The following is a 57,263-nucleotide window of genomic DNA, read 5'->3' on the forward strand; positions in this document are numbered from 1 at the left end:
GGCGTGGCGGGCCGACGGCCAGCCGTACCCGCTGGGCCGGGCGCTGCTGGCGCTGGCCGAGGCGGCCGCCGCGGCGGGGGAGCGGGACGAGGTCGCCGAGGCGCTGGCCGAGGCCGCCGGGATCGCGAAGCGGTTGGCCGCGGCCCCGCTGGCCGAGCAGGCCGCCACCCTGGCCCGCCGGGTGGGCCTGCGCGGGGCGACCCGGGGCCGCCCCGGGGTGGACCTGCTCACCTCCCGGGAGCGGGAGGTGCTGCGGCTGGTCGCCGAGGGGCACAGCAACAGCCGGATCGCCGAGCAGTTGTTCATCTCGCCGAAGACCGCCAGCGTCCACGTCTCGCGGATCATCGCCAAGCTGGACGTCACCAACCGCGTCGAGGCCGCCGCCCTCGCCCACCGCCTGAACCTCCTCAACCCCCCGCGTTGACCCCCTCACCCCCCACCTCCCACCCCCCCACCCCCCTCGTCCTTTCGCGCACTTTCACGGAAAGAGTGGTTATTCCGGCCCGTGAGGCCACTCTTTCCGTGAAAGTGCGCGCCCGGGACCGCGCCCGTGGACCGCGCCCGTGGCCAGCGCGAGCCGTGCCACCGCGCGGGGCGGCATGGCGCCGATCCCGCCAGGCCGACAGCCCGGCCAGCGCCAGCAGCACCGGCAGGGCCGCCGCCCACCAGAGCTGCCAGGTCGCGTACTGGCCCGGGGAGCAGAGGCCCGTGCCCAGCGCCGGCCCGAGCACCAGCCCGCCGTGCACCCGGTCCGTTGGGGCCGCCGTCGGCACGCCTCAGCCGCGGGGGCGGTAGATCCGCCAGCCCTCCACCGTGACCACGTCCAGCTTGCCCGGGTCCGGGCCCAGGCGCTGGTCGAGGCGGGCGGCGAGCGGTGACCCGGCCGGTGCGACCCAGGCCGGGGCGGCGGCGCGCTCCACGGCTCGGCGGTAAGCCGGGTAGCGGTCGAAGCCCGGGCGCAGCTCGTCGTCGACCACCGCGCAGACCACGTCCTCCCCGCTGCCGAAGGTGAGCCGGTTGCACGTCCAGTAGCCGCCGCGCACGTGGCGTACGCCCAACTCGCGGAGGGTGTCGACCAGCGCGCGGTGCCGGGCGGCCTCGGCGTGGGTGGCCGGCACGGTGCGGATCGCGGCGGCCGTGGCCGCGGCGGCGGTGCCCAGCAGGGCGGCCAGCGCGACGGTCGCGGCGACCGGGGTCGCGCCGGTGCGCTGCCGCGCAGCCGCCCAGAGCGGCCAGAGCAGGGCCGGGGTGGCGATCGTCAGGCAGGAGAGGTAGCGGGCGCTTTCCACCGGGGTCCGCCCGGCCGCGCTGCTGATCGTGTACGCCCCGAGCACCGCCGCCGCTGCGAGTACCAACGCGAGGCGCACCCCCGCCCGTGCCCGCCGCTCGTCTGCGCCCGCCGCCGGCTCGTCGCTCTCGGCCCCGGCGACCGACGGTGCGGCCACCCTGAGGGTGCCCGCAGGTCGCCTGCCGCGTTCCTCCTCAGCCGATCCTGAACAGTTGTCGGCTGTGGCGAACGGTAACTGTCCAAGATCCGCCGACGCCGACGCCGACGCCGGGAGGGGTGAGCGGAGGGTGCGCCAGGCGGTCAGCGCGGCGAGGACCAGCAGCACCGGCAGCGCGAGGGCCCACCAGAGCTGCCCGGGGGAGCAGTGGCTCGGTGCGCAGAAGCCCATGCCGAGCGGCGGCCCCAGGACCAGCCCGCCATGCAGCCGCTCGCCCCAGCCGGTCGTCGCGTCCCCGCCGCTGGCCGCGAGGACGGCCGCGAGCGGGTTGCGCCCGTGCCGCACGCTGTCCAGCAGCATCGGCGCGGCCCCGAGCAGCAGCGCCGCGCCCACCATCAGCCCGGCCCGGCCGGCCAGTTCCCGCCGCCGCCATGCGACGAGCACCGCCCCGGTCGCGACGATGTACGGCAGCAGCAGCGGGTCGACCCAGATCATCAGCCCGGAGAGCAGCCCCCAGGCCGCCCAGCGGGGCAGCCGGGCGCCCGGCTGGCCGGCGCAGAGGTGGAGGGTGAGCAGGGCGAGCGCCGCGCCGGCCGGGTTCAGCTCGGGATAACCGCCCGCGGCGATCATCTGGTTCTTGACGATCCGGTCGGAACCGAGCGCGAAGAGGCCGACGACCACCAGGGCGAACCACCGGCCCCCGCCGAGTCGCCGGGTCAGCCGCCACACCAGGATGAGGAAGAGCGCGTAGAGCGCGAGGCTGGGCACCCGCAGCGCGAGCACCGACGGCCCGGCCAGCGCCATGATCGGCGCGGCCAGGTAAGCCTCCAGCGTGCCCATGTACGCCTGCCCGTAGAACCAGACCGGGAAGTGCCGCCCCTGGGCGATGTGCAGCGCGGCCAACCCCATGGTGGCCTCGTCGCTGTTTGTCGTCGGCGCGTCGTGCAGCAGCAGCCACAGCCGGTACCCGACCCCGGCCAGCACCGCGAGCGCGGTCAGCGCCGCGGGCAGGGGCGTCCCCCGCCCCGGCCCGTACGCCCCGGACGCGGCCCGACCGGCACGTTCCCTCACACAGGGAGTAACGGCCCGGGCCGCGTACCGCCGTGGTCAGGTGCCGACCAGGTCACCCGGCCGGCGCGTCACGGCCCGGCGCGCCGCGGCTGGCGCGCCGGGAACGCTCAGGTGGTGACGCCCTCGCGGGCCTCCAGGGCCTGCCGGTAGAGCCGCCCGGCCCGGTACGACGAGCGCACCAGCGGCCCGCTCATCACGCCGGCGAAGCCGATCTCCTCGGCCTCCTCGCGCAGCTCGACGAACTCCTCCGGCTTGACCCAGCGGGTCACCGGGTGGTGCCGGGGAGAGGGGCGCAGGTACTGGGTGATGGTGATCAGCTCGCAGCCCGCCTCGTGCAGGTCGCGCAGCGCCTGGGAGACCTCGGCCCGCTCCTCGCCCATGCCCAGGATCAGGTTGCTCTTGGTGACCAGGCCGTCGGCGCGGGCCTGGCGGATCACGTCCAGCGAACGCTCGTAGCGGAACGCCGGCCGGATCCGCTTGAAGATCCGCGGCACGGTCTCGACGTTGTGCGCCAGCACCTCGGGGCGCGAGCTGAACACCTCGGCGAGCTGCTCGGGGACCGCGTTGAAGTCGGGGATCAGCAGCTCGACGCCGCAGCCGGACTGCAGGGCGTGGATCTGGCGGACGGTCTCGGCGTAGAGCCAGGCGCCGCCGTCGGGCAGGTCGTCGCGGGCGACACCGGTGATGGTGGCGTAGCGCAGCCCCATCGCGGCGACCGACTCGGCGACCCGGCGCGGCTCGTCGGCGTCGAACTCGGCCGGCTTGCCCGTGTCGATCTGGCAGAAGTCGCAGCGCCGGGTGCACTGGTCGCCGCCGATGAGGAAGGTGGCCTCGCGGTCCTCCCAGCATTCGTAGATGTTGGGGCAGCCGGCCTCCTGGCAGACGGTGTGCAGCCCCTCGCGCGAGACCAGGCCGCGCAGCTGGGTGTACTCCGGGCCCATCTTGGCCTTGACCTTGATCCACGGCGGCTTGCGCTCGATCGGCGTCTCGGCGTTGCGGGCCTCGATCCGCAGCAGCCGCCGCCCCTCAGGTGCGGCGGTCGCGGTACGACTGGCCTGCTCGGTCGTCGGCGTGGAGTGCTCGATCGTCACGAAAACGAGCCTACGCCCGACGGTGGCGGTCGATGAACCGCGGGCGACCGGCGTCACGCCGCAGATGTTGTGACACCGGACACCGGAGGCCGGAAAAACGACGTCACACCCGTCCCGGACGGGGTGCTAGCGTCTGCGGCAGAGCTGTGACGGAGCCGAGTAGGGCCCCGACCCGCCAGTGCAGAGAGCCGCCGGTTGCTGGAAGGCGGTCTGGCGCCGGGGTGCGAAGACCCTCCCGAGCTGCGGGAAGAACGGCGTGTGTGTAAGGAAGGGCCCCTTCTTGACGCTTCCGGTCGAGGAAGGCCCCTGTTGACACCCGCCCAGTAGAGCCCGCCCGGCTGGCCCCGGTGAAAAGGCGACGAACGAGGCCCCCGTTCGCGGGGGCGAAGGTGTGGTGGCACCGCGAGGTTCCCGCTCGCCCACACCTCCCGGGGATCGCGTTGCGATTGATCGAGGAGGTAACCGCCGTGCAACGCATCCTTTCCACCCAGCTCCCCGCCCATGTCGGCCGTACCGTCAAGATCGCCGGCTGGGTGCACCGCCGCCGGCTGCTCAAGTCGGTGGCCTTCCTGATCGTGCGGGACGCCGCCGGCCTGACCCAGGTGGTGGTCAGCGACCCCGCCGTTCGCGCGGCCGTCGAGTCGCTGCCGGAGGAGACCGTCGTCGAGGTCGTCGGCACGGTGGTCGCACAGCGCGGATCCGCCGCTCCCGAGGTCGCGGCGGCCACCGCCCCCGCCGGGGTCGAGCTCGCCGACCCGACGGTACGACCGCTCGGCCCGCCCGCCGTGCCGCCGCCGTTCGACCTGTACCGGCCGGCGCTCACCGCTGCCCTGCCCACCCAGCTCGACCACGCGCCCACCGCGCTGCGGCACCCGACCCGCTCGGCGGCGCTGCGGATCTCGGCGGCGGCGGTGGCCGGCTTCCGGGCCACCCTCGACGCCCGCGACTTCGTGGAGATCCACACCCCGAAGGTGGTCGGTTCGTCCACCGAGAGCGGGGCGAACGTCTTCGCGCTGGACTGGTTCGGGCGGCCCGCGTACCTGGCGCAGTCGCCGCAGTTCTACAAGCAGCTGATGGTGGGCGTCTTTGAGCGGGTGTACGAGGTCGGGCCGGTGTTCCGGGCCGAGCCGCACGACACCGTCCGGCATTTGGCCCAGTACACCTCGCTCGACGTGGAGCTGGGCTTCGTCGCCGACCACCGGGACGTGATGGCCGTGCTGCGGGAGACCCTGGCCGGGATGCTGTCCGGCGTCGCGGGGCGGGCCGGCGGGGCGGTGGCGGCCCTCGGCCTCGACCTGCCGGAGGTGCCCGCCGAGATCCCGGCCGTGCACTTCACCGAGGCGCTGGCGATCGCCGGCGCGCCGGCCGACGAGCCGGACCTCGCCCCCGCGCACGAGCGGGCGCTGGGGGAGTGGGCGCGGCGGGAGCACGGTTCGGATTTCCTCTTCGTCACCGGGTACCCGATGGCGAAGCGGCCCTTCTACACCCATCCGGACCCGCAGCGGCCGGCGTACTCCAACGGCTTCGACCTGCTCTTCCGGGGGCTGGAGCTGGTCACCGGCGGGCAGCGGCTGCACCGGTACGACGACTACCTGGCGGCGCTGGCCGCGCGCGGCGAGCCGGTCGAGCCGTACGCCGGCTACCTGGACGCGTTCCGGCACGGGATGCCGCCGCACGGCGGCTTCGCCATCGGCCTGGAACGCTTCGTCGCCCGCCTGACCGGCGCGGCCAACGTCCGCGAGGTCACCGCCTTCCCCCGCGACCTCCACCGCCTCACCCCCTGACCCGTTACCGGCCCCGCCTCGCCCCGGCCCGCCCTCGCCCCCGGCCCTCGGTTGATCATGAAGTTGTTGTCATCGTCTGCGGCGTGTCTGGGCAGTAACTTCATGATCACCGGGCCGGGCCGGGCCGGGGTGGGGTGGGGTGGGGTGGGGTGGGGTGGGGTGGGGTCAGGATTTGGGGCGGAGTCTGGTGTGGAGGGTGCGCCGGGCGAGCGGGCCGAGCTCCTCGACGACGTCGATGAGGACGGCGAGGCGTTCCAGGGCGTCGAACGCGTCGCGGGCGCCCGCCGGATCGACGCCCTCGAAGAGTTCCAGGCCGATGAACGCGGCGGAGATCGCGCGGGCCAGCCCGGCCGGGTCGGCGACCGGGGCGACCGGCGAGTCGCGCAGCAGCCTGCGCAGCACCCTCTCGATCTCGGCCGTCCACAGCCGCAGCGCGGCCCCCGTCGCCTCGGCGAGCCGCGCGTCGGTCTGCGCCCCGGCGAGCAGCTGCGCCAGCACCGCCACGTTGCCCGCCGAGCGTTCCTGCTCGTGCAGCGCGCGCCCGAGGTCGAGCAGTTCGCGCAGCGACCCCACGGTGGAGAAGTGGTCCCGGTAGACCGCGACCCGGGCCGTCGTCGCGCTGCGGCAGGCCTCGGCGAGCAGTTCGTCGACGGTGCCGAAGTGGTAGAAGACCAGGGCCTGGTTGACCCCCGCGGCCGCCGCGATGGTGCGGGCCGAGGTGCCGGCGATGCCGTGGGACCGGATCGCCGCGAGCGCCCCGTCGATCAGCTTCTGCCGGGTGCCGGCCATGGGGATCCTCTCCGTCAGTCCCGGGGATTCTCCCGCAGCGGCCGCACCGAGGCGGGCACCGGTGCCCCGCCCGGCGGCACGTAGCGCACCGTGAAGCTGCCCGCGTACCCGAACAGCGGCCCGAAGCGGCGGTTGGTGACCCGTACCTCGATGCCGAACCGCCCGGTCCGGTCGTCGTACCACTCCCGCAGGCTGGCCTCGCCGGTGAGCGCCGGCGGGCAGGCCAGCCCGCCGCGGAAGCGCTGGGCGCCGCTGCGGATCGTCAGCGCGCCGGCGGCGTCGACGCCGAGGTGCAGGTCGACCGCGAGGTGCTGGTGGGTACCCAGGTAGTCGACCAGGACCCCGCGCTGCGGGTTCCAGACCATCGTGGCGTCGAACCGGCGGCGGCGGTGCGCCGCGACCTCGAAGGTACGCACGAAGCTCAGCGTGGGGCGGCGGTACGAGTCGGTGTAGGCGTAGTTCTCGATGGTGAACGGCACGCCGGTGCCGGTCTCCGGGAACAGCACGTGCCGCAGGGTGCCCAGCCGCAGGAACGGCGCGGTGAAGGCGGCGCCGCGCCAGACGCGGTCCATCACCCCGGTGCCCACGCAGCCCACGTCGGTGCGGCCGTCGACGCCGAAACGGCGCCGCAACTGCGGGTGCAGCCGGTCGAAGTCGGCGCCCAGGGCGCGCTGGAAGACGGAGGTCACAGCTGCTCCACCACCGAGGGCGCCCGGGCGGCCAGGCGGTCCGGTGGCCGGCGCCGGCAGCGACGGGCGGCCGGGGTGTGCGGGCCGGGCGGCAGCGCCAGCGCCAGCACCGACGCGGCGAGCAGCGTGACGGCCACGGCGCCGCGCCCCTCGGTGAGCCGGGCGGCCAGCGCGCCGGCGCCGGTCACGGCCAGCGTCCGCAGGGCCACCTCCCGCCAGGCGTGCCGCCGGGCGCGTTCCGGCGGTACGCCCCGTTCCAGCCAGAGCCGTAGCCGGTCGAACGACCACGCGGTCGCCCAGCCGAACAGCGGGCGGAACGAGAGGTCCGCCAGCCGGCCCGCCGGCCCCCAGCGCGGGGTGTACGTGTAGCCGGTCAGGAACCGCACGCCGTCCGGCCCCGGCAGGTAGCGCCAGTAGCCGGACCCGGTGGCGATCAGCGAGCGCGGGTCGTCGGAGCCGAAGCGCAGCGCCGAGGTACGGGTGCCGTCCGGCCGGCTCCGCTCGCCCGCGTGTACGCCGTGGCCGCCGACCCGTACGCCGGGCAGCACGGTGGTGGCGTACCTGAATCGGGCCGGCGTGCTGCCCGGCACCGGGTCGATCCGGCCGAACCGCGCGTCCCACCGCCGGTGGGACGCGGGGTCCTGCGTGGCCTGCCAGACCCGCTCCAGCGGGGCGTCGATCAGCGTCTCCACGTATATGCCCGGCATCCCGGTCCCCATTCTTGAGCGGTCGCTCAACAGACGGTACCGACGTTTGAGCGACCGCTCAATCCCTCGGGTGGGGGAGCTGCCCGCCACCGGAGCCGGTTCGGTGTCAGGACGGGCCGTGCGGGTCCCCGGCGGGGGTCGGGCGGTCGGGTCGGCCTCGGCGGTCCGCCGTACCCGCGCCGGCGGGCGAGGTATGAAGAAGCGGTCTGCCCGAGGCGCGTCCCGAACGTCCTCGGGGAGCCGGGCGCGGAGGAGGGCAATGGCCGAGCAACTCCGGGCTATGGTGCGGGCCCTGCTGCACCTGCGCCACGAGCGGGGCGCCCACCGGGTCGCGCTGCGGGCCGGTGTGAGCGTCCTCGTTCCGCTGCTCGCGTCCCTCGCGGTCCACCGCCCCGACTGGTCGGTGTACGCCGCGTTCGGCGCCTTCACCTCGCTCTACGGGCGCAACCATGTGCACCTGTCCCGCGCGGTGATGCAGGCCAGCGCCGGGGTGGCGCTCACCCTGTCGGTGATCCTCGGGGTGCTGGTCGGCTGCCTGGAGTCGCGCGCCTGGGTCGCGGTGCCGGTGGCGGCGGTGGTGGCGGCGCTGGGCGCCGTGCTCGGCGCCGCGCAGGACTGGCACCCGCCGGGACCACTGTTCCTCATCTTCGGCTTCGGTGCCGTGGCCTCGGCCCCGCACGTCCTCTCCGACGTGCCGGTCGCGGCGGCCGTGGCGGGGCTCAGCAGCCTGTTCGCGCTGGCCGTCGGCAATGTCGGCAGCTTCTTCCTGCGCCGGCAGAAGAGCAAACCGGCCCGGCTCAGGCACGTCTGGAGCGGGGAGCCGGCGCGCTACGCCCTCGCCGTGGTGCTGGCCGGGGGCACGGCGACCGCCGTCGGGATCGGCCACCCGTACTGGGCCATGGTGGCGGCGGTCGCGCCGCTCAGTGCCCAGGGCGTCACCGCCCAGCTGGTGCGGGCCGGGCACCGGATCATCGGCACGCTGCTCGGGCTGCTGACCAGCGCGGCACTGCTCGCGCCGAAGCTGTCACCGGTCGCCGTCGTGCTGGTGGTGGCGGCGCTCCAGATCGTCACCGAGCTCCTGGTCGGGCGCAACTACGGGCTGGCGCTGTTGTTCATCACGCCGATGGCCCTGCTGATCGGCCAGCTCGCGGTGACCCGCCCGGCGGGAGCGTTGCTCTTCGACCGGGGGGTCGAGACGGTGATCGGAGCCGGCATCGGCGGGGCGATCGTGATGTGCCAACCCTGGCTCCGGCGCCGCCGCGCCGACCGCTCGCCGGGGTAGCCGGAGCCGATCCCGCGAACGGCCGATACCGACTCCGGGCGAGGTCGCGGTGTCCGGCCGGGCGCGGCACCGGTTCTGCCGCGTGCTCGCCTAGGCGGGGCCGAGCAGGTCCCACCGGTTGCCGGCGAGGTCGAGGAAGACGGCGACCCGCCCGTACGGCTCGGTGCGCGGGGGCTTCACGAACTCGACACCCGCGTCGACCATCCGCCGGTGGACCGCGTCGAAGTCGTCGACCTGGAGGAAGAAGCCGACCCGGCCGGCGACCTGGTCGCCGACCGCGCGTGCCTGGCGCTCCCCGTCGGCGCGGGCCAGTAGCAGGCCGGTTCCGCCGCCGGGCGGGCGCACCACGACCCAGCGCTTGGGGCGCCCGTCGTTGGTCAGCGACGGGAGGTCCTCGACCAGGTCGAAGCCGAGCACCTCGGTGAAGAAGGCGATCGCCGGGTCGTACTCGGCGACGACCAGGGTGACGAGATCTATCCGCACCTCGACGAGGGTAGGCGGTGGGCCGGCAGCTCGGCGAGGCGGTGCCGGCAATGCTCGGGTCAGACCTCGACGAGGGTGGGCAGGCGGCGCTCGACCACCGGGAGCACGTCGGCGACGGTCACCGGGCGGCCCAGCTCGGCGGTGAGCGAGGTGACCCCCGCGTCCCGGATGCCGCAGGGCACGATCCGGTCGAAGTACGTCAGGTCGCAGTCGCAGTTGATCGAGAAGCCGTGCAGGGTCACCCCACGGGCCACCCGGATGCCGATGGCGGCCACCTTGCGGGCCGGGCCGCGGTCGTCCTCGGGCACCCAGACGCCGCTGCGCCCCTCGATCCGGCCGGCGGCCAGCCCGAACTCGGCGCAGACGTCGATCAGCAGCTGCTCGGTGCGGCGCACGTAGGCGACCACGTCCACCGGGTCGGGCAGGCGCAGGATCGGGTAGCCGACGAGCTGGCCCGGCCCGTGCCAGGTGATCTTGCCGCCGCGGTCCACGTCGACGACCGGGGTGCCGTCCATCGGCCGGTCCCACGGCTCGGTGCGCTTGCCGGCGGTGTAGACGCTCGGGTGCTCCAGCAGCAGCGCGGTGTCGCCGCGCTCACCGGCCACCACCGACTCGTGCAGCCGGCGCTGCTCGTCCCAGGCGGCCTGGTAGTCGAGCACGCCGGCGCGGACGGCCGTCAGGCCGGAAGTCGTCGCGGTCACCCCTCCAGCCTAGACCCGCCGCCGGCTGTCACCGAGGGTGAGCCTCGTCGCGTTCGGCGGCGGGGACCTCCCAGAGCCAGACGTCGTCGACGCGCCGCGGGGGGCCGAGGAGGGCCGTCGCGGTGCGGCGCAGGGCGTCCTCGTCGAGGTCGTACTTCGACCCGTGCACCTGGTCCGGCAGCACCACCGCCTCGACGCCCCAGTAGCGCAGGTCGGCCAGGGACAGCTGGATGCTGCCCTCGGTGACGATCGGCGCCAGGCCGGTCCGGCCGGCCTGGTCCATCAGCGAGTCGAAGGTGCGCGGCGGCGGGCCGATCCGGCCCCGGCCGTCCGGGCCGCCGGGGCCGAGGAAGAAGCCGGACGGGATGCGGAACTCGCCCTGCCGGTGGGCCAGCGCGTACGCCTGCCAGCGCTGCCCGTCCGGGGTCACGTCCAGGGTCAGGGGCAGCGGGGTGAGCACCCCGCCGGGCGTGACGTGCTCCCGCCACGTCCCGGCGGTGATGAACGCCGGCACCGGCGGCCGGGCGCTGGTCAGCAGCGGCACGGGCACCAGCGGCAGCAGCGCCACCGCGAAGCCGAGGCCCCAGGCCACCGCCACGCCCCGCCGCCGGGGCGGGCAGGCCCGGAGCTGGTCGACCGTGTACGCCAGCAGCACGCCGATCACCGGCGCGACCACCAGCGCCAGCCGGGACGGCAGCGCGGCGTTGACCACCGGCAGGTTGTCCAGCACGCCGAACGGCAGCAGCTGCCCGGTGCGCCGCCCGTCCCACTTGGCCAGCGGCCCCCAGGACAGCACCGAGAAAAGCACGGCGGTGACGCCCAGCGCGGCCAGCGTGGCCCGGCGGGCCGGAGCCGCGCGCCACCACAGCGCCACGAAGCAGCCGACGGCGAGCAGCAGCAGCGGCAGCCCGAAGAACGAGTTCTCCTCGGTCGGGTTGGGCGCCAGCGCGGTGCCCAGCCCGGCCGCGCCGGCCAGCGACCGTTGCGGGTACGCCCCGAACGCGGCGATGTCCTCGGAGTGGATCAGCGGGTCGAAACCGGTGCCGTGGAAGCGCTGCGGGCCGGCGAAGTGCAGCCACAGCGGGTACGCCAACAGCACCCCCGCCACCAGCGCGGTGACGCCCAGCCCGCGCAGGAAGGTGGGCAGCGCCGCCCGCGCCTCGGCCCGGCGGGCCGGGTGCAGCGCCCAGACGGCGAGGAAGACCGCGAGTGCCAGCGCGGTGAAGAAGAGCCCCTCGGCGGCGATGGAGAAGGCGACCGCGACCAGCAGGCCGAGCACGATCCCCCCGCGCAGCCAGCGCCCGGGCCGGCGCAGCGCGAACACCCTCCAGGCGAGCAGCGGGACCAGCCAGCCGGCGGTCCAGTTCAGGTGGGCGTTGGCGTGCGAGACCATGCCGGGGGAGTAGGCGACGAACAGCGCCCCGACGCCGGCGGCCAGCCGGCTGCGGACCAGGTGCCGGGAGAGCAGCCAGTACCAGGCCAGCGCGGTGGCGACCAGGTTGAGGGTGAGGATCACCAGGAACGTCGCCGGCGGCCCGATCAGGTACGTCAGCGGGGCGAAGATCGCCGCGTAGACGGTGATCGAGGTGTTGACCGCGAGGTTCACCCCGTCCGGAGCGTTGATCAGGTGGGTGTAGAGCGGGTTCTCCCCGTGGGTCAGCGCGTGCCCGCCGAAGGCGAGCAGCCACTCGAAGAGCGCCTGGTCGCTGGAGTTGACCGTGATCGCCTGGGTGTTCGGGTCGCGCCACAGGCCGCTGGTGACCCAGACGGCCAGCGCCACGGCGATCAGCGCCACGAGCAGGTCGGCCCGGCGGCCCCGGCCGGTGGCGGGCGCTGCGGGCGGCTGGTCGGCGGCCAGGGGCGGGGAGGTCGGCACGGAGCGGACGTTACCAACCGGACCTGGACACGCCGGGCCGGACACGAAACCTTGCTTCCTTGATGGAAATGACTTCCAATTGCAGAAGTCGCGCCATCGCGTGAGTTCGCGTGTCAGTGCGCAGATCGGAGGAGCACCATGTCTCTCGATGTACCCGCCGCCCTGCTGGAGCGGGCCGAAGCCGGCCGGGTGGACGACGAGGAGTTCGTCGACTGCGTCCGGCGGTCCCTGCCGTACGCCTGGTCGGTGGTCGCCGACGTTGCCGCGCGCGCGGCCGACGGTGGCCGGGTGGCCGAGCACGCCGTGCCGCCGCCGTCGGAGGGCGCGCGCGGGCAGTTGCTGCGCGCGCTGGCCAGCGACGCCATCCGCGGCGGCCTGGAGCGGCACTTCGGCGTGACGCTGGCCTTCCAGAACTGCCACCGGGTGGCCGCCTTCCCGCCGGCGCTGGTTGGCGGTGACGCCCACCGGCGGTTCGTCTCGCCGCTGGCGCAGATCCGCAACCAGAGCCCGGAACTGCGCAACTGCTGACGGTCGGGTCGGGGGTCCGCCGATGCGGGCCCCCGACCGCTACATCGGCGGCGACGAATGTGTGAGCGGCGGCCATGTCGCCGGCTTGAAACACGGACGTAACGTCTCGGCAACTCGGGGGTGACCCAGTTCACACGCCGCAACAGGAGGTCGCCGTGCACCGTTCCCCATCCGTCCTCGCCCGACTCGCCGGGGCGCTGGCCGGGGCCGTCGTCGCCGCGGCCGCCCTGGTCGCGGTCGCCGTGCCCGCCCAGGCCGCCACGCTGACCCAGGTCACCGGCTTCGGCTCGAACCCCGGCAACCTCGCCATGTACGCCTACCGCCCGGACGGGCTGCCGGCCAACGCGCCGGCCGTGGTGCTGCTGCACGGCTGCACCCAGAACGCCTCCGGCTACTTCGCCAACTCCGGCTGGCAGAAGTACGCCGACCTGTGGAAGTTCGCCCTGATCGTGCCGCAGCAGTCGTCGGCCAACAACGCCAGCTCCTGCTTCAACTGGTTCGAGATCGGGGACACCACTCGCGGCCAGGGCGAGGCGCTGTCGATCAAGCAGATGGTCGACTACGCCAGGACCAGCTACAGCGTCGACCCCAGCCGGATCTTCGTCAGCGGCCTCTCCGCCGGCGGGGCGATGAGCGCCGTCATGCTGGCGACGTACCCCGACGTCCTCGCCGCCGGCTCGGTCATCGCGGGCCTGCCCTACCGCTGCGCCACCAGCACCACCACCGCGTACTCCTGCATGAACCCGGGCGTCGACAAGACTCCGGCGCAGTGGGGCGACCTGGTCCGGGGTGCCTACTCCGGGTACGCCGGGCGGCGTCCCCGAGTGGCGATCTGGCACGGCACCTCGGACACCACCGTGGTGCCGATGAACGCCACCGAGTCCCGCGACCAGTGGACCAACGTGCTCGGCGTGTCGCAGAGCCCGACCAGCACGGCGTCACTGCCCGGCGGCACCAGTCTGGAGGGGTACGGCAACGACGCCGTCCGGCTCTACCGGGTCTCCGGGATGGGACACGGCACCCCGGTCGACCCGGGCTCGGCCGCCGACCAGTGCGGCACCGCGACCTCGTACTTCCTGGACACCATCTGCTCGGCCTACCGGGACGCGCTCTTCTTCGGCCTCGACGGCGGCGTCACGCCCAGCCCGACGGCCTCACCGAGCCCCACGCCGACGCCGACCGCCACCCCGACCTGCGTCACCGCCAGCAACTACGCCCACGTGACGGCCGGTCGCGCCTACCAGTCCGGCGGCTACGCCTACGCCCTCGGCAGCAACCAGCGGATGGGCCTCTACAACACCTACTACACCAGCACCCTCAAGCAGACCGCCCCCTCCTACTGGGTAATCGGCTGCTGACCCACAAGGGGTCAGTCCGTGAGGGCGGCGTGCAGGGCGGTGGGCAGGGTGGGGTGGGTGTAGGTGAAGGTGGCTCTGCTCAGCACGGCGGGGAGGACCCGGGCGCTGGTCAGGGCCTCCTGGGCGAAGCCGCCCAGGGCGACCTTGAGGGCCAGGGCGGGGATCGGCATGATCGCCGGGCGGTGGAGTTGGCGGGCCAGCTCTCTGGTGAACTCGGCGTTGGTGACCGGGGCCGGGCCGACCACGTTGACCGGGCCGCCGATGTCGTCCCGGTCGAGCAGGAACACGACCGCGTCCAGCCAGTCGCACATCGAGATCCACGGCAGCCACTGCCGGCCGCTGCCCAGCTTCCCGGCGATGCCCAGCTTGAACGGCAGCAGTTGCGGCTTCAGCAGCCCGCCGTCGCGGTGCAGCGGCAGCCCGGTCCGCAGCCGCACCACCCGTACCCCGGCGTCCTCGGCCGGCCGGGTCGCGGCCTCCCACACCCGGCAGACGTCGGCCAGGAATCCCTCGCCGGCCGGGGCGTCCTCCTCGACCACCCGGTCGCCGGTGTTGCCGTACCAGCCGACGGCGGAGGAGTTGAGCAGCGCCGTCGGCCGGTCGGCGGGCGGTAGCCCGGCGATGGTGATGGCGAGGGTGGTCGTGGTGTCCACCCGGCTCGTCCGGATCAGCTGCTTGTAGGCGTCGTTCCAGCGCTTGTCGCCGACACCGGCGCCGGCCAGGTTGACCACCGCGTCCGCCTCGGCCACCACGGCCGGGTCGAGCTGCGCGGCGGACGGGTTCCACTGCCGCTCGTCGGGGGTGCGCGGCGGCCGTCGCACCAGCCGGGTGATCTGGTGCCCGTCGGCGGTGAGGCGGTCGACCAGCCGGGTGCCGAGGAAGCCGGACGCGCCGGCCATGAGGATCCGCATGCTCATATCTTCGGGTACGGGCGCGGATCCGGATGCGTTCGGCCGGTTTGCGGATCAGCCGACCGGCGCCGGGCGCAGGTCGCCGAGGAGGCGTTCCACCTCGGCGAACGCCTCGGCGGGCAGCGCGCCGAGGGCGAGGGTGCCGAAGTTCTCCTCGGCCTGGGCGACGGTGCGGCAGCCGGGGATGGGCACCGTCCGGGGGCTGCGGGCCAGCAGCCAGCCCAGCGCGCCCTGGGCGAGGGTACGACCGTCCGAGGTGAGCACCTCCCGGATCTGCTCGACCCGGGCGACCCACGTCGGGGTGGGCACGCCGTCGGTGAACCAGACCAGCCACTCCGGGGCCACCCCGCGCACGTCGTCGGCGCCCCGGGCGCCCGCGGTCCGCTCCTGGTACCTGCGGGTGAGCAGGCCCATCGCGAGCGGGCCCCGGTTCAGGCTGGCCAGGTCGAGCGCGTCGCAGACGGCGAACATCCCGGCGTTGTCCAGGAACACCGACTCGTCGTGCTGGATCGCGGCGCAGTGCGGACCGGCCTCGGCGAACGCGCGCGCCGACGCCGGGTTGTCGGTGCTCCACCCGTACGCCCGGATCTTGCCCTGGGTGACCAGGCCCTCCAGGGTGTCGACCAGGTCGAGCGCGGCGGGCGCCGGCAGGGCGTTGATGTGCAACTGGTAGAGGTCCACGTGGTCGGTGCCGAGCCGGCGCAGCGACTCCTCCAGGCTGGCCACCGCGTACGCCGGGCTGCCGTCCTCGCCGGTCCACCGGCGGGTCCGCTCGTCCGAGCGGTTGCCGAACTTGGTGGCGATCACCGCCCGGTCGCGGCGACCGCCGAGGGCCCGGCCGAGGACCCGCTCGCTGTGCCCGGCGCCGTAGTTGCTGGCCGTGTCGAAGAGGGTGACGCCGAGGTCGAGTGCCCGGTGGATGGTGCGCACCGACTCGTTGTCGTCCACCTCGCCCCAGCCGAACGGCTCTCCGCGCTCGCCCCACAGCGGCCCGCCGATCGCCCAGCACCCCATGCCGAGCGCGCTGACCTCGATCCCGCTGCGACCCAGTGTCCGTGTCATCGTCATGCGTCCAGCCTTCAACCTGGAGCGCGCTCCAGGTCAACCGCTAGCATCCGCAGGATGTACGCGCCCTCGGAGGCCGCGCGACGCAGCGGCTTCAGCCTCGACACCCTGCGCTACTACGAGAAGATCGGCCTGCTCGCCGACGTCGGCCGCACCTCCGGCGGCCGCCGGGTCTTCACCGACGACGACCTGAGCTGGCTGCTGCTGTTCCGCTGCCTGCGCGACACGGGCATGCCGATCGCCGAGATGTGCCGCTACGCCGCCCTCGCCCGGGAGGGGGAGCACACCGCCGACGACCGGCAGGCCCTGCTGGAACGGCACGCGGAACGGGTCGAGGAGCAGATGCGCCTGCTCCAACGCCAGTACGACCACCTGCGCGAGAAGATCCGCTTCTACGAGACGTGAAGCGGGGCCTGGCGCCGCCCGGTAAGGACGACGGTCGGGGTATCGCCCAGCCGAGGAACCGGTCGAAGAGTTGGGTCGGCAGCATCAGGATGACCTTGAGCCTCACGTTCACGGCTGACCGCGTCATCATGCCTCGCAAGAGCGCCAACGCTTGGCTACCGCGTCAATATCGCTGATCAGGTGGCTCCAGCCTTCGAGCCGGACGACAGCACCATCGGGGTTCAGCCGTTCCAGCAGCTGACGGCGGTGCTGGTTGAAGCGCTTCGCCACTGCCTCTCGCCGGCGACCGGTCTCGTCAGATGCTTTGAGCAAGCAGGTACGGAGTACCTCCTTGGGATCGGCGATCGACTCCACCTCGTGAGGCTTCGGCAAGCCCAGGTTCATACGTCCGCGGGGATTGCCCGCTACGTGGCGAATCGCAGCTTCATCGAGCAGCAGCCACGCTTCCGTCATCCGGATCGGGATGACGGGCACCAGCTCGGCGTTCCCGCCGATGGTGCGAACAGCCGTCTCGATTTCCTGTCGTCTGGCGTGGCGGCCGGCATTGTCGGCGTCACGGTGTACGACGACCAGGTCAACGGAGGTGCCGACGAGCTTGAGACCCGCATCGACGCGAGAGCGAACGTCCTTCGCAACCTTGCCGAGCAGCGAGAAGTCTGGCTTGCTCAGGTGCACTGTGGTCCCGAGCTCGAAGAACAGAGCCTCAATGAGGTCCGCGAGGGGGAGATCGGAACTGCCTTCTGAGACAAAGAGTCCCGAGTATGACCGCATGCTTACTCAGCCAGATCCAACGGAAGCCTCAACTGCGCTCCGGGTGGTGCAGCCAGGTAGGCGATTACGTCTGCCATCGAAAAGGTGGGGCGGCCAGTGGCCCGCCAAGTGTCCTTGAACGGCAGAAGGGACAACGACCGGGTCAATCTTCCACCTCCCGCAGCCCGTGGACGGACGTCGGCCAAGAGTAAGTCGGCCGGGTCGCAGAGCTGCACCACCCAAGGGGAGTGGGTGTTGACGATGACCTGCCGGAAGGGATTCGTCTCGCCAGGCGCATCTCTTGGGTCCACCGCAAGGTCACGCACCAACTGCAACATCGCGGGAAGATTCGCGGGATGGATGCCGTTTTCCGGCTCTTCCATGCAGATCAAACCGGTGAAACTGGGGTCTTCGAGCAGCACACAGAGCGCGAGGAATCGCAGAGTTCCTTCCGATAGCGCCCGTGCGGGCAGCCGGAGGTCGCCCCGCTCCTCAAGGAAGAGCGTGAACACTTCGCGGACTTGGTCCAGTTCAACTACGACGCCCTCAACGCCCACACCCACCAGGTCGGACAGCCTGCCAGCCACTCGCGCGTAGACCGCATCGGGATCGCTCTTGTGGTGCTCTCCTCCGGATTCGTTCGCAATCCGATAGAGGGTGGCTGCTAGATGTCGGCCGTCCGACGCCAGCGATCGGGCATCCGAGAATCCGTCTGGCGCGCGGAGAGCGGAGGGCTCAAGTGCAAGCCGGCGCCAGCTCTGCATCTCGCGACGGGCGGCCAAGATGGTCGGGTAGTCATTTGTTGTAACGGTACTGAGCACGGTACGACCGGCGCGGGAGGCAGCTCTGGGCTGAGGTTTACCCCGGCTGCCACCGTCACCGTGAACGTTGATGACCGTGCCAGTTTCTCGGTGCTCGGTCGACAAGAACGGGCCGCCGCGACGCTCACCTCTCACCACGGCACTGCGGAACCTTGCTGCGCTGTGGGGAAAGCGGAGGTGACGAGCCGCTTCACCACGCGTGATGTGCCGCAGTTCCTCGCCTTGGAGGCTCAGTCGACCGATGCTGCCTTCCTTCACAGGCGGCTCGAAACCGAGAATCACCTCGTAGCGAAGGAAGGTGGTGCTCGCCTCGGCTGGCGTCCCAAGATCGTCCTCAACTTGGGCGGGCACAATCATCTCTGCGGCGAGCTTGATCCGGTGCTGATGGTCCCGGTAGCCGTCCCAGAACAGGTCCCTTGGATCCCCACCTCGAAGGCCCGAGGACCCGCGGACGCGTTGGGATGCCTCAACGAGGGTGTCACTGGCCAGGTAAGAGAGGAATTCGATGGCGTCGAAGATGTTCGACTTGCCCATACCGTTGGCCCCGGCGATGCAGGTGAACGGCCCGAACTCGATCTCGACGTCGAGGAGGTTCTTGAATCCCTGCACCTCCAGCCGCGTCAGCATGGAGAGAGCTTAGCCAGGTAGAGGCAGATCACCTACGCCACCTCGGGTACGGGCGCGGCCGTGGCGCGTACGGAGTGCAGGATCGAGACGATGCGGTCGACGTCGTCAGTGGTGAAGAGTCCGTCCGGCCCGTGCGGGGCGATCTCGGTGAACGGCGACTCGTAGAGCCGGCCCATCTCCATCGACCCGTTCACGGTGAGATGGCCGATCACCATGTTGATGAAGTGGATCTGGTTCTTGCTGTGGGTCCGGCCGGCCAGGAACTCCCCGAACGCCTCCGTCGCGGCCTCCCGGTCGAGCCCGACCAGCGACCGGATGAACAGTCCCAGCCCCTCGGCGGACTCGCGGGCCCGCTCGATGTCCTCCGGACCGCCGACGCCGCTCTCGGCGAGCATCCGCTCCAGCTCGGCCAGGTCGGTGGGGGAGAGCTGCCGGTTGCGGCGCAGCTTCTGCAACGTCAGGTGATCCTCGTGCTGGCGCAGGTAGGCGCGGGCCTTGGCGCGGAACCGCTCGAAGTCGGTGCCCACCCGGGCCTGCGGGATGGACACCTCGGTCAGCTCGCCGAGCTGGTCGGTGAAGTTGGTGTAGACGATGGTCTTCTTCGACCGCTCGATCAGCCTGACCAGCGAGCGGACTCGGCGGCGCAGCAGTTCCAGCATGGGCAGAGTGACGTCCTGCCACCACTCGTCGCCGGCCACCTCGTCGAGGAGGAGCTGCTGCTCCCGGATGGCCGGGATGCTGGTCTGCTCCAGCAACGCCGACGCGATGTCCTGCACCTGCCGGCGCAGCCGCTCGTATGCGGGCTCCACGTCGAGCTGGCCGAGCTGGAGGCGCAGCACGATCAGGTCGAAGCGCTTGGCGGCCTCGTCCTCGTCACGTATGGAGGTGGGCAGGCCGGCGAGCTTGCTGCCGATCTCGTCCACCGCCTCGGCGCTCAGCTTGTGCCAGTGGGCGAAGTCGGCGTAGTACTCGACGGTGCGGCGCTGCGGGCGTACGACGAAGTTTTCGAGGTTGATGCCCGCGACCCGGTCGTGCAGGTGGTGGGCGAACTCCCAGCGGAGGCCGGCTTCGCTCTTGGTGCCGTCGGCCTCCGGGTCCGGCTCGGCGCCCTCGGGGAGGCGCTGGTCGAGTCGGTGGATGAGTTCGAGCTTCGCCCGGAACAGCCGCTCGGTGAGCGACGCCCCCAGCGAGCCTTCGGTCTGCGGCACGTTCTGGTTGAAGTACTCGAAGTTCCGGCAGCAGTCGAAGATGAAGAAGTCCTGCTTGTGCTGGCCGGGGCCGTAGAGGTCCGGGCAGAGGCGGGTGCCCCGGCCGATCATCTGCCAGAACTTGGACTTCGACCGCACGGCCTTGAAGAAGACCAGGTTGACTACCTCGGGTACGTCGATGCCGGTGTCGAGCATGTCCACCGAGATCGCGATGTGCGGCTCGTTGTCCTTGACCGAGAAGTTGTCGATCAGGTGCTGCGCCTGCTCGACCTGGTGGGTGATGATCCGGGCGAAGTGGCCGGCGAGGTGCGGATAGTTCTCGTCGAAGCGGCGCTGGATGAACTTCGCGTGCTCGTTGTTCTTGGCGAAGATGATCGTCTTGCCGAGCCGATCCCCGCCGGCGACGTGGTGTCCGTGGGTCATCAGCGTCTTCAACACCTTGTCGACGGTGTCGGCGTTGAAGAACCACTTGTTGACCGCGTCCGCGTCGACCCCGTCCGGCGCGCCGTCGTCGCCCCAGTCCAGAGACTCCCAGTCGTCCTTCTCCTCCTCGCTGAGCTGGTCGTAGCGCACCCCGTCCCAGAGGAACTTCAGCGGCACCGAGACCGCCCGCGGCGGCACGAGGAACTTCTCCGCGACCGCCTCCTCCAGGTCGTAGTGGTCGGTGGGCACGCCGTCTTCGAGGTGGAACAGGCTGTAGGTGTTGCGGTCGATCTCGTTGCGCGGGGTGGCGGTGAGCCCGACCAGCAGCGCGTCGAACCAGGAGAAGATCGCCCGGTACTTCTGGTAGACCGACCGGTGCGCCTCGTCGATGATGACCAGGTCGAAGTGGCCGGGCCCGAAGCGCCGCGCGCCACTCGCGGTCTCGTTGATCAGGCCCATCATGGTCGGGTACGTCGAGACGTAGACCCGCCCCTCGGTGTTCTTCTCGGTGACCAGGTTGACCGTGGCGACCTCGGGCAGGTGCGTCTTGAAGGCGTTGACCGCCTGGTTGACCAGGGCGTTGCGGTCGGCGAGGAAGAGCACCCGCTTGACCCAGTTGGCCCGCATCAGCAGGTCGACCAGGGCGATGACGGTGCGGGTCTTGCCGGCACCGGTGGCCATGACCACCAGCGCCTCGCGCTGCCGGCCCTGCTCGAACGTGTCGGCGATGGCCCGGATGGCCCGCTGCTGGTAGTACCGCTCGACGATGCCGGTGTTGATCTCCAGGTCGGCGAGCGGTCGGTGGGTGTCGCGGCGCTGGACGAGGAGTTGCAGCTCAGCCTTGGTGTAGAAGCCCTGCACCGGGCGCGGGGGATAGCCGGTGTCGTCCCAGAGCCAGTGCTCGTAGCCGTTGGTGTAGAAGATGACCGGGCGTTGGCCGTACGCCTGCGTCAGGCAGTCGGCGTAGAGCTTGGCCTGCTGCTGGCCGGCGGTGGCGTCCCGGCGGGTGCGCTTGGCCTCGACCACGGCGAGGGGCTTGCCGTCGTCGCCCCAGAGCACGTAGTCGACGTACCCGTTGCCCTTGCCGGCCGGCATGCCGGTGACCAGGAACTCGCGGTCGCGCGGCTGGTCGAGCGCCCAGCCGGCCTCGGCGAGCAGGACGTCGATGAAGAGGTCGCGGGTCTGCGCCTCGTCGTAGTCGTGGTCGTCGGGGCGGGACTCGTTGGCGGCCTTCGCGGCGGCGATCTCGGCGCGCAGCTTGGCCAGCTCGGCGTCGAGGCTGGCGTTCTTCTCCCGCTCGGCAGCCAGCTCCGCGTCCTGGGCGGCGAGCTTCTCCGACAGCGTCTTCAGCTCGGCCTGGCTCTGCTGCCGCACGGCCGCCGGAACCGGCCGGGGGATCAGGTCAGGGTTGAAGGCCAGCGCACTCGGCGGCACGGCGGCCTGGTCGCGGGTGTAGTGCCGGGCCACCCAGTACAGGACGTGGAACAGCTCCCGGACCATCGGCAGCGAGTCGCCGGTCTTGACCGGCGCCTTGTGATGGACGGCCGCATTGCCCCGCTTGCGGATGATGTCCATCTTGGCCTGGAGGGTGTTGCCGACTAGGGCGCGCAGGGACGACTCGTAGATCATCCCTTGCAGGTCGTTCCTGTAGGGCCGGGTGAGGCTGCCGTCGGCCTGGAAGAGCCAGGTGAGGGCGAGTTCGAGGGTGCGCCGGGCGTAGAAGCACGAGACCCGCGGGTCGGCGACGGTCAATCGCTCGGCCCGCAGGGCCTCGTCAAACAGCTCGGGCCACTCAGCCCGCAGAAACGCGAAGTTGCTCATCGAGGGCCCCACTCCCTTGTCGACAGCAGCCCTCGATCCTCTCACGTCAGAGCAACCCCCGGAAGGCCCGATCCTGCAACGACGCGAACAACGCGTCCAACTCGGCCAGGCTCGTCTGGTGCGATTCCTTGACTTTCTTGACGGCGCTGAGGCGTCCCAAAAACTCCCGTTGCAGCGAGATCGGAGGCAATAAGACGGGCAACGCCTTGATGATTTCCATGTTCAGGCCCGCCATGATTGCCCCCTTGGCTGTCTGCGTGAGGTAACGGCGGGCGATGGGATGCGTCAAGAAGTATGCGTGCAGGAATTCCGGGAGGCATCGGTTGAAATCCAGACTGATGCAGCAGAGGTGCTTGGTGTTGATCGCCCTGGGTATGTCCGGAGGCACGACAGCGCAGCGACCGCATGTGCCCATGATAGTGATCAGCACATCGCCTGGCTGCACGGTGTAGCGGGCAAGTTGGCTGTACTTCTGTTCAGTGATGAATCTGCGTTCGCCCCAACGGAAATCATTCGTTACGACGTTGTCGATTCCTAGAACAGCAACGCCCGCTTCTACAAACTCGCTGTGCAGCAACTGGCTACCGAATGGGCCTGTTCGAATCGCACTTTTGCTGTCACGGGCTACCTCTGCCACGGTGGTCACCGGCCAAGCATCTGCCGAAGATGTGGCGAACATGTTGAGGAAGATGGACTGGGTCAAATCGCCGAGGTGAGCGAGGGCTTCGCGGCGCTTGGCGCGCAGCTCGTCCGCCCGATCCAGCACCTCCGCAATCCTCCGCTGCTCATCGAGTGGAGGCGTCGGTATCGAGAGGCCAGCGAGGAACGCCTCCGGCACTCGCCGCTGCCCTGCACTCCCGGTCATCCGTCGTTCGCCCGCTAGACGGATCGCGGGCTTGCGCAGGAAGTGAAGAAGGTAGCGCGCCTCTAGCTGCGAGGAATCTGGCCTGATTACATGGAATTCCGTCGAACCAACGCCAGTTCGATGGTGGAGCCCTGCTTGAGCGATCTTGCCGTTTTCAAAGCAAGGCGTAATTTTCGCGACCAAGATGTCTTTGTCGTCGAAGAAGGTGTAGCCCTTGCTGACTTCACCGAATGGCCGGTCCTCGCCGCTTTCGGTGGTTCCAGTCCCAGCGTCGACTGCCGACATGGGAACGAACGAGATGAGTTCGTCGTTTGCTGGTCGCTTGACCAACTTCGGATTGATCAAAGCGATGTCTGCAAGCTTCGAGGCGTTTGCTGCTGTCATCCCAACATCGCCTTCAGGTCGGACATGCCCTGCTGGATTTCGGACTCCAAGCGTTCGAGGTCGGCCATGATCTCCAGCGGTGCATGGTGTTCGATTTCCTCGTGGACGACCTCCTTGTAGCGGTTGAGGCTGAGGTCGTAGCCCTGCTCGACGATGTCGGCCTTGGGCACGCAGAAGCTCTGCTCGGTCCGCGCCCGCTGCAACTCCTCACCGTCCCGCCGGAACCAGCGAGCCAGCGCGTCCGGCAGGTTGTTCTTGGCGTGCTCGTCCTCGGCCAGCGCCACGTCGGGCACCGGGCCGAGCTTCTCGGCCGGCAGCAGCGGCGTCCGCTTGTCGTCCAAGCTCCAGCCGTCGCCGGTCACCTCGTAGAACCAGACGTTGTCGGTGCCGCCGCTGTTGGTCTTGGTGAAGAACAGGATCGCCGTGGAGACCCCGGAGTAGGGCCTGAAGGTGCCGCTGGGTAGCTTCACCACCCCGTCGAGCTTCTGATCCTCGACCAGCATCCGGCGTAGCTCCTTGTGCGCCTTGCTCGACCCGAAGAGCACGCCCTCCGGCACGATTACCGCCGCCCGGCCGCCCGGCTTGAGCAGTCGGAGGAAGAGCGCGAGGAAGAGCAGCTCCGTCTTCTTGGTCTTGACGATCCGCTGGAGATCTTTGGACGTGCTCTCGTAGTCGAGGCTGCCGGCGAAGGGCGGGTTGGCCAGGATCAGCGAGTACTTCTCCGACTCGTTGCTGACGTTCTCGGCCAGTGAGTCCCGGTAGCGGATGTCGGGGTTCTCCACGCCGTGCAGCAGCATGTTCATGCTGCCGATCCGCAGCATGGTGCCGTCGAAGTCGAAGCCGTGGAACATGCTCTCGTGGAAGTGCTTGCGCTGCACAGAGTCGAAGAGCACGTCGGGGTAGGTGCGGCGGACGTACTCTCCGGCCTCGACCAGGAAGCCCGCGGTGCCGCAGGCCGGGTCGCAGATCTCGTCGTTCGGCGTCGGGGCCGTCATCTCGACCATGAGCTGGATGATGTGCCGCGAGGTGCGGAACTGCCCGTTGTGGCCGGCGGTCGCGATCTTGCCGAGCATGTACTCGTACAGGTCGCCCTTGGTGTCCCGGTCCTTCATCGGGATGCCCTCGAGCATGTCGACCACGCGGGACAGCAGCGCCGGGTTGGGGATGGTGAACCGGGCGTCCTTCATGTGCTGCGAGTAGGTCGACCCGTCGCCGCCCAGCGTCCGCAGGAACGGGAAGACCCGCTCGCCGACGATCTCGAACATCGCGCCCGGTGCGGCGTCCTTGAAATGCGACCAGCGCAGCTCGTCGTACTTGCGCCCCTGGTCGTCGCAGGCCTCGGGGAAGATCCGGCGCTCCATCGGCTTGCCGGTGCGGCTCGCCTTCTCCTCTTCGAGGATGTGCAGGTCGTCCAGGCGCTTGATGAAGAGCAGGTAGGTGATCTGTTCGATCACTTCCAGCGGGTTGGAGATGCCCCCCGACCAGAAGGCGTCCCAGACGCGGTCGATCTTGCTCTTCAGTTCACCAGTGATCACGTAGCTCGGTCCCCACGCCGTCGGCTGTGTCGAGTTGACCTTCGTAGGCTAGTGCTGTGGCCCCCGCCTCCGACATGGGGTGTTGGGGCGAGTCTGCGTGCGATCGGCGGATACGTGCCCAGCCGAGGAAGCGGTCGAAGAGCTGTGCCGCCTCGGGAGCGTCGTGCGGGTTCAGGGTGTGCAGTTGACCGGCCGCGTCGTGCAGCAGCCCACCCAGGTAGACCAGCAGCGCCACCCGGTCGTGCGCGTACTCCTGAACGAGGGTGAGTCGCGCGGTCGCGCACGGCCAGGGCGCGGCGCAGGCCCGGCAGAGCCAGAGCGGTCGCAGCGGCAGGTGCAGCCGGCTCACCACCGGCCGCCGTTGGCCCGCCAGGTCTGCGCCGGGGTGAGCCAGCCCGCCCGGCCGACCTGCGGGTTGGCCCGGGTCACCTCGTCCCACCAGCGGGTGTTCGGCGGTGGCGCGGGCGGCTCGGTCGGGACGGTCGCGTGCCGGTCAGGGCACGCGGTCCAGCGCAGGCCGCACGAGCACCAGCGCCGCCCGCGCCGCCAGGTCCGCCGATGCCTCGGCCCGAGCGGCACCGGCGCGTCGTTGCGCCGCCGGCCCGGCCACACCTCAGCGCCGCCCTTCGGGTACGCGAAGCTGCCGTTCGGCGCGGGCCGCTAGCTCGTCGACCGCCCGCTCGGAGAGGCCGCGGGACCGCAGCACTGCCCGGCCCCAGCGGTGCAGGCGGCAGGGGTACGGGGTGCGGTCGCTGCGGCACATCGGCCCGGCCGGCCAGGACTCGGGGGAGTGCACCACCACCGCCTGGACCGCCGTCCGCACGTGTTCGCCCGTCACGTACTGAGGCATCGGCAGCTCACCGAGCACCTTCTCCACCGCGTCGACCGGCTCGTTGACCAGGGGCTGCACGCGTAACGCCTTCCTCTCGATGATCGGGGTTGCGGCGCCGAGGCGGGCGGGGACAGCCGTTGCGCGGCGGCCGGAGCCCAGCACCCACCCCGGGCCAGCTCGACGTGCCGTTCACGGGCAGGGTTGGGCACCCGGCCGACCTCCGGGGGCGGTCGGCCGGGTGCGTTCTTCGGGTTGACCAGCTCCGGGCTTGCAGACCAGGGAGCCGGTCGAGGGGAACTTTGTCAGACTAGTTTGGCAAAGTCAACGGAGTAGTCCGTACTTGTCTTGCAATGTTGCTTGTGATCAAATGGCGGGTGCAGACCAGGGAGCCCATATGCCCGCCAAACCCAAGTGGGCGCAGCTAGCGGATCTCATCCGCGAGCAGATTGCGTCCGGAGAACTCGAACCCGGCGACAAGTTGCCGTCCACCGCTCAGCTTCGGCTGGAGCACGGCGTGTCGGCCGGTGTGGTGCGCCAAGCCATCCTCGTGCTCCAGACCCAGGGGCTGGTTGAGGGTGTGCACGGCCTCGGCGTGTTTGTCGCTGAGCGCTCGCCCGAAAGTGGCGAACGCTGACCGTTGCGGGTGCAGTGCAGCGAGGCTGGCTATTGACCAGTACTTACAAGGGAGCAGGGCGTGGCCCCGCCACAAGGTCGTCGGTTACGACCAAGACCCGGCTTCATCCTCGTGCCTCGGCGTCCTGGAATCGACATGGACATGATCGGGAAGCCGCCACGCAAGACGACCTTGCGTTGCACCATCCGTTAGCCAAGCCGGGAGGCGCGATGGCCGAGATCGAGCATGTCGAGAGGATGCGCGATCACTGGTGGTGGCGACCCGGATGGCAGCCGGGCCAGCACTTCTATGCCTGCCACTTCAGCATGAGCCGGCACGCTGAACTGGTTCGGCTGGTCGAGAGCTATCAGGCCAGCCTCGCAGAGTTCCGCACGCTCGACCTGATACCGGCTGTCTGGCTTCACCTGACCATGCAGGGGATCGGCTTCGTTGACGAGGTCACGGACGTTGAGCTCAGCGAGCTGAGGGACCTGGTCCAGCGCCGGCTCGGGGCGCTGACCCCACCAACGGTGACCTTTCACCGGCCTGTCGTCCGGCCGGAGGCGGTCTATCTACCCGCTGACCCGTCCGAGCCAATCAGAAGCCTGCGCGATGTCGTACGTCACGCCGTGGCCGAGGTTCTGGGAGACGATCGGGTCGAGCAGCCGGCACGGCCTCCGGTCGAGTACCGGCCGCACGTCAGCCTGGCCTACTCGAACGCCGAGCAGGACGCGGAGCCGATCGCCAAAGCGTTGAGTGAGATCCACGCCGAACCGGTCTCCTTGACGCTCGACCACGTCGACCTGCTGACGTTCCACCGCGATCGTCGGATGTACGAGTGGACGAGAGCCATACCGCTTTCGATCGGGGGTGGCGGATCCACCCGGGTGTGATCCCGAGGATAGGTTTCTGCGCGTGCGGGAGCGGGTGACGGCGGAACGGTTGGTCCTGCTGGACCGGGTGGAGTGGTTCATCCTGGAGCGCCCCGTGCTGGTCTGGCCGAGCCAGAGCTACTGGGTCGACTACGGCACGGGGGAGCTCTGCGTCGAACGCGGCGACGGCCGGATCACCCGTACCCCCGGCTGGGTCTGTCGCTGATCCATCAGCCTCACTCGCCCGGCGCCCGGGTCCGGGAGGTGGTCCGGCCGCTTTGGAGCTGATGACGTCAACGCATCAGGCGGACGGCGGTTGACGCTCGTCGAGCCTGAATCGTTCACGTCATCAGCTCCAAAGCGTCTCGATGAGACGGTTGGTCCCGGGCCCGGCGGGTCAGCTGCCGACGCTCCCGGCCCGCCCAGGCCACGGGTCAGGACAGCCGGGCCAGCACCGGGACGAGCGGCTCCAGCGCGTCCTTGCGTACCACGAAGCGGGTGACGCCCCAGCGGCGCTCGTGTTCGGCGACCGCCGCGACGATCTCGTCGGAGGTGCCGATCAGCACGAACGGCGTGGCCAGCAGCTCGGCGACGGTCAGGCCGACGTCGCGCGCGTGCTGCGCCGCGGCGGCCTCGGCGTCGTCGGTGACCACCACCCGCTGCACCAGCGCCTCCAGCGCCGGCGGGTCGTCCCGCCCGGCCGCGCCGGCGGCGACGTGGGCCAGCTGCGCCTCGATCTGGTCGGCCCGCCAGCGCGCGTCGTGGGTGTGGCCGTCTTCCCGGGTACGCCCGAAGCCGGTCAGCCCCACCACGTCGGCGTGCGCGCCGGCCCAGCGCAGCAGCGTGGAGTTGGCGGTGCCCACGGTCAGCGGGATGCGGTCCTGGACCGGGCGCGGCGCGGTCAGCCGTGCGCCCCGGACGGCCAGCTCGGGGGAGTCCACGGTGACCTCGTCGCCGTCGAGCAGGGCGCGGACCGCCTCGGCGACGGCCACGCAACGGCGGACCCGACCGGCCACGTCCGGGCGCTCGCGGCCGACAGCCCGCCACTCGGCCGGGGTGTGGCCCGCGCCGACGCCCAGCCGGGCCCGCCCGCCGGACACCAGGTCGAGGGTGGCCACGTCGGCGGCGAGCAGCATCGGCTCGCGGACCCCGAGGTTCGACACGTACGAGCCGAGGCCGATCGTCGAGGTCACCGCCGCGGCGGCGGCGAGCGCCACGAACGGCGACGTCACGTCGCCGGGGTGGTCGGAGGCGAGCAGCGCGTCGAAGCCGGCGGCCTCGGCGCGGCGGGCCAGGTCGAGCCAGCTCGCCGCGTCGGCGGGGGTGGCCTGGAGGGAGAAGACGGTCACCGGGCCAGCCTGCGCCGCCGGGGCCCCCGCCGGCCAGCCCGGACGGGCTGATTCTGCTGACCGGCGAATCCTCAGTTCGCCGGGCGCACCGCGACGCTGCCGGTGACCCTACGTCGAGGTGCCCGTGTCGTCCGTCCCGTCCTCGTGCCAGCGGGCCCGCCAGGCCGCCTCGTGCGCCTCGTGGCTGGTCTTCTCGTGGAAGACCAGCTCGTGCAGCGCGTCCCGGGAACTCGCCATGGTCACCACCTCGACCGCCACCAGCCCCACGCAGATCGCGGTCAGCAGGGTGAGGGCGGCCAGCCCGGGCAGCTGGGCGCCGACCGGGATGCCGACGGCGAGCAGGAGCACCGTGCCCACCCGGGTCCAGGAGACCGTGCCCAGGGTGCGCCACTGGAACAGCATGTTCCCGCACAGGTAGCAGATCACCCCACCGAAGAGCAGGGGTACGTCGGGGCCGTGCGCCGCCTCCGCGAGCTCCTCCGACGGATTGGCGATGTCGGCGACGATCCCCTCGGCGCCCAGGGCGAACAGGATGATCCCGGCGATCATCGGCAGGTAGAAGTACGCGTACGCGTCCCGGGCCATCGCCACCCGGGGCGGACCCTCCGCGGCGTGCAGGGCGATCCGGGCGGCCGGTCCGATCACGTCGTAGTGGGCCCACCAGAGCGCGGCGGTGAAGAAGATGCCCAGCACCGCCGCGGAGACCGCCGGCCAGGTCGGCGGCTGGCCGAGCAGGTTGCTGCCGACGCCGACCGAGATGACCGACTCGCCCAGCGCGATGATCAGGATGAACTCGTAGCGTTCCGTCCAGTGCTCGGCCGAGGTCACCCCCCAGCCCCAGGTGCCGCCGATGAGCCCGGTCGAGTACTGGAGCAGCACCACCGCCAGCCACAGACCGTCCCGGGCCAGCCCGGCCACCCCGGGGTCGTTGATCCGGGACGGGATCAGCGCCGCGCCGAGCAGCAGGAGGGTGCTCACCGCCATCTCCGGGGCGAACCGGGTGACCTGCCGGCGCTCGTTCGGATTGTCCTGCACGACGTGCAGGTAGAGGATGAGGTGCACCCCGCGGACCACCACGTAGCTGACCGCCGCGACCACCGGCCCGGCCGCGCCCGCACGGTGACCGGCGAACGCCTGCGGCAGGGCCAGCGCGAAGCAGAAGAGCGCCGCCATCCCGATGACCATCAGCACCGGGACGAACCCCTGGCCGAGCCGGACCCGGGTGGCCACCACGCTGTGCACCACCCAGGTCCACCAGAGCACCGCCAGCACCAGCATGCCGTGCAGCAACGACGAGCCGGTGATCTGGGCGGCGGTGGCCCGGGTGATGATGAAGAACGAGAAGACGAAGACCAGGTCGAAGAAGATCTCGAAGCGGTCCACCCGGGTGCCGGGGGCCACGGGGACAGCCGGCCCCAGCAGCCTCCGCAATCCCCACCACCCGCTGCCCACCCGTCCACTCTCGCAGCGTCCGCCGTGCGCAGAGGCGAATCGCCGCACGCTGCCGTGCGGTGCCGCAGGCCGTCCACCGGCGGCTCGGCATCCGGTCGGTCTGAGTCAGGGGCGCGACGACGAGGGGCGCCCCGGTCGGTGCGACCGGGGCGCCCCTCGCGCGTGGGAGTTACAGGCCGAGGTCGGCCTCGAAGTTGCCGCCCTCCAGCCGCTCCTTGACCGCGACCAGGAAACGGGCCGCGTCGGCGCCGTCGATCAGCCGGTGGTCGTAGGAGAGGGCCAGGTAGACCATCGAGCGGACCGCGACGACCTCGCCCAGCTCCGGGTCGTTGACCACGACCGGGCGCTTGACCACGGCACCGGTGCCGAGCATCGCCGACTGGGGCGACGGCACGATCGGGGTGTCGAAGAGCGCGCCCCGGCTGCCGGTGTTGGTCAGCGTGAAGGTCGCGCCGGCCAGCTCGTCCGGGCTGATCTTGTTGGCCCGGGTGCGCTCGGCCAGGTCGGCGATCCGCTTGGCGAGGCCGCCGAGGTTGAGGTCACCGGCGTTGTGCACCACCGGCACCATCAGGCCGCGCTCGGCGTCCACCGCAATGCCCAGGTGCTCGGCGTCCGGGTAGGTGATCGTCCCGGCCTCCAGGTCCATGCTGGCGTTGACGACCGGGTAGGTCTGCAGCGCCTCGATGGCCGCCAGGGCGAAGAACGGCAGGAACGACAGCTTGACGCCGTGCCGCTGCTGGAAGGACTCCTTGGCCTGCGCCCGCAGCTTGGCGATCTTGGTGACGTCCACCTCGATCACCGTGGTCAGCTGCGCCATCTCGTGCAGCGACTGCTGCATCCGCTTGGCGATGGTCGCCCGGATCCGGGGCAGCTTCTCGGTGGTGCCGCGCTTCGCGCTCGGCTGCGGCCGGGCGGCGGCCGGCTTGGCCGGGGCCGCCGCGGCGGCGGGCTGCGCCGGAGCCGGCGCCTTGGCCGCCTTGGCCTTCTCCGCCGCCTCCAGCACGTCCTGCTTGCGGATCCGGCCACCGACGCCGGTGCCGTTGACCGAGGAGAGGTCCACGCCGTGCTCGCCGGCCAGCTTGCGGACCAGCGGGGTCACGTAACCGGCGGCCTCCTCGCCGCCACCCTGCACCGGGGCGGACGGACGCTGCGGCGGCGCGCTCGGCCCGGCCGGCTGGGCGGCCTGCTCGGCCTTCGCCGGCTGGGCGGCGATCTCCGCCTCGGCGGCCGGCTCGTTGTACGACATGCCCGGGGTCGGCTCCTCGACCTTGGGCTCCGGCTTGGCCTCGACCTTCGGCTCCGGCTTCGGCGCGGGCCTGGCCTCCGCCTTGGGCTCGGGCTTCGGCTTCGCCTCGACCGGGGCTGCCCCGGCGGCGCCGATGATCGCCAGGTCGGCGCCGACCTCGGCGGTCTCGTCCTCGGCCACCTTGATCTCCAGCACCGTGCCGGCGACCGGGGACGGGATCTCCGTGTCGACCTTGTCGGTGGAGACCTCCAGCAGCGGCTCGTCCACCTCGACGGTCTCGCCGACCTGCTTGAGCCAGCGGGTGACCGTACCCTCGGTCACGCTCTCGCCCAGGGCCGGCATCTTCACCGGGGTGCCCGCGCCCGACGGCGCCGGGGCGGCCGGGGCCGGCGGCTGCTGCGGGGCGGCCTGCTCCTGCTCGGGCTCCGGGCCCGCCGCGGCGGCCGTCGGCTCGGCGGCCGGCGCGGCCGGCTGCTGCGGGGCGGCCGCGCCGCCACCGGCCTGCTCGCCTTCACCGGCGATGACGGCCAGCTCGCTGCCCACCTCGGCGGTCTCGTCCTCGCCGACCACGATCCGGCTCAGCACGCCCGCCGCGGGGGACGGGATCTCGGTGTCGACCTTGTCGGTCGACACCTCCAGCAGCGGCTCGTCGACCTCGACGGTGTCACCCTCCTGCTTGAGCCAGCGGGTGACGGTGCCCTCGGTGACGCTCTCGCCGAGCCGAGGCATGGTGACCGATACCGGCATCTCTTAAGACTCCTTCATTCCCCTGGTGCGATCTCGCCCGTCTGCCGCCGGACGCCGCGGAATCAATTCTCGATCAGGCGTGCGCGTGCAGCGGCTTGCCGGCCAGGGCCAGGTGCGCCTCGCCCAGGGCCTCGGTCTGCGTCGGGTGGGCGTGCACGAGCTGCGCCACCTCGGCCGGGTACGCCTCCCAGTTGTAGATGAGCTGCGCCTCGCCGACCAGCTCACCGACCCTGGCGCCGACCATGTGCACGCCGACGACCGGGCCGTCCTCCACCCGGACCAGCTTCACGAAGCCGGCCGTCTTGAGGATCTGGCTCTTGCCGTTGCCACCCAGGTTGTAGTTGTAGCTCTTGACCTTGTCCGCGCCGTACTGCTCCTTGGCCCTGGCCTCGGTCAGACCCACCGACGCCAGCTCCGGGTCGGAGTAGGTGACCCGCGGGATGCCGGCCTCGTCGATCACGGCCGGGTTCTGGCCGGCGATCTCCTCGGCGACGAAGATGCCCTGGGCGAAGCCGCGGTGGGCGAGCTGGAGGCCGGGCACGATGTCGCCGACGGCGTAGACGTTCGGCACGCTGGTGCGCAGCCGCTCGTCGGTCAGCACGTAGCCGCGGTCCATCTTCACGCCCTGCTCCTCGTACCCGAGGTTGGCGGTGTTCGGGCCACGGCCGACGGCGACCAGCAACAGCTCGGCCTCGACGGTCTCGCCGCCGGCGATGGTCAGCTTCACGCCGTTCCCGGTCTTCTCGACCTTCTCGAACGGCTTGCCGACCTTGAAGTTGATCTTCCGCTTGCGGAAGGCCCGCTCCAGCGCCTTGGACGACTCCTCGTCCTCGGCGGCGACCAGGCGGGGCAGCGCCTCGACGATCGTCACGTCCACGCCGAAGGACTTCCACACGCTGGCGAACTCGACGCCGATCACGCCGCCGCCGAGCACGATCACCGACGCCGGGACCCGGTCCAGGGTCAGCGCGTGGTCGCTGGTGATGATCCGCTCGCCGTCGACCTCCAGGCCGGGCAGGCTCTTGGCGTACGAGCCGGAGGCCAGGATCACGTTGCGGCCGGTGTAGCGCTTGCCGTCGACCTCGACGACGTTCTTGCCGACCAGCTTGCCGTGGCCCTCGACGACGGTGATCGCCTTGTTGCTCTTGAGCATCCCCTGGAGGCCCTTGTAGAGCCGCGCGATCACGCCGTCCTTGTACGAGTTCACCCCCGCCATGTCGATGCCGACCAGCTCGGCCTTCACGCCGAACTGCTCCGACTCGCGGGTCTGGTCGGCGATCTCCGCCGCGTGCAGCAGCGCCTTGGTGGGGATGCAGCCGTTGTGCAGGCAGGTGCCACCCAGCTTCCCCTTCTCGATCAGCGCGACCGAGAGGTCCAGCTGGGCGGCACGCAGCGCCGCCGCGTAGCCGCCGCTGCCACCTCCGAGAATGACGATGTCGAAGGTCGCTTCGTTCGGCTCGCTCACGTCCAACTCCCAGGTCGCGTCGCTGCATCGGGGGTCACGGTGGGGTAACAGGGACACACCCCACCTCGGTCATCTTGTCACTAGGGCATGCGAAGCGCGTACTGAGGTGCCCAACGACACGTCGCCGGCACGTACTCTTGGCACCGTCTTCGATGACGGACGGGGGAGGAGAGTGTCGGTGGGGCTGTTTCGGCGACGCAAGCAGACGGGCGCGGTCAGCGGCGGTCGCCCTACCGACCGGGCTGATCTGGACCATCTTGAGAACTTCGTCCGGACCCGGCGCGGCGTCGAGGCGTACATCGAGCCACGGACGACGGTGACCGAGACCACTGTCATCCTGATCGCCGACGACGGGGAGTGGACCCGCCGCCGCGTCGACGGCCCGGAGGGCGCCCGCCGCTTCGCCCACCGGCTGGCGATCCCGGTCTACGACGTCCGCCTGATGGGCTACCCCCAGCGGATGCGCGACTACAACGAACGCCGCAAACGCCGCCCCGACCTCTTCTGACCCCCGCCCCCCGCGCCCACCCCCCCGTTGCCCCGGGTGGCTGCACTTTCACGGAAAGAGTGGCTGTTCCGCGCCGAACAGCCACTCTTTCCGTGAAAGTGCGTGGATCTTGGGGTGGGGTGGGGTGGGGGCATGACGACGGGGCGCCTTCCTGGTGGGAGGCGCCCCGTCGTGGTGTCGGGTGTGGGTCAGCCGTTGGCGGCGACGTCCTCGACCAACTGCACCAGGGTGCGGACCGGGACGCCGGTGCCGCCCTTGGTCCAGTAGCCGGTCGCCTCGCCCGAGTGGTAGCCCGGGCCGGCGATGTCGATGTGCGCCCAGGCGACGTCCTCGGTGACGAACTCGCGCAGGAACACCCCGCCCTGGAGCATGTGCCCGGCCCGGTCCATGCCGGCGTTGACCTGGGAGATGTCCGCGACGTCGGAGTCCATGCCCTTGCGCACGTCGTCCGGCAGCGGCATCGGCCAGGCCGGCTCGCCGACGGACTCGCCGACGGCCTTGACCCGCTCGCACAGCTCCGGCGTGCCCATCACGCCGGCGATCTTCTTGCCCAGCGCGATGACCTGCCCACCGGTCAGGGTGGAGGTCTCGAAGAGGTAGTCGGTGCCGTCCGCGCAGGCCCGGGCCATCGCGTCGGCCAGGATCATGCGGCCCTCGGCGTCGGTGTTGAGCACCTCCACCTTCTTGCCGTTGAACATGGTGATCACGTCGCCCGGCCGGTAGCTGGTGCCCGACGGCATGTTCTCCGCCATCGGCAGGTACGCGGTCACTGCCACCGACGGCTTCAGCGCGGCGACCGCCAGCATCGCGGCACCGACGGCAGCCGCCCCGGCCATGTCCGACTTCATCTCCCACATGCCCTGGGCCGGCTTGATCGAGATGCCGCCGGTGTCGAAGGTGATGCCCTTGCCGACCAGCGCCACCCGCTTGCCGTTCGCCCCGCCCTCCGGGGTCCAGGTGAGCTTGACCAGGCGCGGCGGGGCCTCCGAGCCCTGCCCGACGGCGATGATCCCGCCGTAGCCGCCGGCGGCCAGGGCCGCCTCGTCCAGCACCTCGACACCGAGCCCGGCCGCCCGGGCGGCGGTGGCGACGGCCTCGGCGAAGGCCGGCGGACGCAGCTCGTTCGGGGCGGTGTTCACCCAGTCCCGGCTGGTACGCACCGCACCGGCCACCGCGGCCGCCCGGTCGATCTCGCCGCGGGCGGTCGCGTCGCCGGCGTCCGGCACGGCGATCAGCACCTCGGCCACCGGCGCGCGCCGGGTCGGCTGCGGCTTGGTCTTGTAGCCGGCGAACCGGTAGCCGCCGAGCAGCGCGCCCTCGGCGACCGCGCGCAGCGCGGCCGGGGCGTCGGCGTCGTCGGGCAGCGGCAGGGTCAGCGCCACCCGGGCCGCGCCGGCGAGCGCCCGGACGACGGCGCCGGCCGACCGGCGCAGCGTCTCCGGGGCGGGGGCGGCGCCGGTGGGCTCCGGGCCGAGCCCGACCGCGGCGACGATCGGCGCGGTGACGGTGCCCAGCGTGGCCAGCTTGGTCACCTCGCCCGGAGCGCCGGTCGCGCCGAGCAGCGCCAGCGTCTCGGTCAGCTTGCCGTCGAAGGCGGCGGCGATGCTCTCCGCGCCGCTGGCGAGCAGCAGGGTGCCGGCGAGGCCGCTGGTGGCGTCCTGCTCTCCGGTCTGGCTGTGCACGCCGATCACGATCGCGTCGACGGCGAGTTCTGCGGGGTCGGTGTCGACCAGGCTCAGGGTGGTGCTGGGCGATGTCACTGAAGCTACTCCGGGCGGGCCGGGCCGGTCGCGTCGTCGCGTACCGGCGATGAAGGTCTCCGGCGGCAACCTACCCGCCAGAAGCTTGGCTGTCCCGCCGACTGCTGTCCCGGCGGGTCCCGCCGATGCTAACCAGCGGCGGGCACCCCGGTAAGTTGCCACCCATGACGGACGTGACCTCCGACGCCGCCGCGACCCGGCTGCGCCGTTCCCCGCTGCACGAGCGGCACACCACTCTCGGCGCCAAGTTCGCCCCCTTCGGGGGCTGGGAGATGCCGCTCGAGTACGCCGGGGGCGGCGTGCTCAAGGAACACACCGCGGTGCGGACCGCGGTGGGCGTCTTCGACGTCTCCCACCTGGGCAAGGCGCGGGTGACCGGGCCGGGCGCGGCGGAGTTCGTCAACGCCTGCCTCAGCAACGACCTGGGCCGCATCGGTCCGGGCCGGGCGCAGTACACGCTCTGCTGCGACGACGCGACCGGTGGCGTGGTGGACGACATCATCGCCTACCTGCACGCCGACGACCACGTCTTCCTCATCCCGAACGCGGCGAACACCGCCGAGGTGGTGCGCCGGCTGCGCGCCGCCGCGCCGGCCGGGGTCACCGTCACCGACGAGCACGAGGCGTACGCGGTGCTGGCCGTGCAGGGCCCACGCTCGGCGGAGCTGCTCGGCGGGCTGGGCCTGCCGGTGGAGCACGGCTACATGAGCTTCTCCGCCGCCACCCTGGCCGGGGTGGAGCTGACGGTCTGCCGCACCGGCTACACCGGTGAGCTGGGCTTCGAGCTGGTGGTGCCGGCCGACCACGCGGTCGCGGTCTGGGACGCGCTCTTCGCCGCCGGGGAGGCGTTCGGGTTGCGGGCCTGCGGGCTGGCCGCCCGGGACACGTTGCGCACCGAGATGGGCTACCCGCTGCACGGGCAGGACCTGTCGCCGGAGATCACCCCGGTGCAGGCCCGCTCCGGCTGGGCGGTGGGCTGGGACAAGCCGGCCTTCTGGGGGCGTGCCGCGCTGCTCGCCGAGAAGGCCGCCGGCCCGAGGCGTACGCTGCGCGGGCTGGAGGCCGTCGACCGCGCCATCCCGCGCCCCGGCATGACCGTGTACGCCGGCGACGCCCGGGTCGGCACGATCACCAGCGGCACCTTCAGTCCCACGAAGAAGCAGGGCATCGCCCTCGCCCTGCTCGACACGGCCGCCGACCTGGCCGACGGTGCCCTCGTCGAGGTCGACATCCGCGGCCGCCGCGCCCAGATGCGCCTCACCCGCCCCCCGTTCGTGAACCCCTCGGTCAGGTAGCGCCGCGACCCCCTGGGTCAGGGGGTGGGGGGTTCGCCGGCGTCCAGGACGGCCTGGGTCCAGCCACCTTCGATGACGCCGGTGCCGTCGAGGAGGGCCCAGTCGACGACGTCCGTGGCCTCGACGACCACGGGGGAGCCGATCCGGACGGTGGGATCGGAGTTGGCGTCGCTGGCGCTGGCGCCGACGATCCGCTCCGGCGCCTCCCACGAGGTCACCCCGGCCCAGACGAACTCGGGGCCCTCGTCGCCGGGCAGGCCGTACTTGACCACCAGTTGCGAGTGCGGTGGCAGTTGGCCCGCGAGGAACCGGGCGCGGACGTCGTCCAGCCCGGTCCGGGCGGTGGCGATCGCCTTGCTCATCGCGTCACCGGGCCGGGCGTAGCGGACGTCCGGCTGGATGCCGGAGAAGAGCGTCGCGCAGGCCGCCGCGTAGTACTTCCCGGCCGGCCCCGGGTGCCCGGGCGGCGGGCGCAGGCTGAGGAACGAGTCGGCCTCCGGGTCGGTGGCCGGGTCCAGCTCCAGCCGCAGCAGCACCGGGGCCGTCGCGCCGTGCTGCTCCGGGTTGCCGTACGCCACCGCGATGTCGTGCCCGGTCACCGTGGCCAGCACCGGCAGCTGCACGAACGCCGGCACCTCCTCGCCGCTGAGCCCGTCGGTCCAGTCCCGCAGCAGCCGCCGGGCGGCCCCGGTCATCACCGCGCCCCAGGCCCGGGTGAGGTGGTCCGGCACGCCCTGGGTCTGCAACTCCAGCAGCCCGAACCGGCGCAGCCCCTTGGTGGTGAACCAGAGCCCCTCAGCGTCGGAGGAGTACGGCACCAGCACCCAGTCGACCAGGCGGACCCGGCCCTGGGCGTCGGGCAGCGAGCGCAGCGCGGTCGCCGGGTCGAGAAACTGCAACCCGAACACGTCCACCACGTCGCCGTCGACGGACTCGGCGACCGCGGCGGCCACCGCGCGGGCCGCCCACTCGTGCGCCGGCGGCCAGCCCGGCCGGTACTCGGCCTGCACCACCACCAGGTGGCTGGCCGCGGCCAGCCGGCCGAGCTGCGCCTCGGTGGCGCCGAACGCGGTGAGCAGGTCCGGCGGGAGCTGCGGGAACTCGTCGACCGACCGGGTGTCCACCGTCATCAGCGGGCTGTCCAGCATCTGCGTCGCCAGCCCGTACACCGGCTCGGCCAGCCGGCCCTCCAGCGCCCGTACGGCCGTCTTCGGGCTCACCCGGGGCAGCCCCGCCATCGGCACCAGGTACGTCGCGCTCAGCGACTCCGGCACCGGGATGGGCAGGAAGTCGTCCGTGATGAGCAAGTCGTCCCCCGGAAGGCCGTGCCGGTGCTGTCGGGGCAAACGCTACCCGCCGCCCGGTGCCGCGTTCAGCCGGACAGCACCAGTCCGAGGTAGACCAGCGTGGTGACCACCTCCACGCCGGCGCCGAGCACGTCGCCGGTGACGCCGCCGAGCCGGCGTACCACGTGGCGCAGCAGCCCGACCGCGACGGCGAGCGCCACCCCGACGGCGAGCGGCCCCTGCCACGGCCGGCCCGGCACGGCCGGGACCGCCGCCAGCGCGACGGCGACCGTGCCGACCGCCAGCGCGAGCGGCCCCACCGTCCCGGCGACCAGCGCGCCCAGCCCCTCCGGCCGGGCCGCCGGCACCCCGCGCCGGCAGGCCACCGCCACCGCGAGCCGCCCCGCCGCGGTCGCGGCCACCACGGCCGCGAGCGTCGCCGGCCAGGACCGTCCCGCCAGCTCCGCGAGCGCCGCCGTCTGGAGCAGGAGTACGACCACCAGCGCGACCACCCCGAACGGCCCCACGTCCGGCTTCTTCATGATCTCCAGCGCCGCCGCGCCCCGCCGGTACGACCCCAGCGCGTCCACGGTGTCGGCCAGCCCGTCCAGGTGCAGCCCCCGGGTGAGCAGGGCGGCGCAGCCCACCGTCACCCCGGCGGCGACCAGCGGGGGCGCGAGCGCGGCCAGGAGCAGCAGCACCCCGGCGAGCACCGCGCCGAGCAGCGCGCCGACCAGCGGGGCGAGCGCCATCGCGGCGCCTGCCACCGGGCGGTCGATCCGGCCGGCGCGCACCGGCAGGGTGGTGAAGGTGGTCAGCGCCAGCCGCAGGCCGTCGGCGACCCGCGGCTCAGCCGGCACGCCGGCCGGACGGGTCCGGCTCCGGCTCGGTGGTGGTCGGCCCGGGGCCGGCCGGTTCCGGCTCGGCGAAGTCCGGCTCGACGGTGGTGGGGCCGGGGCCGGCCGGTTCCGGCTCGGTGAAGTCCGGCTCGTCCTCGTCGGGTTCCCCGCCCAGGCGGGGGTGGGCCGGCAGCGCGGCGGTCAGCGCCAGCACCGAGCGCAGCAGCGGCAGGGCGGTCAGCGCGTTCGCCCCCTCGCCCAGGCCCAGCCGCAGGTCCAGCAGCGGGGTCAGGCCGAGCACGTCGGCGGCGAGCCGGACGGCCGGGTGGCCGCCGTGGTCGGCCAGCAGGCACCAGTGCCGGGCCTGCCCGGCCAGGTCGCGGCTGATCATGCCGGCGGCCAGGCCGACCGGCCCGTCGAGCATGACCGGCACCCGGCGGGCGGTCGCGCCGAGCAGCACGCCGGTGGCCACCGCGATGTCGCCGCCGCCCAGCTCGGCCAGCACATCCTTGGCGTCGCGAGGGGAGCGGCGGGTCCGGTGCAGCGCGTCCCGGACCGCCGCGCAGCGGGTCATCCAGGCCGCGTCGTCGATCTCGCCGCTGGCGGTGATCACCCGGCCGAGCACCGCCGGGGCCTCCGCGCCGGCGGTCGCCGCCAGCACCGCGGCGGCGGCCGCCTCCGTGCCGGCGCCGCACGCCCCCAGCACCAGCAGCTGTACGCCCGCGTCGGCGGCCTCCTCGGCCAGCCGCCAGCCGTAGCGCAGGGACGACTCGACGGCGGTGGCGCCCAGCGCCGGCTCGTGCTCCATCGGCGCGGAGGAGGGGGTGTCCACCACCTGGAGGCTGGCGCCGCTCTCGGCGGCCAGCCGGGCCAGCGCCCCCCGACCGGCCCGGGCCTGCCGGGCCCGGCGCGACGACTCGCCGGGGACCGTGCCGGCGGCGGCGCCGCCCTGGTGGTCGCCGTGCAGCAGCAGCACCCGCACCGTCGCCCAGGGCACGGGGGTCGCGGTGCCCTGGGTGGCGGCGGCGAAGCCGACCACCCGCTCCAGCGCGCCGAACCCGGCGCCGGACACGTCCAGGGTGGCGAGCCGGTCGACGGCCTGCGGGCCGGCGTACTCGTCGGGCATGGGCAGCTCCATGCCGGGCTGGATGACCAGACCGGTGGCGACCATCGGCAGCGCCATGGTCGGTGCCGCCCAGGCGGCGCCGTTGGCGTCCACGGGCGCGGCGGGAGCGGCCGGCGGGGTCGGCGTCAGCACGTCCGGCAGCGGCGCCTCCGGCGGCGTCGCGTCCTGCTGTGCGCGGCCGGCCTGGGCGGGCACCCCGGCCGCGCGCGGCGTGACGGCGGGCTTGAGCCAGGCCGGCTGACCGGCGACCACCAGCACCACGGCGTCGCAGGCGTCCGCGACGGCCCGGTTCGCCGCGCCCAGCGCGTCGGTGAAGGCCCGGCCGAGCGGGGTGGTCGGCACCAGCGACAGCCCCACCTCGGGGCTGACCAGCACGATCCGCGCCTCGCTGGCGCGGACCGCCGCCGCGAGCTCCGCGATGGTGGCCAGGTCGTCGGCGGGCTGGTGCGCCGGGTCGAGCAGCACGGCCACCCAGCCGCCCAGGTCGTCCACGAGCAGCGTCTCGTTCGGGCCGGCGGCGGCGATCACGTCGGCCAGCCGGCGCGGGTCGTCGGCGGTCTCCTCGGTGGTCCAGCCGCCCGGCCGGCGTTCCCGGTGCGCCGCCAGCCGGGCGGCCCACTCGGCGTCCTCCGGGTCGGCGTCGGCGGCGGTCGCCACGTAACGCACCGTCGGGGCGTCGCTTACCAGGGACTCGGCGAACTCCGACTTGCCCGAGCGGATACCGCCGAGCACCAGGACCGTGTTCCACCCGTCAACGGACATGCCCGTACCTTAAAGCCGCCCGGCGGGCGCGCGCCGGGCGGCCCGTGCTCAGCCGCAGTGTTCGAAACCGCTGGCGTAGCTGGCGCCGCCGGTCGACCCGCCCCACTTCACGCAGACCCCGCCGGCCCCGGCGCGGACCGGGCCAGCGTAGTACTCGAACGCGCCGCTGTCGGTGTTGCGCGTCTTCCCCTGCACCTCCAGGAACGCCGACGTCGTGGTGCGCTCGCCCACCGCGGTCTCCTTCATGGTCACCACGCAGTTGGTCTTCGCGGCCTCGTTCCAGAGCAGGTACACCTTCCCCCGCCGGACGCCGTTCGCGGTCAACGCCGCGGAGTCGATCACCTTGTAGCCGCTGCCGCAGACCTGCGTCGGCGTGTAGGGATTCGGCTTCGGCGGTGTGGTCGTGGTCGTCCCCGGTTGCGGGGCGGCGGTGGTCGCGGACGGGCTGGCCCCCGGCTCCGCCCCCGGTCGCGGGCTCGTCGTGCCGGTCGTGCCGGTCGGGCCGGTCGGGCCGGCGGTCGGCGTCGCCGAGGCCGACCGGGAGCCGGTGGCGCTCGCGCCGGGCGTCGGCTTCCCGCTGCCGGTGCTGACGCCCGGGCCCGGCGTGGCCGGCGCGGCCGTCGCGGTCCCGGCGGTCAGTTCCGGACCGCCCCGGGCGGGCTCGTCCGGCTGGAGCGTCACCACGACGGCCACGGCGGCCAGCACGGCGACCACCCCGCCGGCCGCGCCGGCCAGGGCGAGCCGGCGCCGACGGGCCGCGCCACCGGCCCGGTCCTCAAGGGTCGGGGCGGTCTCCGGTACGGCGTACGGGCCGGGGTGGCCCGCGGGCGGCGTCGCCTGCTGCCCGCCCACCACCGCCGGGTACGGCGGCCGGCCTGGGGCCGCGGGGGACGACCAGCCCGGCGCGGGACCGGCCGGGCCGGCCACCCGGGCGTCCGCGCCCGGCGGCGTCGCCCCCACCCCGCTCTGCTGCCACGGCGGCAACCCGGTTCCCGGGGGACCGGCGGGCTGCCCCGGACCGACGCCGGGCACCGCCGGCGGCACTCCGCCGGCGGCGACCTGGCCGCCGTGCGGTCCCCGACCGGGGGGGTGTGCACGGGCGCCGGTCTGCGCCGCCTGGCCGGGTTGCTGCGCCGGCCCGGCGGTCGGGAGCGCCCCCGAGCCGGTGCCCGGACCAGGCGTCGGTCCGTGCGTCGGGTGCGCCGCCGCACCGGCCCCCGTGCCGCCCCCGGTCGGCGCGCCACGGCCGGTCGACTCCGGCGTCGCGGGCGGGACGGCCGCCGCGGGCAGCGCCGGGCCGTCCAGCGCCCACGGCGGGCGCGGCGGCACCCGGAGGACGGCGAGCGTGGCGTCCCGGGCGTCCAGGGCCGCCTCGGCGAGCCGTTCGGCGCTGGGCCAGCGGTCGCCCGGGCTCTTGGCCAGCGCCCGCCCGACCACCTCGGCCACCGCCGGCGGGGTGCCCGGCGGTAGCGGCGCCGGCTCCTCCTGGGCGTGCCGCAGCGCCACCTGCAACGGGTTCTCCCCGACGAACGGCGGCTGCCCGGTCAGGCAGTAGTACGCCACCACCCCGAGCGCGTAGACGTCGGTGGCCGCCGAGACCGGCTGGCCGGTCGCCTGCTCCGGCGACATGTACGAGGCCGTGCCGAGCACCATGTGCGCCGCGGTCAGCGAGGCCATCGTGCTGGAGCGGGCGATGCCGAAGTCGACCAGCACCACCGTCCCGTCCCGCTTCACCATCAGGTTGCCCGGCTTGACGTCCCGGTGCACGATGCCGGCGGTGTGCGCGGCGTGCAGTGCGGCGGCGGCCTGCGCCACCACCGACATGGTGGAGGTCGGGTCCAGCCGGCCGGCGCGCCGGATCCAGGTGACCAGCGGCTCGCCGTCGACGTACTCCATCACCAGGTAGCTGACCTGGCTGCCGTCGGCGAGCGTCGCCGAGCCGAAGTCGTGCACCGCGACGATGCCCGGATGCCGCAGGGCCGCCATCATCCGGGCCTCGGCGTGGAACCGGGTGGTGAACTCCGGGTCCTCCACCAGCGCCGGCAGCAGCACCTTCACCGCCACCTCCCGGTCCAGCAGCGTGTCGACACACCGCCAGACCGCGCCCATGCCGCCGGTCGCCACCCGTTCGCCCAACCGGTACCGGTTGCTGAGCACTACTCCTTGAGTCAGCACCGCGTCACCGTACCGGTCCGGGGCACTCGTGGTGATCACCGGCGGTCGGTTGCGGTGCCGCCGGGGGTGAGCGTCCGGCCGCCGCGCGTCCGGCCGACTACGCTTGCGGGGATCCGTCCCCGGGACGGCGAGCGGCGAGGGGAGACGCGGCATGGCGTGGAGCTGGCGGTACGAGGGCGCGAACGGCGCGTCGGTCGACGGACCGGCGGAGTCGTTCGGCAGCCAGGCGGACGCCGAATCGTGGATCGGCCAGACCTGGCGGGAGCTCGCGGCGTCCGGCGTCACCTCGGTCGCGCTCGTGGAGGACGACCGGGTGGAGTACCGGATGAGCCTGCTGCCGACGGCGGAGTGATGGGATACGACCGTCCGGGCGGCGAGCCGCTGGTGCTCGGCGTGCCCCGGGCGGCGTTCCGGCCCAGCCCGGTCTTCCTGGCCCTGGTCGCGCTCTTCCTGGCCAGCGGGGTGATGGCCTGGAACCGGTTCGGCAACGTCCGGCTCGACGTGTTCCTCTTCGTGGTCTCGGGCTGGCTGGTCTCGCTCTGCCTGCACGAGTACGCCCACGCGGTGGTGGCGTTCCGGGCCGGCGACCAGGACATCGCCCACCGGGGCTACCTGACGTTGAACCCGTTCAAGTACACCCACCCGCTGCTGTCGATCGTGCTGCCGGTGGTGGTGGTGCTGCTCGGCGGCATCGGCCTGCCCGGCGGCGCGGTCTGGGTGGACCGGCACGCGATCCCCGGCCGGCTGCGGCACACCCTGGTCAGCCTCGCCGGCCCGGCCACCAACGTGCTGTTCACGCTGCTGCTGGTGGCGGCGCTGCGGATCGGTACGGGGACCGTCGGCGGGCCGGTCGAGTTCTGGGCCGGGGTGGCGCTGCTGACGTTCCTCCAGCTCACCGCGAGCGTGCTCAACCTGCTCCCGGTGCCCGGCCTGGACGGCGGCAACATGATCCAGCCCTGGCTGAACCCGCAGTGGCGGCGGATGTACGACATGTTCGCCCCGTACGGCTTCATCCTGCTGTTCGCGCTGCTGTGGAACCCGCGCGTCGGCGGCTGGTTCTTCGGCGCGGTCTTCGCCGTCGGTGACCTGCTGGGCCTACCGAGCTGGCTCTACGGGCTGGGGCTGCACCTGATCCGCTTCTGGCAGGGTTGACCCGCCCTCGGCGTACCCGGAAGGGTCCCGGGCCGGCGCGGACGCCGCGCCGGCCCGGGAGGATGTCACGGCCGCTGGGCCGGGCTCTCCGTCTTCGCCGCGTCCCGCTCGGTGACCGGCTCGACGACCTCGTCGATGGCCTTGAGCAGGTCGGCGTCGAGCTTCACGCCGGCCGCCTTGACGTTGTCGTGCACCTGCTCGGGGCGGGACGCCCCGACGATCGCCGAGGAGACGTTGGGGTTCTGCAGCACCCAGGCGATGGCGAGCTGCGGCATGGTCAGCCCGGCCTGCTCGGCCAGCGGCCTGAGCTGCTGCACCCGGGTCAGCACCTCGTCGGTCAGCCACTTGGCGATGAAACCGGCGCCGGACTTCTCGTCGGTGGCCCGGGAGCCGGCCGGCGGCGGCTGACCCGGCAGGTACTTGCCGGAGAGCGCGCCCTGGGCCATCGGCGACCAGACGATCTGGCCGACGCCCAGCTCCTCGCTGGTCGGGACGACCTCGGTCTCGATGACCCGCCAGAGCATCGAGTACTGCGGCTGGTTGGACACCAGCGGGACGCGCAGCTCGCGGGCGAGCTGGTGGGCCTCGCGGATCTGCGAGGCCTGCCACTCGGAGACGCCGATGTAGTGCGCCTTGCCGGCGTGCACAATGTCGGCGAACGCCGACATGGTCTCCTCCAGCGGGGTGCTGTAGTCGTACCGGTGGGCCTGGTAGAGGTCCACGTAGTCGGTGCGCAGCCGGCGCAGCGAGCCGTTGATCGACTCCATGATGTGCTTGCGGGACAGGCCCCGGTCGTTACGGCCCGGCCCGGTCGGCCAGTACACCTTGGTGAACACCTCGAGGCCCTCGCGGCGCTCGCCGGCCAGCGCCTTGCCGAGCACCTCCTCGGCCCGGGTGCCGGCGTACACGTCGGCGGTGTCGAAGGTGGTGATGCCGGTGTCCAGGGCGGCCCGGACGCAGGCCAGCGCCGCCTCCTCCTCGACCTGCGAACCGTGGGTGATCCAGTTGCCGTACGAGATCTCGCTGACCATCAGGCCCGAACGGCCCAGGTGTCGGAATTCCATGCCGTCGACCCTAGTCCGGTCGGATCATGGCCACCGGTCGGCACGGCGGCGGGGTGGTTCAGAGCACCGGGTGGGCGTCGGTCAGCAGCAGGTCGATCTCGGCCAGCACGGCGTCCCGGCCCGGGTGTACCGGGTCGATCAGCGGCTTGCCGCGCCGGTCCAGCGCGCCCCACCGGCCGGTGCGGTCGCTGGCCAGGAACGCCACCGGGTGGATCACCAGCTCCGGGTGGGCCGGCGCGACCAGCACCCTGCCCGTGCGGTCCACCACGCCCCGGAAGCCGCCCAGTTCCACCACCGCCAGCCCCTCGTCGGTGAAGCCGTCGAGCCGGCGGCCGTCGGCCAGCGCGGTGCGGAAGCCGTGGTAGCGGGTCGGGACGACCAGCCGGCCGTTCCGGTCGACCGCGCCCCAGCCGCCCCGGCGCACTGCGGCGACCCCGCTGGTGAACGGCCGCACGTCCTCGAAGCCCGCCGGCACCACCACGGTGTCCTCCGGGTCGATCGCCATCCAGTCCGCCCCGCCGCCGCGCGACACCCAGGCCAGGCCGTCGGAGAAGGCCCGCACCGCCGCGTACGAGGGGCCGATCAGGGTGCTGCCGGTCTCGTCGATCAACTCCCAACCAGGGGCGTCCGGGCGGCGTACCCAGGCCAGGCCCTCGCGGAAGGGCTGCGCCTCGGCGTACCGGTAGTCCATGACCAGCTCACCGTCGGCGTCCGCGTACCCCCAGCGGTGCAGGCCGCCGTCGAGCGTGGGCACCGGGGACCGGTGCCCGCGCAGCACCTCCTCCCGGCTGCGGGGGTACGGCCCGAAGTCGCCCTCGGCGGCCGCCCGGGTGTGCACCGCGTCCAGGCAGACCCGGATCCGCTCGGTCAGCTCCGGGTCGTCGGCCCGGCGCAGGTCCAGGGCCCGCTCGAAGTGCTCGCAGGCCTCCATCAGCCGGCCCTGGTCGTAGCAGGAGCGGCCGGCGTGCTCGTGCATGGCCGCCCGCAGCCGGTCCGGCAGCTCGGCCGAGTTGGCCTCGGCGAAGAGCCGGTCCGCCTCGGCGGACTCGCCTTTCCAGCGCAGCACCTCCGCCAGCCGGGCCCGGGCCAGCGCGGTGCGCCGCAGCTCGCCGGTCGCCTCCGCGTAGGTGAGGGCGAGCCGGCTGTCGGCGAGCGCGTCGTCCAGGTCGTGGACGACGCGGGAGACCACCGCCCGCAGGCTGAGCAGCCGTGCCCGGGTCCGGTTGTCCAGGGAGACGTCGAGCTTCTCGGTCAGCCGCCGCCGCAGCACCCGCAGCTCGTCGGCGTCGTCGACGACCTCGCGCAGCGTCTCCGGGTCCAGCTGCCACCGGTACGCGGCCAGGACCTGCTCCGGGTCGGCCGGCGGCGCGGTGACGGCCGGCGGCTCCACTGCCGTGGACGAGGCGGCCGGGTCCGGTGCCGGTTCGGTCGTGGGGGCGACGGCCGGGGGCGCCGGAACGGGCCGGGCGGACTGCTCCGCCGCGTCGGCGGGCGGCGCGGAGACCGGCGCGACGGCCGGCGTGGACGCCGACGGTCCGGCCGGATCGGCTGCCGGGTCCGGGTCGATCCCCGTGTCCAGGTCGGCCCGCCCCGGAAGCTCCGTCGGCTGCCCCTGGCCGGCCTCGTCGGCCAGCATGGCCTGCTCGGTGGGGGTGGTCTGCTCGGCCGGAGTGGTCTGCTGGGCCGGGCTGGCCTGGTCGGCCGGCGTGGCCGGTGGCGGAACGGGTGGTCCGGCCTGCGGCGGGGCAGGCGGTGTCCTGGTGGGAGCAGGTTCCGAGGACGAGGCGTCCGCCCCGCCGTCGGCGGGCGGGCCGGACCGGCCGGTGGCGTCGTCGGAGACCTGGTCGGCGACGGCGTCCCCGGGCACCGGCGGTGCCGAGAGGGGCCGGACCGCCGCCGCGTCGTGGGCGGCCGTGGGGACCGGCGCGGGCGCGGACACCGTTCGGGCGGGCGGGACCGGGACGGCGGGCCCCTCGGCCACCGGCGACGCCGGAAGCGATGTGGGGCCGGCCTCGAAGGATCCCTCCAGGGTGGACGCCGGCGTCGCCGGCTCCGGCGCGGACGGACCGGCCTCGCCCGGCAGCGGTGTGGCGGGCTTCGCGCCGGGGACCTCGTCCGGCACGGCCCGCTCCGCAGCTGGCACCGTCGGCGCGGGCCCAGCCGGCGGGGCGGGCGGCCCGGAGACGGGCGCGACCGGGGGCGCCGCTGGTGGCGACGCGGCGGCGGGCGCGGCCCGGTCGACGACCGGCCGGAACGCGGGCGGCGCGGAGACCGGTCGGTGCGCGTCGTCGTCCGGGGACGACACGGCGGACCGCCCGTCCGGGGGATACCCGGATCGGCTGGCGTCGGCCGGCTGCCCGGGCGGGGCCGACACCGGGGCCACCGACCGGGAGTCTGCCTGCGGCGGATCGGCCGGGGTCGGCGGCGCCGCCTCCGGGGACGGGCGCACGGCCGGCACCGGCGTGGCCGGCTGCGCCGCACCGGACGGGGCGGACACCGGACGGTCGTCTCCGCCGGGTGGGGGGTCGGTCTTGTCGGCCGGGGCCGGCTGGGCGGGGTTGAACCAGGCCTCCGAGCTGTTCGGCTCCGACCTGGGTGCCGCGGGCGGCTCGGCGGCGGTGGGCGTCGGCGCCGGCGGAACGTACCGGCGCGGCTTGTCCGGCGTGATGGCCAGGGGCGGACCGGCGGCCGACGGGTCCGGTCCCGGCCGGCTCGCCGGGGTGGACGGCGCGGGGGCCGGGCCGGCGGGGGGCTGCGGCGCGACCCGGTCCCGGACCTCGGGTGGGGGCGGCCCGGAGACCGGCCGGTGACCGACGGGCGCTCCCGACACCGGTCGTTGGTCCGCCGCCGCCCGGGACGGCGGCTGCTGGCCGGTCGGCGCGGGGAAGGGCCGCGGGCCGACGGCCGTTCCGGGCGCGGGCCACGGCGCGACAGGAGGTGCGGAGACGGGCGGCGGGGCGGTGGAGGCACCGGAGACGGGGCGGGGCGCGGCCGGCGGCCCGGACGTCGGCTGCTGTCCGGGAAGCGGACGGCCGTGCGGCGGCGGCACCCGGTGGTCGGTGCGGGGGTGGGACTCCGTGCCGGGGGCGCCCGACACCGGTCGCCGGTCGGCCGGGGGCGTAGACGTCGGTCGCCGGTCGGCCGGGCCCGGCCGCCGGTCGGTCGGGGTGGGGTCGCCGGGTGCGGTCGGGCGCGCCGCGGCCTCCTGGCCGGGCCGCAACTCCATCCGCGGTCGGTCGGCCGCGGGCGACGAGACCGGCGCGGTGTGGTCGGGGCCGGGTGGCGCGGAGACGGGCCGGTCGCCGTTCCGACCCGGTGTGCCGGCGGTGGCCGGCGGCACGGGGCGCGGCGCACCGGAGACCGGGGGCGTGACCCCGCGCCCGGTGGCGACGGGCGGTGCGCCGGCGGCGCGGGGCGGGAACCCGTCCCGTCCGTGGGGAGCACGCGGGTCGGCGACCGGGCGGACGGGGCCGCCGGCCCCCGGGGTGGGCGCGCCCGAGACCGGCGCACCCGAGGTGGGAGCGGGGGAGACGGGTGCGGGGGAGACGGGTGCGGCCGGCGCCGGGCCGCCGGACGACGGCGCCCCGGAGACCGGCGCGGGCGAGACCGGACGCGCCGGGCCGTGGGCGCCCGGCTGCTCCTCGTACCAGGACGGGCGGCCGGGCCGCTGCTCCGGGTGCCGGCCGTGCTCCGGGCCGGGCCCGCCCCGACGGCTGCCGTCCCGGTCCGCGCCGGGACGGCCCCACTGCTCGCGGTACGCCTCGGCGGGCGGCGCCGCCTCGCGTGGCCGGCGGTCCGGGTACGCCTCGGCGCGGGCGGCCGCCTCGCGCGACGGCCCCCGCTCGTCGGGGTGGCGGCGCTCGTCGTGCCCGCGCTGCCAGCGCTCGTCGGACACCCGGGACGGTGGGCGCTGCCCGTCGTCGTACCCGTTCGGGGCGGACCGGTGGTCGGCGTACCCGCGCGCGGGCGGGCGCTCGTCGTAGCCGCGGGGAGCCGACGGGCGTTCGTCGGGGCGCGGCTGCCGGCGCTCGTCCTGCTCGCGGTACCAGCCGGGGACCTCCTGGTCGGGGCGGGTCCGCCGGTCGGGCGGGAACTGCTCGTGACCGTCCCACCGGCGGCCGTCGTCGGTCGGACGGCGGTCGTCGGTCGGACGGCGGTCGTACCCGGTGGCGGGCCGACGGGTCGGCGGCGCCTCGTCGGGTTCGGGCATCCAGCCGGGCTCGACGCCCCGGGCCGGTTCGTGTCGGGGCCCGGGGGAGACCGGGGTGATGCCCGGGGCGGGGCGCTGCGGCCGGGCGTCGTACCGGTCGGGGTTGTCGTGGTCGCGGTGCCATGCCGCCTCGCGGGGCCGGTCGGCGCCCTCGGGGCGGCGGTCCGCCCAGGCGGTACGGGCGGTACGGGGGGCGGGGGCGTCCGGCTCGGGCTGGCGGCGCTCGCGCTGCCAGGTCAGGTCGGCGGCCGGCCGCCGGTACACGTCGTCGTTGCGCCGGTACGCCTCGTCGTCATGGCGCTGCTCGCCGACCGGGTGGCCGCCCCAGCGCGGCGGCTCCTCGTCGTGCTCCTCCCAGGACCGCCCGAGGTACGTCCCGTCGGGGCGGGTCGGCGCGAGCGGGGGCACCTCGGCCCGGCCGACCACGGCGGCCCGGCCGCGCGGGGGCGGGGGCGGGATGTGCCGAGCCCCGATGTCGCCGGGGTAGCGCTGGCCGGGGAACTGCGGGTGCCACTCGGTGGTCGGCTCGACGACCCAGGAGGGCTCGGCCGGATCGTGCCAGCGGTCGCGGTAGCCGTCTGTCATCGGGGGACCTCGTCGCCGCCCGTGCGGCGCGGCCCGATGCCCGGCTCGCGTCGCTCGCTCACGGCGGTGTCACCTCGTTGGAAATTGTCGTGCCGGGGCCTCCACCTGCCGGTAGAGTCGCCCAGCCCGGCACGGCATGGCTGCGGATGGAGGGTAACGGCGTGGGCTCGGTCACCGCCACTGTGGCACCACCCACGGACTCAAACGTTATCCTATGGTTTCGGACATTTTGGGCGATATCCCGATCCGGCTTCCGGCGATACGCCACCTATCGCCAGGCTGCGGCGGCCGGTGTCGTCACCAACACCGTCTTCGGGTTCCTCAGGTGCTACGTGCTCCTGGCGGTGGTCGGCAGCGCCGGCAGCGCCGCCGGGTACGACCGGGCGCAGCTCGCCACCTTCGTCTGGGTCGGGCAGGGCCTGCTGGCGGTCGTCCTGCTCTGGGGCTGGAGCGACCTGGCCGACCGGATCCGCACCGGCGAGGTCGCCGGTGACCTGCTCCGCCCGGTGCACCCGGTGACCAGTTACCTCGCCACCGACCTGGGCCGCGCCGGGTACGCCGCGCTGGCCCGCTTCCTGCCGCTGCTGCTGGTCGGCCCGCTCTTCTTCGACGTGTACCTGCCCACCCGCTGGTCGACCGTGCCGCTCTTCGTCGCCTCCGTGGTCACCGCGGTGGTGCTCTGCTTCGGCTGCCGGTTCCTGGTCAACGCCGCGGCGTACTGGTTGCAGGACGTCCGGGGCCCGATGATCCTCTGGACGCTCGGGTCGGGGGTGCTGGCCGGGCTCTACTTCCCGCTGCGCTTCCTGCCCGACCCGCTCCAGCTGGCGCTCTGGCTCGGCACCCCCTTCCCGAGCCTGCTCCAGACCCCGCTGGACGTGCTGGTCGAGCGGGACCCGCCGATCACCCAGCTCGGGCTGGTCGCCCTCCAGCTCGGCTGGGCGGTGCTGATCCTGGCCGCCTGCCGGCTGGTGCAACACCGGGCCGAACGACGGCTGGTGGTGCAGGGTGGCTGAGGCGGGCGGCGCGGCCACCGCGTACCGGGCCCTGCTGCGGGCGCAGGCGCGGTCACAGACGGCGTACCGGACGTCCTTCGTGGTGGACCTGCTGGGCAACGTCGGGGCCACCGTCTTCGACGTGGTCACCGTCCTGGTGATCTACGGGGTGACCCGCGAGCTGGGCGGCTTCACCCTGCCCGAGACGCTGGTGATGGTCGGCATCTCCTCCTGCGCGTTCGCCACCGCCGACCTGCTGGTCGGCAACATCGAGCGGCTGCCCCGGTACGTGCGCACCGGGCTGTTCGACGCGGTGCTGCTGCGGCCGCTCGGCGCGCTGCCCCAGCTGCTGCTGATGGACCTGCCGCTGCGCAAGGTCTCCCGGGCGTTGTTCGGCCTGGCGGTGCTGGTGGTGGCGCTGGCCACCGCCGGGATCGACTGGACGCCGGGCCGGGTGGTGCTGGCCGTCGTCGCCCCGCTGGCCGGGGTGGTCTTCTTCGGGTCGGTCTTCGTGGCCACCGCCACCGTCTCGTTCCACTGGGTCGAGTCGGGGGAGCTGGCCAATTCGGTCACCTACGGTGGTCGGGACTTCACCTCGTACCCGGTCACGGTCTTCGAGGGCTGGTTCCGTGCGGCCTTCGCGTACGGACTGGGGTTCGCCTTCGTCAGTTACCAGCCGGCGCTGGCGCTGCTCGGCCGGGCCGACCCGCTGGGCCTGCCGGCCTGGGCGGGCTGGGCCGCCCCCGGCGTCGCGCTGGTCGCTGCCGCGGGCGCGGCGGCGGCCTGGCGCGTCGGTGTCCGCCACTACCGGAGTACGGGGTCATGAGCCTGGTGATCGACGCGCAGGGGCTGCGCAAGGAGTTCACGGTACGGGTCAGGGTCGGCCGGCTGCGCCGCGAGAAGCGGACGGTCACCGCCGTCGACGGGGTGGACCTGCGGGTGGAGCGCGGCGAGACCCTCGGCTACATCGGCCCCAACGGCGCGGGCAAGTCCACCACCCTGAAGATGCTCACCGGCGTGCTCACCCCCTCCGCCGGGGTGGTGCGCGTCTGCGGGCTGCGCCCGGTCGCCCAGCGCACCCGGCTGGCCCTCGGCATCGGCGTGGTCTTCGGCCAGCGCTCCCAGCTCTGGTGGGACCTGCCGCTGTGTGACTCGTTCGACCTGCTCCGGCACGTCTACCGGGTGCCGGCCGGCGACCACGCGGTCCGACTGCGCCGCTGCCGGGAGCTGCTGGACCTCGACGAGTTCCTGGACACCCCGGTGCGGCAGCTCTCCCTCGGGCAGCGGATGCGCGGCGAGCTGACCGCCGCGCTGCTGCACGGCCCGCGGGTGCTCTTCCTCGACGAGCCCACCATCGGCCTGGACGTGGTCAGCAAGCAGGCGGTCCGGGACTTCCTCGGCGAGCTGGGCCGGGCCGGCGACACCACGCTGGTGCTCACCACCCACGACCTGGCCGACATCGAGCGGCTCTGCCGCCGGCTGGTGGTGATCGACCACGGCCGGGTGGTGCACGACGGCTCGATCGCCGCCCTGCACAGCCGGTACGGCTCCCGTCGGCTGGTCGTCGCCGAGCTGGACGCCGCGCTGGCCACCCCGCCGGCGCTGCCCGGGGCGCCGCTGGAACGGGTCGAGGCCGACGGGCGTCGCCTGGTCTACGCCTGCGAGTCGGCCGGCCCGGCGGAGGTGGTGGCCGGGCTGGCCGGCCTGGCCACGCTCCGCGACATCTCCATCGTCGAGCCGGACATCGAGGAGGTGGTGACCCGGCTCTACCGGTCCCCGGTGGACCGGCAGGCCCCGGTCACCGGCTGACCCGGCCGCCTCAGGGGTGCTCCATCACCAGGACCGCGAAGGTGCCGGGGGCCAGCGCCTCGTACCGGTGCGGCGCGTCCCCGGGGAACGTGGCGTAGTCGCCCGGGTCGAGCTCCACCAGGTCGGACTCCGGGCCGACGCGCATCCGGCCGGCGGCGACCACGACGTGTTCGACGCTGCGGGGGGTGTGCGGCTCGGCGACGCGGACGGCACCCGGCTCCAGCTCCATCACGTAGACGTCGCGCCGGCCGTGTGCCGAGCCGGCGGCGAGCAGGGTGGCGGTGAAGTCGGCGTGCTCCGAGCGGATCCGGGGGCCCTCGCCGGCCCGGATGACCCGGACGGTGGCCGGCGGCGGCTCGACCAGCCGGCTGAACGGCACGCCCAGCGCGACGCCCAGCGCCCAGAGGGTCTCCACGCTCGGGTTGCCGACCCCGGACTCGAGCTGGGACAGGGTGGACTTGGCGATGCCGGCGCGGCGGGCCAGCTCGGTCAGTGAGATGCCGGCCCGCTCGCGCTCGCGGCGCAGGGCCGCCGAGATGGTGGCCAGCAGGGGAGTGGTGTCCACGGCCGTTGTTCGCTCCATCATTCTATTTGTTCGGTTTGACGAACGCCTCGGGACTGTTCATCATAATGTTCCATGCGTACGGCTCATCGAACACCGGACAGCCGGATGCTCCGCGACGTGACCGCGATCGGGGCGGCGATGGTCGCGGTCGGCGCCTCCTTCGGCGCGGTGGCGGTGGCCGCCGGCCTGCCCGCCTGGGCGACCGTCGCGATGTCGGCGGTGGTCTACGCCGGTGGCGCGCAGTTCATGGCGGTCGGGCTGGTCGCCGCCGGCAGCCCGTTCGCCGCGGTCCTGGCCGGCCTGCTGCTCAACGCCCGGCACCTGCCCTTCGGCCTGACCCTGGGCGACAGCCTCGGCCGGCAGCGCTGGCGGCGGCTGCTCGGCAGTCATCTGATGACCGACGAGGCGACCGCGTTCGCGCTGGCCCGACCGGCCGGCGAGGCGCGGAGCCGGGCGTTCTGGCTCGCCGGGACGCTGCTCTTCCTGGCCTGGAACGCCGGCACCCTGCTCGGCGTGCTCGCCGGCGGCGCGGTCGGCGACCCGGCCACCCTGGGGCTGGACGCCGCCTTCCCGGCCGGGCTGATCGCCCTGCTGCTGCCGACCCTGCGCGACCCGGAGACCCGGCGGGTGGCGCTGACCGGCGCGGGCCTGGCCGTGCTGTCGACCCCGGTGCTGCCGGCCGGGTTGCCGGTGCTGCTGGCGCTCGGCGCCCTCGCCGTGCCGGCCCTCCGCCGGCACCGGCGACCGGCCGCCGATCCCGCCGCCGACCCGCCGGAAACAGCCGCCGCGTCCGGGACCGCCGCCGCGTCCGGGACCGCCGGCTCGTCGGTGCGGGGTCGGGCCGGCGCCGGACTACGGGAAGCCGGATCGGGGTCGGTCCCGGAGACGGAGGAGGCGTCGTGCTGATCGCCGTGATTCTCGCCCTGGCCGCCGGCACGTACGGCTTCCGGGTCGCCGGAGTGCTGCTGCGCGACCGGCTGGACCTGCCCGAGTGGTCCCGGCGGTTGCTGCCGATCGGCGCCGCCGCCCTGCTGGCCGCGCTGGCCGCGACCGCCGCGCTGACCGAGGCGGGCGGCTTCGCCGGCTACGCCCGGCCGGCCGGCGTGCTGGTCGGGGTGCTGCTCGCCTGGCGGCGGGCGCCCTTCGTCCTGGTGGTGGTCGCGGCGGCCGGCACCACGGCGCTGCTGCGCCTGGCCGGGGTGCAATGACCGGAGCCCCTCCCCGCGGCTGCGGGAAGGGGCTCCGGTGCGGACCGTTCGGGTCAGATCTTGTCGCCGATGTTGACCTGGGGCGCGGGCGCCCGCATCCGGCGGAAGGTGATCGAACGCATGATCGCGTAGAGGTAGAGCGAGCCCATCCGCTCGCCGCTGTTGGGGAACCGCTCCCGGACCAGCTTCTTGATCTTGCGGGAGATCAGGATCGAGTCGATCACCACGCCGAGCGCGAGCGCACCCCAGACCAGGTTCGAGGCCAGCCGGATCGCCGGCGGCATGGCCTGGTTGGAGCCGATCAGCACGATCAGCGCGCCGCCGAAGAACCAGGTGCCGACCGTACGCCGGGAGTCGACCACGTTGCGGGCCAGCAGCCGCTCCGGGCCGCGGTCGCGGGGGCCGCCCTCGCGGCGGAACTCCGCCGCCGACTCGGCGCGGGCCGCCCGGCGCTGCTCCCGGGCCTCCTCCTTGGTCAGCGGCTTCGTCGGGCCGGCGGGGCGCCGACCGGCGACCGGCCGCTTCGGGGTCTCCCGGCCCAGTTCCTTCTTGCTCGGGGTGTAGCCCCGGGGACGCGCGGCGGACGGCTCCTCGGTCACCGGGGCGGCGGAGGAGTCGGGACGGTCGGCGGACTTGCGACGAAACAGCGACAGCACGAGGTGAAGGGTAGCCAACCGTCACCGCCCGGTGCACATCACGGGTGCACCGGGCGGTTCTCGACGGGAGTGAGTTCGGTTACGGACGCTCGACGTGCGCGCCCAGGCTGGCCAGCTTCGCCTCGAAGTCCTCGTAGCCGCGGTTGATCAGGTCGACGCCGTACACCCGGGAGGTGCCCTCGGCGGCGAGCGCCGCGATCAGGTGGCTGAACCCGGCGCGCAGGTCCGGGATGACCAGGTCGGCCGCGTGCAGCTTGCTCGGGCCGGCGATCACCGCGGAGTGCTTGAAGTTGCGCCGGCCGAAGCGGCACGGGGTGCCCCCCAGGCAGTCCCGGTAGACCTGGATGTTGGCGCCCATCGTGTTCAACGCCTCGGTGTAGCCCAGCCGCTGCTCGTAGACCGTCTCGTGGACGATCGACAGGCCGCGGGCCTGGGTCAGCGCGACGACGAGGGGCTGCTGCCAGTCGGTCATGAAGCCCGGGTGCACGTCGGTCTCCAGCGCCACGGCGTTGAGTTCGCCGCCCGGGTGCCAGAACCGGATGCCGCCCTCCTGGCCCGGGTCACCGAGCTTCGGCGCGCGGGCGTCGGTCACCTCGTACGCGCCGCCGACCGAGCGGAAGACGTTCAGGAAGGTCATCATGTCGACCTGCTGGGCGCCGAGCACCTCGACGTCCCCGCGGGTGGCCAGCGCCGCCGCCGCCCAGCTCGCCGCCTCGATCCGGTCCGGGATCGGCCGGTGGGTGTAGCCGCTGAGCCGCTTGACGCCCTGGATCTCGATCACCCGGTCGGTGTGGACCTTGATGATCGCGCCCATCTTCTGCAGGATGCAGATCAGGTCGATGATCTCCGGCTCGACGGCGGCGTTGCGCAGCTCGGTGACGCCCTCGGCCATCACCGCGGTGAGCAGCACCTGCTCGGTCGCGCCCACGCTCGGGTACGGCAGGGCGAACTTCGTGCCGTGCAGCCCGTTCGGCGCCGACAGGTGCAGCCCCTCCGGGGTCTTCTCGACCGTCGCGCCGAACTCGCGCAGCGCCTGGAGGTGGAAGTCGATCGGGCGCGGGCCGATGTGGCAGCCGCCCAGGTCGGGGATGAAGGCGTGCCCGAGCCGGTGCAGCAGCGGGCCGCAGAACAGGATCGGGATCCGGCTGGAGCCCGCGTGCACGTTGATCTGGTCGGTGCTGGCGCTCTCGACGTTGGCCGGGTCGAAGACCAGCTCGCCCTCCTCCGCGCCGTCGGTGACCTTCACCCCGTGCAGGCCGAGCAGCCCGCGGACCACCTCGACGTCTCGGATGCGCGGCACGTCGAACAGGCGGCTGGGGGTGTCGCCCAGCAGGGCGGCGACCATCGCCTTGGAGACGAGGTTCTTCGCGCCGCGCACGCGGATCCGCCCTTCCAGCGGCGTGCCTCCGTGTACGACCAGGACGTCGTCGGTCAACGCAACCTCCAGCGCGCGTCGGGTGGTGCTGTGTCGAGGGTGGGGTCGGCTCCTGCAGCCGTCTGCCGGCTGTGCAGCTACCCAGAATGGGACCGGCGCAAAACGGTCCACGATGCCGTCGCCCCGGCAGCATAGCGTTCGGTGACTGAAATGGAATCGGTCACACCGCCAGGCACGGGCACGAACCGGCAAATCCGGCACGTTTCCGTACCAGCGATGTGACCGTGGGTGATCAGCTGGTGGTTGGCGGTGGGGTGTCCGCGCCCGGCAGGGCGAGCATCTGGTCCAGCGCCACCCGGGCGTGGTGTGCGGTGTCCGGGTCGACGGTGATCTGGTTGACCACCCGCCCGGCGACCAGCTCCTCCAGCGCCCAGACCAGGTGCGGCAGGTCGATCCGGTTCATCGTCGAGCAGTAGCAGACCGCCTTGTCCAGGAACATGATCTGCTTGTCGGGGTGGGCCAGCGCCAGCCGGCGGACCAGGTTCAGCTCGGTGCCGACGGCCCAGGCCGAGCCGGCCGGGGCCGCCTCGATGGTCTTGATGATGTACTCCGTGGAGCCCACGTGGTCGGCGGCGGTGACCACCTCGTGCCGGCACTCCGGGTGCACCAGCACGTTGACCCCCGGCACCCGCTCGCGCACG

At 73.2% G+C, this 57,263-nt stretch carries 50 protein-coding genes and 1 pseudogene (1 of these 51 running past the window's edge); 18 read left to right on the top strand and 33 right to left on the bottom strand.

The genetic code is table 11. The features are described 5' to 3' along the window. The coding region (locus tag AB0I41_RS13215; RefSeq protein WP_357105959.1) for a response regulator transcription factor at positions 1–424 on the top strand (424 nt) is incomplete at its 5' end. A gap of 352 nt (positions 425–776) precedes the next feature. Here the strand turns inward: AB0I41_RS13215 and AB0I41_RS13220 are convergent. Next, positions 777–2,456 carry a hypothetical protein gene (locus tag AB0I41_RS13220; protein WP_357106242.1) on the bottom strand — a complete coding sequence of 560 codons (1,680 nt, stop codon included), beginning with the start codon at positions 2,454–2,456 and terminating at the stop codon, positions 777–779. Between the two features lie 167 nt (positions 2,457–2,623). Further along, positions 2,624–3,607: a lipoyl synthase gene (gene lipA, locus AB0I41_RS13225; RefSeq protein WP_357105963.1), complete on the bottom strand. Its 984-nt coding sequence runs from the start codon at positions 3,605–3,607 to the stop codon at positions 2,624–2,626. 467 nt (positions 3,608–4,074) lie between these two features. On the opposite strand from lipA, the gene aspS reads away from it, so the two are divergent. Next, positions 4,075–5,391: an aspartate--tRNA(Asn) ligase gene (gene aspS, locus AB0I41_RS13230; RefSeq protein ID WP_357105966.1), complete on the top strand. Its 1,317-nt coding sequence runs from the start codon at positions 4,075–4,077 to the stop codon at positions 5,389–5,391. A gap of 165 nt (positions 5,392–5,556) precedes the next feature. On the opposite strand, the gene AB0I41_RS13235 is transcribed toward aspS, so the two are convergent. The 3 genes from AB0I41_RS13235 to AB0I41_RS13245 are packed head-to-tail and all read right to left on the bottom strand — an operon-like array spanning position 5,557 to position 7,576. Next, a complete protein-coding gene (locus AB0I41_RS13235) occupies positions 5,557–6,180 on the bottom strand; it encodes a TetR/AcrR family transcriptional regulator (protein WP_357105968.1) in 624 nt (207 codons plus the stop codon). A gap of 14 nt (positions 6,181–6,194) precedes the next feature. Beyond that, positions 6,195–6,869, bottom strand: a complete 675-nt coding sequence (locus tag AB0I41_RS13240) for a DUF4166 domain-containing protein (protein ID WP_357105971.1) — start codon at positions 6,867–6,869, stop codon at positions 6,195–6,197. Beyond that, positions 6,866–7,576, bottom strand: a complete 711-nt coding sequence (locus AB0I41_RS13245; RefSeq protein ID WP_357105974.1) for a hypothetical protein — start codon at positions 7,574–7,576, stop codon at positions 6,866–6,868. The genes AB0I41_RS13240 and AB0I41_RS13245 overlap by 4 nt, the downstream gene beginning before the upstream one ends. 259 nt (positions 7,577–7,835) lie before the next feature. Here AB0I41_RS13245 and AB0I41_RS13250 point away from each other — a divergent pair, with 259 nt between their 5' ends. Next, entirely contained in the window at positions 7,836–8,858 is a 1,023-nt protein-coding gene (locus AB0I41_RS13250; protein WP_357105977.1) for an FUSC family protein, read from the top strand. A gap of 90 nt (positions 8,859–8,948) precedes the next feature. Here the strand turns inward: AB0I41_RS13250 and AB0I41_RS13255 are convergent, their stop codons facing one another. The 3 genes from AB0I41_RS13255 to AB0I41_RS13265 are packed head-to-tail and all read right to left on the bottom strand — an operon-like array spanning position 8,949 to position 11,900. Then, on the bottom strand, positions 8,949–9,341 hold the full coding sequence (locus AB0I41_RS13255) for a VOC family protein (RefSeq protein WP_357105980.1): 393 nt from the start codon (positions 9,339–9,341) through the stop codon (positions 8,949–8,951). 59 nt (positions 9,342–9,400) lie between these two features. Next, positions 9,401–10,042: a lipoyl(octanoyl) transferase LipB gene (gene lipB, locus AB0I41_RS13260; protein WP_357105983.1), complete on the bottom strand. Its 642-nt coding sequence runs from the start codon at positions 10,040–10,042 to the stop codon at positions 9,401–9,403. A gap of 28 nt (positions 10,043–10,070) precedes the next feature. Next, entirely contained in the window at positions 10,071–11,900 is a 1,830-nt protein-coding gene (locus AB0I41_RS13265; protein WP_357106245.1) for a DUF2079 domain-containing protein, read from the bottom strand. A 156-nt stretch (positions 11,901–12,056) separates the two neighbouring features. Here AB0I41_RS13265 and AB0I41_RS13270 point away from each other — a divergent pair, with 156 nt between their 5' ends. Continuing rightward, on the top strand, positions 12,057–12,446 hold the full coding sequence (locus AB0I41_RS13270) for an SCO5389 family protein (RefSeq protein WP_357105986.1): 390 nt from the start codon (positions 12,057–12,059) through the stop codon (positions 12,444–12,446). Between the two features lie 155 nt (positions 12,447–12,601). Further along, positions 12,602–13,804, top strand: coding sequence for a PHB depolymerase family esterase (locus AB0I41_RS13275; protein ID WP_357105989.1), 1,203 nt, complete (start codon positions 12,602–12,604; stop codon positions 13,802–13,804). Positions 13,805–13,815: 11 nt separating this feature from the next. Here AB0I41_RS13275 and AB0I41_RS13280 read toward each other — a convergent pair whose 3' ends face one another. Together AB0I41_RS13280 and AB0I41_RS13285 are read right to left on the bottom strand one after the other, a co-directional pair. After that, positions 13,816–14,715 carry a TIGR01777 family oxidoreductase gene (locus AB0I41_RS13280; RefSeq protein ID WP_357105992.1) on the bottom strand — a complete coding sequence of 300 codons (900 nt, stop codon included), beginning with the start codon at positions 14,713–14,715 and terminating at the stop codon, positions 13,816–13,818. Positions 14,716–14,769: 54 nt separating this feature from the next. Then, positions 14,770–15,783 (bottom strand): aldo/keto reductase, encoded by a 1,014-nt coding sequence (locus AB0I41_RS13285; protein WP_357105995.1) that lies wholly within the window; start codon positions 15,781–15,783, stop codon positions 14,770–14,772. A gap of 54 nt (positions 15,784–15,837) precedes the next feature. Between AB0I41_RS13285 and AB0I41_RS13290 the strand changes: the two genes are divergently transcribed. Then, positions 15,838–16,185 carry a MerR family transcriptional regulator gene (locus AB0I41_RS13290; protein ID WP_357105997.1) on the top strand — a complete coding sequence of 116 codons (348 nt, stop codon included), beginning with the start codon at positions 15,838–15,840 and terminating at the stop codon, positions 16,183–16,185. A 126-nt stretch (positions 16,186–16,311) separates the two neighbouring features. Here the strand turns inward: AB0I41_RS13290 and AB0I41_RS13295 are convergent, their stop codons facing one another. From AB0I41_RS13295 to AB0I41_RS13330, 8 genes are all read right to left on the bottom strand, one after another. After that, complete coding sequence (locus tag AB0I41_RS13295) at positions 16,312–16,860, bottom strand: hypothetical protein (RefSeq protein WP_357106000.1); 549 nt, start codon at positions 16,858–16,860, stop codon at positions 16,312–16,314. A 98-nt stretch (positions 16,861–16,958) separates the two neighbouring features. Beyond that, positions 16,959–18,383 (bottom strand): AAA family ATPase, encoded by a 1,425-nt coding sequence (locus AB0I41_RS13300; RefSeq protein WP_357106003.1) that lies wholly within the window; start codon positions 18,381–18,383, stop codon positions 16,959–16,961. A gap of 32 nt (positions 18,384–18,415) precedes the next feature. After that, positions 18,416–21,835, bottom strand: a complete 3,420-nt coding sequence (locus AB0I41_RS13305) for a DEAD/DEAH box helicase family protein (RefSeq protein WP_357106005.1) — start codon at positions 21,833–21,835, stop codon at positions 18,416–18,418. 46 nt (positions 21,836–21,881) lie between these two features. Continuing rightward, positions 21,882–23,084 (bottom strand): restriction endonuclease subunit S, encoded by a 1,203-nt coding sequence (locus AB0I41_RS13310; RefSeq protein WP_357106008.1) that lies wholly within the window; start codon positions 23,082–23,084, stop codon positions 21,882–21,884. Beyond that, positions 23,081–24,619 carry a class I SAM-dependent DNA methyltransferase gene (locus AB0I41_RS13315; protein ID WP_357106011.1) on the bottom strand — a complete coding sequence of 513 codons (1,539 nt, stop codon included), beginning with the start codon at positions 24,617–24,619 and terminating at the stop codon, positions 23,081–23,083. The genes AB0I41_RS13310 and AB0I41_RS13315 overlap by 4 nt, the downstream gene beginning before the upstream one ends. Further along, positions 24,606–24,968, bottom strand: a complete 363-nt coding sequence (locus AB0I41_RS13320; RefSeq protein WP_357106014.1) for a hypothetical protein — start codon at positions 24,966–24,968, stop codon at positions 24,606–24,608. Before AB0I41_RS13320 ends, AB0I41_RS13315 begins: the two co-directional genes overlap by 14 nt. Next, the gene (locus tag AB0I41_RS13325) at positions 24,965–25,198 is read right to left on the bottom strand and encodes a hypothetical protein (RefSeq protein WP_357106016.1); all 234 of its coding nucleotides are present in this window, start codon (positions 25,196–25,198) and stop codon (positions 24,965–24,967) included. Before AB0I41_RS13325 ends, AB0I41_RS13320 begins: the two co-directional genes overlap by 4 nt. Positions 25,199–25,232: 34 nt before the next feature. Then, positions 25,233–25,529 carry a hypothetical protein gene (locus AB0I41_RS13330; protein WP_357106019.1) on the bottom strand — a complete coding sequence of 99 codons (297 nt, stop codon included), beginning with the start codon at positions 25,527–25,529 and terminating at the stop codon, positions 25,233–25,235. Between the two features lie 316 nt (positions 25,530–25,845). On the opposite strand from AB0I41_RS13330, the gene AB0I41_RS13335 reads away from it, so the two are divergent. The 3 genes from AB0I41_RS13335 to AB0I41_RS13345 all read left to right on the top strand — a co-directional run bounded on the left by AB0I41_RS13335 (position 25,846) and on the right by AB0I41_RS13345 (position 27,162). Next, a complete protein-coding gene (locus AB0I41_RS13335) occupies positions 25,846–26,085 on the top strand; it encodes a winged helix-turn-helix domain-containing protein (RefSeq protein ID WP_357106022.1) in 240 nt (79 codons plus the stop codon). Positions 26,086–26,294: 209 nt separating this feature from the next. Then, positions 26,295–26,957 (top strand): 2'-5' RNA ligase family protein, encoded by a 663-nt coding sequence (locus tag AB0I41_RS13340; protein ID WP_357106025.1) that lies wholly within the window; start codon positions 26,295–26,297, stop codon positions 26,955–26,957. 22 nt (positions 26,958–26,979) lie between these two features. Beyond that, on the top strand, positions 26,980–27,162 hold the full coding sequence (locus AB0I41_RS13345) for a hypothetical protein (protein ID WP_357106027.1): 183 nt from the start codon (positions 26,980–26,982) through the stop codon (positions 27,160–27,162). A gap of 208 nt (positions 27,163–27,370) precedes the next feature. On the opposite strand, the gene AB0I41_RS13350 is transcribed toward AB0I41_RS13345, so the two are convergent. From AB0I41_RS13350 to lpdA, 4 genes are all read right to left on the bottom strand, one after another. Further along, positions 27,371–28,285 (bottom strand): LLM class flavin-dependent oxidoreductase, encoded by a 915-nt coding sequence (locus AB0I41_RS13350; protein ID WP_357106030.1) that lies wholly within the window; start codon positions 28,283–28,285, stop codon positions 27,371–27,373. 108 nt (positions 28,286–28,393) lie between these two features. Next, on the bottom strand, positions 28,394–29,686 hold the full coding sequence (locus AB0I41_RS13355) for a low temperature requirement protein A (protein ID WP_357106033.1): 1,293 nt from the start codon (positions 29,684–29,686) through the stop codon (positions 28,394–28,396). A 220-nt stretch (positions 29,687–29,906) separates the two neighbouring features. Continuing rightward, positions 29,907–31,730 (bottom strand): 2-oxoglutarate dehydrogenase, E2 component, dihydrolipoamide succinyltransferase, encoded by a 1,824-nt coding sequence (sucB, locus tag AB0I41_RS13360; protein WP_357106036.1) that lies wholly within the window; start codon positions 31,728–31,730, stop codon positions 29,907–29,909. Between the two features lie 73 nt (positions 31,731–31,803). Next, positions 31,804–33,195: a dihydrolipoyl dehydrogenase gene (lpdA, locus tag AB0I41_RS13365; RefSeq protein WP_357106038.1), complete on the bottom strand. Its 1,392-nt coding sequence runs from the start codon at positions 33,193–33,195 to the stop codon at positions 31,804–31,806. Between the two features lie 178 nt (positions 33,196–33,373). On the opposite strand from lpdA, the gene AB0I41_RS13370 reads away from it, so the two are divergent. After that, entirely contained in the window at positions 33,374–33,703 is a 330-nt protein-coding gene (locus AB0I41_RS13370) for a hypothetical protein (protein ID WP_357106041.1), read from the top strand. Positions 33,704–33,891: 188 nt separating this feature from the next. On the opposite strand, the gene AB0I41_RS13375 is transcribed toward AB0I41_RS13370, so the two are convergent. Then, entirely contained in the window at positions 33,892–35,463 is a 1,572-nt protein-coding gene (locus AB0I41_RS13375) for a leucyl aminopeptidase (protein WP_357106043.1), read from the bottom strand. Between the two features lie 164 nt (positions 35,464–35,627). Between AB0I41_RS13375 and gcvT the strand changes: the two genes are divergently transcribed. Further along, a complete protein-coding gene (gene gcvT, locus AB0I41_RS13380) occupies positions 35,628–36,758 on the top strand; it encodes a glycine cleavage system aminomethyltransferase GcvT (protein ID WP_357106046.1) in 1,131 nt (376 codons plus the stop codon). 17 nt (positions 36,759–36,775) lie between these two features. Here the strand turns inward: gcvT and AB0I41_RS13385 are convergent, their stop codons facing one another. From AB0I41_RS13385 to AB0I41_RS13400, 4 genes and pseudogenes are all read right to left on the bottom strand, one after another. Continuing rightward, positions 36,776–38,065, bottom strand: coding sequence for a DUF2314 domain-containing protein (locus tag AB0I41_RS13385; protein WP_357106048.1), 1,290 nt, complete (start codon positions 38,063–38,065; stop codon positions 36,776–36,778). A gap of 65 nt (positions 38,066–38,130) precedes the next feature. After that, on the bottom strand, positions 38,131–38,904 hold the full coding sequence (gene cobS / locus AB0I41_RS13390; protein WP_357106051.1) for an adenosylcobinamide-GDP ribazoletransferase: 774 nt from the start codon (positions 38,902–38,904) through the stop codon (positions 38,131–38,133). Then, entirely contained in the window at positions 38,894–40,771 is a 1,878-nt protein-coding gene (locus AB0I41_RS13395; RefSeq protein WP_357106054.1) for a bifunctional adenosylcobinamide kinase/adenosylcobinamide-phosphate guanylyltransferase, read from the bottom strand. Before AB0I41_RS13395 ends, cobS begins: the two co-directional genes overlap by 11 nt. Before the next feature lie 1,365 nt (positions 40,772–42,136). Continuing rightward, positions 42,137–42,946 (bottom strand): annotated as a pseudogene (locus tag AB0I41_RS13400) (serine/threonine-protein kinase); the annotation flags it as partial. A 151-nt stretch (positions 42,947–43,097) separates the two neighbouring features. Between AB0I41_RS13400 and AB0I41_RS13405 the strand changes: the two are divergent. Together AB0I41_RS13405 and AB0I41_RS13410 are read left to right on the top strand one after the other, a co-directional pair. Beyond that, positions 43,098–43,298, top strand: coding sequence for a hypothetical protein (locus AB0I41_RS13405; RefSeq protein ID WP_088961023.1), 201 nt, complete (start codon positions 43,098–43,100; stop codon positions 43,296–43,298). Continuing rightward, on the top strand, positions 43,298–44,098 hold the full coding sequence (locus AB0I41_RS13410) for a site-2 protease family protein (RefSeq protein WP_357106056.1): 801 nt from the start codon (positions 43,298–43,300) through the stop codon (positions 44,096–44,098). The genes AB0I41_RS13405 and AB0I41_RS13410 overlap by 1 nt, the downstream gene beginning before the upstream one ends. Before the next feature lie 65 nt (positions 44,099–44,163). Here AB0I41_RS13410 and AB0I41_RS13415 read toward each other — a convergent pair whose 3' ends face one another. Then, entirely contained in the window at positions 44,164–45,162 is a 999-nt protein-coding gene (locus AB0I41_RS13415; RefSeq protein ID WP_357106058.1) for an aldo/keto reductase family protein, read from the bottom strand. Positions 45,163–45,220: 58 nt separating this feature from the next. After that, the gene (locus tag AB0I41_RS13420) at positions 45,221–49,957 is read right to left on the bottom strand and encodes a WG repeat-containing protein (RefSeq protein WP_357106061.1); all 4,737 of its coding nucleotides are present in this window, start codon (positions 49,955–49,957) and stop codon (positions 45,221–45,223) included. Between the two features lie 161 nt (positions 49,958–50,118). Here AB0I41_RS13420 and AB0I41_RS13425 point away from each other — a divergent pair, with 161 nt between their 5' ends. Genes AB0I41_RS13425 through AB0I41_RS13435 form a run of 3 tightly spaced genes read left to right on the top strand, consistent with a single transcriptional unit; the run spans position 50,119 to position 52,758 of the window. Then, positions 50,119–50,970, top strand: coding sequence for an ABC-2 family transporter protein (locus tag AB0I41_RS13425; protein ID WP_357106063.1), 852 nt, complete (start codon positions 50,119–50,121; stop codon positions 50,968–50,970). Then, the gene (locus tag AB0I41_RS13430; protein WP_357106067.1) at positions 50,963–51,775 is read left to right on the top strand and encodes an ABC-2 family transporter protein; all 813 of its coding nucleotides are present in this window, start codon (positions 50,963–50,965) and stop codon (positions 51,773–51,775) included. The genes AB0I41_RS13425 and AB0I41_RS13430 overlap by 8 nt, the downstream gene beginning before the upstream one ends. Continuing rightward, positions 51,772–52,758 (top strand): ATP-binding cassette domain-containing protein, encoded by a 987-nt coding sequence (locus AB0I41_RS13435; protein WP_357106070.1) that lies wholly within the window; start codon positions 51,772–51,774, stop codon positions 52,756–52,758. The genes AB0I41_RS13430 and AB0I41_RS13435 overlap by 4 nt, the downstream gene beginning before the upstream one ends. Positions 52,759–52,768: 10 nt before the next feature. Here AB0I41_RS13435 and AB0I41_RS13440 read toward each other — a convergent pair whose 3' ends face one another. Then, a complete protein-coding gene (locus AB0I41_RS13440; RefSeq protein WP_357106073.1) occupies positions 52,769–53,323 on the bottom strand; it encodes an XRE family transcriptional regulator in 555 nt (184 codons plus the stop codon). 72 nt (positions 53,324–53,395) lie between these two features. Between AB0I41_RS13440 and AB0I41_RS13445 the strand changes: the two genes are divergently transcribed. Further along, complete coding sequence (locus AB0I41_RS13445) at positions 53,396–54,229, top strand: AzlC family ABC transporter permease (RefSeq protein WP_357106076.1); 834 nt, start codon at positions 53,396–53,398, stop codon at positions 54,227–54,229. Continuing rightward, positions 54,223–54,531 (top strand): AzlD domain-containing protein, encoded by a 309-nt coding sequence (locus AB0I41_RS13450; protein ID WP_357106079.1) that lies wholly within the window; start codon positions 54,223–54,225, stop codon positions 54,529–54,531. Before AB0I41_RS13445 ends, AB0I41_RS13450 begins: the two co-directional genes overlap by 7 nt. Before the next feature lie 53 nt (positions 54,532–54,584). On the opposite strand, the gene AB0I41_RS13455 is transcribed toward AB0I41_RS13450, so the two are convergent. The 3 genes from AB0I41_RS13455 to nadA form a co-directional block, all read right to left on the bottom strand. Continuing rightward, entirely contained in the window at positions 54,585–55,184 is a 600-nt protein-coding gene (locus tag AB0I41_RS13455) for a DUF3043 domain-containing protein (protein WP_357106247.1), read from the bottom strand. Between the two features lie 82 nt (positions 55,185–55,266). Then, positions 55,267–56,622: a UDP-N-acetylglucosamine 1-carboxyvinyltransferase gene (murA, locus tag AB0I41_RS13460; protein ID WP_357106082.1), complete on the bottom strand. Its 1,356-nt coding sequence runs from the start codon at positions 56,620–56,622 to the stop codon at positions 55,267–55,269. Positions 56,623–56,854: 232 nt separating this feature from the next. After that, positions 56,855–57,263, bottom strand: partial view of a quinolinate synthase NadA gene (gene nadA, locus AB0I41_RS13465; RefSeq protein ID WP_357106084.1) — the final stretch only. Its footprint extends 791 nt past the window's final position; the window shows 409 of its 1,200 coding nt (coding positions 792–1,200); its start codon lies beyond the right edge, outside the window; it ends in the stop codon at positions 56,855–56,857.

This window comes from Micromonospora sp. NPDC050200 (assembly GCF_040656135.1).
Lineage (GTDB): Bacteria > Actinomycetota > Actinomycetes > Mycobacteriales > Micromonosporaceae > Micromonospora.

What these genes read in the sequence shown, in the direction of transcription:
- AB0I41_RS13235 (WP_357105968.1), bottom strand. Translation starts at nt 6,180, where the DNA reads ATGGCCGGCACCCGGCAGAAGCTGATCGACGGGGCGCTCGCGGCGATC.
- AB0I41_RS13245 (WP_357105974.1), bottom strand. Translation starts at nt 7,576, where the DNA reads ATGCCGGGCATATACGTGGAGACGCTGATCGACGCCCCGCTGGAGCGG.
- AB0I41_RS13250 (WP_357105977.1), top strand. Translation starts at nt 7,836, where the DNA reads ATGGCCGAGCAACTCCGGGCTATGGTGCGGGCCCTGCTGCACCTGCGC.
- AB0I41_RS13270 (WP_357105986.1), top strand. Translation starts at nt 12,057, where the DNA reads ATGTCTCTCGATGTACCCGCCGCCCTGCTGGAGCGGGCCGAAGCCGGC.
- AB0I41_RS13280 (WP_357105992.1), bottom strand. Translation starts at nt 14,715, where the DNA reads ATGCGGATCCTCATGGCCGGCGCGTCCGGCTTCCTCGGCACCCGGCTG.
- AB0I41_RS13285 (WP_357105995.1), bottom strand. Translation starts at nt 15,783, where the DNA reads ATGACGATGACACGGACACTGGGTCGCAGCGGGATCGAGGTCAGCGCG.
- AB0I41_RS13290 (WP_357105997.1), top strand. Translation starts at nt 15,838, where the DNA reads ATGTACGCGCCCTCGGAGGCCGCGCGACGCAGCGGCTTCAGCCTCGAC.
- AB0I41_RS13300 (WP_357106003.1), bottom strand. Translation starts at nt 18,383, where the DNA reads ATGCTGACGCGGCTGGAGGTGCAGGGATTCAAGAACCTCCTCGACGTC.
- AB0I41_RS13305 (WP_357106005.1), bottom strand. Translation starts at nt 21,835, where the DNA reads ATGAGCAACTTCGCGTTTCTGCGGGCTGAGTGGCCCGAGCTGTTTGAC.
- AB0I41_RS13310 (WP_357106008.1), bottom strand. Translation starts at nt 23,084, where the DNA reads ATGACAGCAGCAAACGCCTCGAAGCTTGCAGACATCGCTTTGATCAAT.
- AB0I41_RS13335 (WP_357106022.1), top strand. Translation starts at nt 25,846, where the DNA reads ATGCCCGCCAAACCCAAGTGGGCGCAGCTAGCGGATCTCATCCGCGAG.
- AB0I41_RS13340 (WP_357106025.1), top strand. Translation starts at nt 26,295, where the DNA reads ATGGCCGAGATCGAGCATGTCGAGAGGATGCGCGATCACTGGTGGTGG.
- sucB (WP_357106036.1), bottom strand. Translation starts at nt 31,730, where the DNA reads ATGCCGGTATCGGTCACCATGCCTCGGCTCGGCGAGAGCGTCACCGAG.
- gcvT (WP_357106046.1), top strand. Translation starts at nt 35,628, where the DNA reads ATGACGGACGTGACCTCCGACGCCGCCGCGACCCGGCTGCGCCGTTCC.
- AB0I41_RS13395 (WP_357106054.1), bottom strand. Translation starts at nt 40,771, where the DNA reads ATGTCCGTTGACGGGTGGAACACGGTCCTGGTGCTCGGCGGTATCCGC.
- AB0I41_RS13405 (WP_088961023.1), top strand. Translation starts at nt 43,098, where the DNA reads ATGGCGTGGAGCTGGCGGTACGAGGGCGCGAACGGCGCGTCGGTCGAC.
- AB0I41_RS13410 (WP_357106056.1), top strand. Translation starts at nt 43,298, where the DNA reads ATGGGATACGACCGTCCGGGCGGCGAGCCGCTGGTGCTCGGCGTGCCC.
- AB0I41_RS13415 (WP_357106058.1), bottom strand. Translation starts at nt 45,162, where the DNA reads ATGGAATTCCGACACCTGGGCCGTTCGGGCCTGATGGTCAGCGAGATC.
- AB0I41_RS13420 (WP_357106061.1), bottom strand. Translation starts at nt 49,957, where the DNA reads ATGACAGACGGCTACCGCGACCGCTGGCACGATCCGGCCGAGCCCTCC.
- AB0I41_RS13435 (WP_357106070.1), top strand. Translation starts at nt 51,772, where the DNA reads ATGAGCCTGGTGATCGACGCGCAGGGGCTGCGCAAGGAGTTCACGGTA.
- AB0I41_RS13445 (WP_357106076.1), top strand. Translation starts at nt 53,396, where the DNA reads ATGCGTACGGCTCATCGAACACCGGACAGCCGGATGCTCCGCGACGTG.